This window comes from Streptomyces sp. NPDC049879 (assembly GCF_044461265.1).
Lineage (GTDB): Bacteria > Actinomycetota > Actinomycetes > Streptomycetales > Streptomycetaceae > Streptomyces.
The window spans coordinates 1,239,788-1,295,476 of record NZ_JBITKT010000001.1; the positions used below are offsets into that span (position 1 = coordinate 1,239,788).

Genomic DNA, 55,689 nt, shown 5'->3' on the forward strand with positions numbered 1-55,689 from the left:
ACCAGGAGACCTTCGCGCGGCTGCTCGCGGCCGAGGGGGCGGCGGTGACGCGGCGGGACGGCGGGCTGCTGGTGACGGGCGTCGATGCCCGGCGGGTGGGTGAGCTGGCGGCGCGGCGGCGTGTGGTGCTGACCGAACTGACGGCGCGCGCGTCGTCGTTGGAGGACGCGTTCATGGAACTGACGGCCGACAGTGTCGAGTACGGGGCGGGGGAGAAGCGATGACGACCGGCACCCGGTCCGCACGTCCCGCGCTCGCCGCGGACACCGCCGGCGAGCCCCGGGCGGCGTTCAGCGATCTCGTCGCTGCCGAGTGGATCAGGTTCCGCTCCCTGCGCTCCACGTGGTGGGTGCTCGGCGTCTGCGCGGCGCTCGTGGTCACCATCGCGGTCAGCGCCGCGTGGAACGACCAGTCGAACTGGCACAACTACCCGCCGGGCGTCCAGCGGATCTTCGTCCCCGTATGGGCGATCCGGGACGCGTACAACGACACCGCGGCGATGATCACGATGCTGATGACCGGCGCGCTGGGGGCCACCGCGATCGCGGCCGAGCACGCGACCGGGCTCGCGCGGACGACGTTCACCGCCGTACCGGCGCGCCGCCAGGTGCTGACGGCGCGGGCGCTGGTGGTGACGGCGGTCACCGGCCTGTCCGGCGTCCTCGTCGCGGGGGTGTGCTTCTGGGCGAGCCAGGCGATCCTGGCCCGGCAGGACATCGGCATGGGGATCGGCGACGACGGGGCGCTGCGCGCGGTGGCCGCGTCCGCGCTGCTGGCGCCGGTCTCCGCGCTGACGGGGATGGCCCTCGGCGCGCTGCTGCGGCACACGGCGGGCGCGGTCGCCGGGACGGCGGCGCTGCTGCTCCTGGCGCCCTCGCTCGTCAACGAGAGGTACGCGTGGACGGCGGCGATCGACCACGCGCTGCCGCTCAGCGCCTGGGAGTTCTTGACCGGTATCGGGCCCGTCATGTTCCCGCCGGAGCACGGGGCCACGGTCGGCGGGTCCTGGGCGGTGTACGCGCTGTGGCCGCTCGCGGCCGTGGCGGTCCTGCTGGCGGCCGAGCACCGCAGGGACGTGTGAGGCGGCGGGGCGGCCCCCTCGGGGACCGCCCCGCCGCCCCGGGTCACTCCGCCGCGCTGTTCTCGGCGATCATCTGCTCGAACGCCTCGGGCGTCTGCGGGGTGTCCACGACCTCGCCGTTGTACTTGAGCGTCGGGGTGCCGGTCACGCCGTCGGCGTCGTCGAACGCGTCGGACATCCGCAGGGCCCAGACGGCGAACGTGCTGTCGTGCACCGCCGCCTCGAAGTCCGCGTTGTCCTTCAGCTCGGGCACGGTCTGCGCGATGTCGATCAGGTTCTGGTCGTCGCCGAAGTCGTCCGAGCGCTCGTCCGGGTGGTGCTCCGCCGAGTAGAGCGCCTGGTGGTAGGCGACGAACGCCTCGGGGTTCACGTCGAGCGCGGCGCCCAGGGCCTCCAGCGCGTTCCTGGAGCCGCTGCCGCCGAAGCTGTCGTCGAGGAAGGTCCCGAAGACGTAGTCGATGTTGTACGTGCCGTCCTCGACGCCCTGCCCGATGGTGTCGCCGAGGTTCTGCTCCAGGGAGGCGCAGACGGGGCAGCGCGGGTCCTCGTAGAGCGTCAGGGTGTTGGGGGCGTCGGGGTCGCCGACGCGGAGGGTCGTGCCGTCGTCGCCCGCGGTGTTGGCGGGGGCGGCGTCGGCGAAGCCGCCGTCCTTGCCGTCGTCGAGCTGGGAGCGGACGGCGGACCAGTCGGTCGCGTCGTCCGAGCCGCCGTTCTGCCCGGCGACGGCGACGCCTATGCCGGCGGCTATGCCGAGGACCACGACGGCGCTGCCGGTGACGGTGAGGCGGCGGCGGAGCCGCTCCTTGCGCGCCTGGCGTTCGCGTTCGGCCTGGAGGCGGACGCGCGCGGCGCGCTTGGCCTCGGCGGAGTTGCGCTTGCTCATGTGGGGACTGCTCCTGTGTGTCTGTGCCGCGGCCCGCGAGGGGGCGCGTGCTGCTGCTGCGGTCGGTACGGGCGGTGCGCTCGCTCAGGCGGCGGGCGCGGCGCCCGCGGGCGGACCGCGGCGCAGGACGGAGTGGGACAGCAGGAGCGGGACCGGCGACCGCCTGTCGCGGCGGGCCGGGCGGGGCGCGGGCCGTACGGCGTCGGCGGCGCGCGCGCCGGTGGCGGCGACCGCGAGCAGCAGCGGGCGGAAGCCCGCGGCCACGGCCGCGCGCAGGGTGCGGGCGACGGCGGCCTCGCCGCCGCGCAGCCACAGGGCGGCGACGAGCCCCGCCGCGACGTGCGCGGCGAGGAGCGCCCAGGGGCCGCCCGGGAGGTCCACGGGCCCGGCGAGCTGCGTCAACGGGGCGCCGAGATCGCTCCCCCCGCAGAACAGATCGACCCCCAGCAGCCGCAGGGGGCCGGTGACCGGGCCGCCGCCGGGGCCGTAGCAGGTGTCCTGCCCGGCGGTGAAGACGGTGTCGGCGGCCAGCTGGAGGGGCAGCAGCAGCCCGGCGATGGGCCAGAAACCGCGCTCGCGGTCCCCGGCGAGTACCAGGGCGAGGACGAAGACCACCGCCGCGACGGCGGCGACCGCCGGGGCGGGCAGGGGCGCGTCGGACAGCAGCACATGGGCACCGGCGGACAGCGTGACGAGCAGCGCCGCGAACACCGCGGCGCGCGCCACACGCAGACCGGAGCCGTGGACGGAACCACGGAGTGCTGTCGTCCCCATCGCTGGCGAGTGTGCCACGTCCGGTCGTAGGGACGTCGTAAAGGCCGGTGCGGGACGCCGTGACGGGCACCTCTCTGACCTTGGGAATTACCGCGCGCACCCCCTGTGACCTGCGAAGACACGGTCCCGGGTGGGGAGAGAGGCGGGCGCGGGGGCGGGAGGTGATGGGGGTAGGGTCGGGGAGCCAAGACACCCCTGCTGCGGAAGGCTCGTGGAGTGACCAAGCCGTTCACACACCTGCATGTTCACACCCAGTACTCGCTGCTGGACGGTGCGGCGCGGCTCAAGGACATGTTCAAGGCGTGCCAGGACATGGGCATGTCCCACATCGCGATCACCGACCACGGGAACCTGCACGGCGCGTACGACTTCTTCCAGCAGGCCACGGGCGCGGGCATCACGCCGATCATCGGCATCGAGGCGTACGTCGCGCCCGAGTCGCGGCGGCACAAGCGCCGCGTGCAGTGGGGGCAGCCGCACCAGAAGAGGGACGACATCTCCGGTTCCGGCGGCTACACCCACAAGACCATCTGGGCCTACAACCGCACGGGCCTCCACAACCTCTTCCGCCTCTCCTCCGACGCGTACACCGAGGGCTACTTCGTGAAGTGGCCCCGGATGGACAAGGAGACCATCGCCCAGCACGCCGAGGGCCTGATCGCGTCCACCGGCTGCCCGTCGGGCGAGGTGCAGACGCGGCTGCGGCTCGGCCAGCCCGAGGAGGCGCTGAAGGCCGCCGCCGAGTACCAGGAGATCTTCGGCCGCGAGCGGTACTTCATGGAGCTGATGGACCACGGCCTGGAGATCGAGAAGCGGGTGCGGGACGGCCTGCTGGAGATCGGCCGCAAGCTGCGCATCCCGCCGATCGTCACCAACGACAGCCACTACACGTACGCCGAGGAGGCCGCCGCGCACGACGCGCTGCTGTGCGTCCAGACCGGCAAGAACCTCTCCGACCCGGACCGCTTCCGCTTCGACGGCACCGGCTACTACCTCAAGTCGCCCGAGGAGATGTACGCCGTCGACCTGTCCGATGCCTGGCAGGAGGGCTGCGCCAACACGCGTCTCGTCGCCGAGCAGGTGGACACCGAGGGCTGGTTCAAGCCGCGCGACCTGATGCCGCGCTTCGACGTGCCGGACGGCTACACGGAGGTCACCTGGTTCCGCGAGGAGGTGGCGCGCGGCATGGCCCGCCGCTACCCCGGCGGCGTGCCGGAGGACCGGCAGCGGCAGGTCGAGTACGAGATGGGCGTCATCATCCAGATGGGGTTCCCCGGCTACTTCCTCGTGGTCGCGGACTTCATCATGTGGGCCAAGTCGCAGGGCATCGCGGTGGGCCCGGGGCGCGGCTCGGCGGCCGGGTCGCTCGTCTCGTACGCGCTGGGCATCACCGACCTCGACCCGCTCGACCACGGGCTGATCTTCGAGCGGTTCCTGAACCCCGAGCGCATCTCGATGCCGGACGTCGACATCGACTTCGACGAGCGCCGGCGCGGCGAGGTCATCCGCTACGTGACGGAGAAGTACGGCGCGGACAAGGTGTCGATGATCGGCACCTACGGCACGATCAAGGCCAAGGCCGCCATCAAGGACGCCTCCCGCGTCCTCGGCTACCCGTACGCCATGGGCGACCGCATCACCAAGGCGATGCCGGCCGACGTCCTCGGCAAGGGCATCCCGCTGTCCGGCATCACCGACAAGGACCACCCGCGCTACAGCGAGGCGGCCGAGGTCCGGGGGATGTACGAGAACGAGGCGGACGTCCGCAAGGTCATCGACACCGCGCGCGGCCTCGAAGGGCTCGTGCGGCAGATGGGCATGCACGCGGCGGGCGTCATCATGTCCAGCGAGCGGCTGGTGGACCACGTCCCGCTGTTCGCGCCGAAGAACGACGGCGTGGTCGTCACGCAGTGGGACTACCCGACGTGCGAGTCGCTCGGCCTGCTGAAGATGGACTTCCTCGGGCTGCGCAACCTGACGATCATGGACGACGCGGTCAAGCTCATCAAGCAGAACAAGGGCATCGACATCGAGCTGCTGCAGCTGCCGCTCGACGACCCGAAGACCTTCGAACTGCTCGGCAGGGGCGACACGCTGGGCGTCTTCCAGTTCGACGGCGGCCCGATGCGCTCGCTGCTGCGCATGATGAAGCCGACCCACTTCGAGGACATCTCCGCCGTCGGCGCCCTGTACCGGCCGGGCCCGATGGGCATGAACAGCCACATCAACTACGCGCTGCGCAAGAACCGCCAGCAGGAGATCACGCCGATCCACCCCGAGCTGGAGGAGCCGCTGCGCGACGTCCTGGACGTCACATACGGCCTGATCGTCTACCAGGAGCAGGTGCAGAAGGCCGCGCAGGTGCTCGCCGGCTACTCGCTCGGACAGGCCGACCTGCTCCGCCGCGCGATGGGCAAGAAGAAGAAGGAGATCCTGGAGAAGGAGTTCGTCCCCTTCCAGGGCGGCATGCGCGAGCGCGGCTACTCGGACGAGGCCATCCAGGCGGTGTGGGACGTCCTGGTCCCGTTCTCCGGCTACGCGTTCAACAAGGCGCACTCCTCTGCATATGGTCTGATCACCTACTGGACCGCTTATCTCAAGGCGAATTACCCGGCCGAGTACATGGCGGGCGTGCTCACCTCGGTCCGGGACGACAAGGACAAGTCGGCGATCTACCTCAACGAGTGCCGCCGCATGGGCATCAAGGTGCTGCCGCCGGATGTCAACGAATCCGAGGCGTTCTTCACCCCGCGCGGTGACGACACCATCGTCTTCGGCCTCACCGCCGTCCGCAATGTCGGGCAGAACGTGGTGGATTCCATCGTCGCCACCCGGAAGGCCAAGGGGAAGTACACCTCCTTCCCCGATTTCCTCGACAAGGTCGAGGCCGTGGTCTGCAACAAGCGCACCGTCGAATCCCTCATCAAGGCCGGCGGATTCGACACCCTGGGCCACACCAGGAAAGGGCTCACCGCCCACTTCGAGTCGATGATCGACAATGTCGTCCAGGTCAAGCGCAAGGAGGCCGAGGGGCAGTTCGACCTCTTCGGCGGAATGGGCGACGACGGAAAGGACGACGGCCCGGGATTCGGCCTCGACGTCGTCTTCTCCGAGGAGGAGTGGGAGAAGACCTATCTCCTCGCCCAGGAACGGGAAATGCTCGGCCTCTATGTGTCGGACCACCCGCTGTTCGGCATCGAGCACGTGTTGAACGACAAGGCCGACGCCGCCATCTCCGCGCTGAACGGCGGCGAGTACCCGGACGGCGCGACCGTCACCATCGGCGGCATCATCTCCGGCCTCCAGCGGAAGATGACCAAGCAGGGCAACCCCTGGGCCATCGCCACGGTCGAGGACCTCGCCGGGTCCATCGACTGCATGTTCTTCCCCGCCACCTACCAGCTGGTCTCCACCCAGCTCGTCGAGGACACCGTGGTCTTCGTCAAGGGCAGGCTGGACAAGCGCGAGGACGTGCCGCGCCTGGTCGCCATGGAGCTGATGGTGCCCGACCTGAGCGACGCGTCCCCTGACGCGCCCGTCACCATCACCATCCCCAGCGTCAAGGTCACCCCGCCGCTCGTGGAGCGCCTCGGCGAAGTCCTCGGCCAGCACAGGGGACCCACCGAGGTGCGCGTCAGGCTCCAGGGCAGGCGCACGACGACGGTGCTGCGTCTCGACCGGCACCGCGTCCAGGCCGACCCCGCGCTTTTCGGTGACCTGAAAGCACTTCTGGGGCCTGCCTGCCTGGCGGGCTGAATTCCCTTGGTCCGATAATGGGCTGCTTGGCAGGATGATGGATCGGGCTTTACCTGACCGGGGCATCCACGGGTCTACCTTCGGTATCGAGCACATCACCGTTGAAGGGGTGGGTCGCCGTGGATGCCCGAATGATAGCCAAGTCCGTTTTCCTGTTGCGTGAGGTGCACACCTCACGCGACGAAACGGTCCACGCGCTGCTGGAGTACTTCCCGGGAAGCGCATTCGAGGACCGTCTCCGGTGCGTGCACGAGGCATATGACATCGTGCACCACGGCGCGCTTCCCGTGTATGCGCTGCCGTCGCAGGTTTCCGACGCGCGCTATTTCGCGGCGGCGCACGCGAGGCACGCGTTCACGGACTGACGCGCGCCGGGCGCCGCGGCGCCCGCACGAGGCGACGAGCCGGTACCGCCGCGATGTCACCGCGCGACCGGCCTCCCGCGCCGCCCCCGGATCACGGCCGGGCGGACGGCGCACAGAGGGCGCACTCCCCGAGGGAGTGCGCCCTTTGTGTATCACTTCGTTCAGGCGGTTGACGTGCGCCGCCCGCGGTCCGCGCGACGCGGTCTCAGTTGTGCCCGAAGCGCCGTTCGCGCTTGCGGCTCCTCGGCTGCTCGGCCGCGGCCTCCGGCTTGGTCTCGCCGGCGGGCGGCCCGGCCGGCTTGCGGCGGTCCTGGTTCCGGGAGTTCTGGGCGTTCTTGGCCATGATCCCTCCTGGCGCTGCGGCGGCCCGCCGGGGTCCTGCCCCGCGTGCCGCGGAACGGCGGCTCGCAACCAGCGTCGCACGGCCCGCCATAGTTCGCACTCCGGGCATTGCGGGCATCCGACTCGCCACGCCGAAGATCGAGTTGGCGCAGATAACGGCGCTGGTGTCGGGCAGACTCAAGGGCGGGCAGACTCAAGCTCGGACTCGAAAACTCTTCGGGGAAAGAAGGTGCTACGTGGACCGCTGCGTCGTCCTGGTGGACGCCGGGTATTTGCTGGGCGCCGCGGCCAGTCTTCTCGCCGGAGAACCCGCGAGGCCCCGGATTTCCGTCGATCACGCCGCGCTGATCCACGGCCTGCGCGAGCGCGCCGAGGCCGACACCGGCCGCGACCTCCTCCGTATCTACTGGTTCGACGGCGCGCCCGACCGCGTGCCCCAGCCCGAGCACCGCAGGCTGCGCGTCATGCCGCGCGTCACCGTGCGCCTCGGCGCCCTCACGCGCAGCGACGGGCGCTGGGCGCAGAAGGGCGTGGACGCCGCGATGCACGCCGAACTGACCGAACTGGCCCGCAACCGCGCCTGCGCCGACATCGTCCTCGTCACCGGCGACGGCGACCTGCTGCCCGGCCTGATGTCCGCCAAGGAGCACGGCGTCGCCGTCCACCTGTGGGCCGTCCAGGCCGCCGACGGCGACTACAACCAGTCGGAGGACCTCGTCGCCGAGGCCGACGAACGCCGCGTCCTCGACCGCGCGTGGATCACCCGCGCCGTACGCGTCAACGAGACGCTCACCGCCGGGCCGCAGCACTCCCCGCCCCGCCCCGAGATCGCCGCCATCCTCGCCGCGCCCCTCCCCGAGACCGCCGGAACGCCCGCGGAACCCGCCGCCGCCCGCCGCCCCGTGCACGCCAAGAACGGCACGGCCCCCGCCGCCGACGCCCCGCCCTGTCCGCCCGAGCAGCGCGACAACGGCACCCCGGCGGCCAAGGGCGTCCCCACCCCCAAGGACCTCGCGTCCCTCGGCCGCCCCGTCCCCGCCGTGCCGCAGACCGGCGCCGTCCCCGCCACCGCCACCCTCCGCTGGTCCTCCGACCGCGGCTGGGTCGACCGGGGCGCCCCCGAGGAGACCCCGGAGATCGCGGCCATCCCGATGCTGTCGCAGGTCACCACGGCCGAGCAGCGCTGGGCCGACCGCGAGGAGGACATCACCGCCGTCAGCGGCGACCCGTTCGAGGTCGGCCAGGTCTTCGCGCGCCGCTGGGCGGAACGGCTCGGCAGCCCGGCGCACCTCCAGCGGCTCTCCACCGAGTACCCCCGCATCCCGCACCGCATCGACGGCGAACTGCTGCGCTACGCCGCCAGGTTCGGCCTCCTGGCCCACAAGGACGACCAGATCGACGAGCAGGACAGGTACGCGATCCGCGCCGGATTCTGGCGCGAGGTGGACAGCAGGACAGGCGCGGAACGCACCGCCTGAGCGCCCGCCGGGGGCACGACCCGCGCACACCGGCGCATGTCCGGAACGCGCCCCGGCGTCCGCCCCGGCCGCCGCGCCGCGTAGGCTGCCTCCTCGTGGCCTCTTCGACCGCACGGCCCGGCCTCCCGACAGCGACAGCGCGCCGCGTCAGCACCGACGCGGCGCTCGCCGTGCGCGACCTGGTCAAGACGTACCCGGCGGGCCGCGCCAGGCGCGGCGCGGCCACCGCCCCGGTCCGGGCCAGCGACGGCGTCAGCCTCGACGTCGCGGGCGGCGAGATCTTCGGCCTCCTCGGCCCCAACGGCGCGGGCAAGACCACCCTGGTCAAGCAGATCACCGGCCTCCTGCGCCCCGACTCGGGCGCCATCACCCTCCTCGGCCACGACCTCGTGCGGCACCCGCGCCGCGCCGCCAGGCTCCTCGCCTACCTCGGCCAGGAGTCCACCGCCCTCGACGAGCTGACGGTCGCCCTCGCCGCCGAGACCACCGCCAGGCTGCGCGGCCTCGACGCCCCCGCCGCGCGCCGCGAGCGGGACGACGTCCTGGAGGAACTGGGCCTCACCGCCCTCGCCGGACGCCCCCTGAAGCGCCTGTCCGGCGGCCAGCGGCGCCTCGCCTGCGTCGCCGCCGCCCTCACCGCGCGCCGCCCCGTCCTCGTCCTGGACGAGCCGACGACCGGCATGGACCCCGTCGCCCGCCGCGCCGTCTGGGCCGCCGTGGACCGCCGCCGCGGCACGGACGGCACCACGGTCCTGCTGGTCACCCACAACGTGCTGGAGGCCGAGACGGTCCTCGACCGGGTGGCCGTCATGGACGCGGGCCGGGTCATCGCCTGCGACACCCCCGGCGGCCTGAAGACGCTCGTCGGCTCCGACGTGCGCCTCGACCTCGTGTGGCGCGGCGACCCGCCGCTGCACGTCCCGGCCATCGCCGAGGCACGCCGCGCCGCCACGGTCACCGGCCGCCGCTGGACCCTGCGGCTGGACCCCGACCACGCCCGCGCGCTGGTCACCACCGTGACCCAGGGCCCCGCGTTCGCCGCCCTGGACGACTTCACCCTGGCGACGCCGAGCCTGGAAGACGTCTACCTCGCCCTCGGCGGCAGGGGAGAAGGGCTGGTCCGCTCGTGACCGACACCTACCCGCACACGCTGCGCGCCGCGCGCTCCGCCGACGCCGCCCGCGCCCGTACGGCCGCCGTGCCCGCCGTCGCGGACGACGGCCCCCCGCGCGCCGGGGGCCCCGCGCCCCTGGCGCCCGCCGCCAGGCTGTGGCCCGCGCTCGGCGCGGTGTACCGGGCGCAGCTGTCGCGGGCCCGCGTCGCGCGCATCCCGCTGCTGTTTGTGGCCACCTTCCAGTCGATCGGGATCATGGTCCTGATGCGCGGGGTGGTGGACGGCGGCGGCGGGGAGGCCCGCGCCGTGGTGGCGGGGTCGGCGGTGCTGGTCGTCGCGTTCGTCGCGCTCAACCTCCTCGCCCAGTACTTCGGGCAGCTGCGGGCCTCCGGCGGGCTCGACCACTACGCCACGCTGCCGGTGCCCGCGGCGGCCGTCGCGCTGGGGACGGCGGGGGCGTACGCGTCGTTCACCGTGCCGGGCGTCCTCGTCACGGCCGTCAGCGGCTGCCTGCTGTACCAGCTGCCGATGGGCGGCCTGTGGGTCGCGCTCGCCGTCGTGCCGCTCGCCGGTGCCGCGCTCGCCGGTCTCGGCGCCGCGCTCGGGCTGCTCGCGCCCCGCGCCGAGCTGGCGACCCTGTGCGGGCAGCTCGGCATGTCGGCGGCGCTGCTGCTCGGCGTCCTCCCCACCGACCGGCTGCCGGAGCCCGTGCTGTGGCTGCGCGACCTGCTGCCGTCGAGCTACGGCGTGGACGCCCTGGCCGACGCGCTGGGCCCCGCACCGGACTGGGCGTCCGTCGCGGGCGACCTGACCGTCTGCGCGGTCGTCGGCGTCGTCGCGCTCGCCCTGGCCACCTGGGCGTACCGGCGCGCCGCCGTCCGGTAGGGCGTGCCGTCCGGCACGCCTGCCCGCCGGAGGGAGGCGCGCACATCCGCCTCCCGCTAGGGTCTGTCCGGCGGGTCTTGCCTGTCTGACGACGCCCGGCGTGGGGGTACCTCCCGGGCCTCCTTGGCCTGGGGGAACCTCGCTGCGTTGCCGCATCGCGCGAGTACGGTCGGGTGTGAGCTGCGGTCCGGCGCCTTGCGGTGCACCGGCATCTGGGGGCACCCCCGGCCGCCAGGCTGGGGGAGCCGTGAGCCGCGACAAGATCCGCCGGACAGACCCTCAACGCCCGCTGGGCGAGCGGCGCAGCCGCCGCACGGCGTTCCCGGCCTGTCCCGGGGGATGCCGCCCTGCTCGCGGGTCCCTGACCCGTCCGGCGGCCCGGTGAGCCGCACCTCCACGGGGCAGCTCCGGCGGGCGGTGGCGCCGCGCGCCGCGCCCCCGCGCCCCGTGCGCCCGAACGGCCGTCCCGGGGCCCGAACACACGGGCGTACCTGGCAGGATGATCGGGTGACCGATCCCCAGCCCGCACCGGACCAGGGCCCCGCCTCCCCGCCCGGCCACGACCCCTGGGCCGCCACGACCTCCGCCGGGTGCTCCGGCGGCGGGGAGGACGGCGCGCAGTGGCCGGGGGAGATACGCGACGGGCTGCTCGTCACCGTCCCGACCGCGATCCTGACGGGGCTGGTCCTCGGCCTCGTCTGGTTCTGGTGGTCGCCGCGGGTGCCGCTCGTCCACAACGGCGAGGCGGTGCTGCTCGCCGACTCCGAGGGGCAGCAGGCGATCGGCTCGGACGGGCTCTTCCTGCTCGCGGGCCTCGGGGTGGGCGCCGTCGCGGGCGTCGCCGTCCACCTGCTGCGGCGGCGCGCGGGCGCGGGGACCGTCGTCGGCCTCGCCGCCGGCTCCCTGCTGGGCGCGCTGCTCGCCTGGCGGTTCGGCATCTGGCTCGGGCCCACGCAGGACGTGCTCGCGCACGCCCGGGACGTCGGCGAGGGCGTGCGCTTCGACGCGCCGCTCGAACTGGGCGCCAAGGGCGTGCTCCTCGGCCTGCCGTTCGCCGCCGTGGGCGTCCACATGTTCTGCACCGCCGCCTGGATGCCCCGCGAGGCCGCGCCGCCCCCGACGGAGCTGCCGCACTGGCAGAGTCCGCAGTGGGAGGAGCGCGCGCGGGACCGGCGGCAGCGGCCGGAGGAACGGGACGGCCAGGACAGGCGGGACGGGCAGGACGGCGGCGAGAGCTGACGCGACCCCCGGGGACCGGCCCGGACCAGCCGGAACGCCCTCCCGTACCGTGGGACGGGTCCCGACCAGGCCGCCCCGCCGCCCGTCCACCCAGGAAGCCCATGACCTCCCCGCACAGCGCCCCGCGCCCGTCCGCCCCCGCCCCCGACATCCGGCTGATCGTGACCGACATGGACGGCACCCTGCTGGACGGCGAAGGCCGCGTCCCCGACGCGTTCTGGCCGCTGCTGGCCGAGCTGGAGCGGCGCGGCATCGTCCTCAGCCCCGCCAGCGGACGGCAGTACGCCACCCTCGCCGCGCTCTTCGCGGGCGCCGACGACGGCATGGTCTACATCGCGGAGAACGGCGCGTACGTCGTCCGCGACGGCGCCGAGGTCAGCTCCGAGCCGCTCGACCCCGCCGTCCCCGTCCGGGTCGTCAGGTCGGTCCGCCAGCTCGCGGCCGACGGCGTGGACGTGGGCACCGTGGTCTGCGGCAAGCGCGCGGCGTACGTCGAGCGGTCCGACGACGCGTTCCTCGCCGAGGTCGCGAAGTACTACGCCGAGCGCCGCGTCGTCCCCGACCTCACCGCCGTGGACGACGAGGTCCTGAAGGTCGCCCTCTTCGACTTCGGCAGCGCGGAGCGCACCACCGCCCCCGCCCTCAAGCCGCTCGCCGCCACCCACCAGGTCGTCGTCTCCAGCGAGAAGTGGATCGACGTCATGAACCAGGGCGTCAACAAGGGCGGCGCCGTCCGCAGCCTCCAGCGCGCGCTGGGCGTCACCCCGGCGCAGACCATGGCCTTCGGCGACTACCTCAACGACCTGGAGATGCTCGACGCGGCCGAGTGGTCGTACGCCATGGCCGACGCCCACCCCGAGGTCCTGCGCCGCGCCCGGCAGGTCGCCCCGTCCCACCGCGACAACGGCGTCCTGCGCACGATCGCCCGCGTCCTCGACCTGCCCCTCGACCTGCCCCCGGACTGACGCGCCCGCCCGCTCAGCGCGCGATGGGGGCGGTCCGCGCGCCGGTCAGCGCGACCAGGTCGGCCGGCGCCAGCTCGATCTCCAGGCCGCGCCGCCCCGCCGAGACGAAGACCGTCGGGTGCCCGGCCGCCGACGCGTCGACCACGGTCGGCAGCCGCCTGCGCTGCCCCAGCGGCGAGATGCCGCCGCGCACGTACCCGGTCGTCCGCTCGGCCGCCGCCGGGTCGGCCATCGCCGCCCGCTTCCCGCCGACGGCGGACGCCAGCGCCTTCAGCGACAGCTGCCCCGACACCGGCACCAGCGCGACCGTCAGCGTGCCGTCCACGTCCGCGACCAGCGTCTTGAACACACGCAGCGGGTCCGCCCCCAGCGCCTCGGCCGCCTCGCCGCCGTACGAGGCCGCCGCCGGGTCGTGCGCGTACGCGTGCAGCGTGAACGCGACGCCGGCCCGCGCCGCCGCCACCGTCGCCGGGGTGCCGCCGGACGCGGCCTGCCGCTTGCGCGCCATGGCGCCCCTCCCGTCAGTTCAGGCTGGTCGGGCGGACGGTGAACTCCGCGCCCGGCACGGACGGGAGCTTGCCGATCACCGCCGTCTCCTGCCGCAGGATGCGCAGCTCCTCCGCCAGCCGCGTCGCCGTGTCCTTGGCCTGGAGCAGCCGCTGCTTGTCCGGCGTGTACAGCATCGTCGCCGCCGCCACCAGGTACGACACCACCGACGGGTCGTCCGGCAGGTCCTGCCCCGGCGCGAGCGAGCGCTCGTTCGCCCCCGCGAGGACCTTCTGGTACGAGCGGAACGCCCGCAGCACCCCCGAGGCCAGCGCCCCCGCGCCCTCCCCGGCCACCTCCTCCAGCGGCTCCACCTCGGCCGTCAGGTACGGCCCGTCCGCCGTCACCGACACGAGGCGGAAACGCGTCGTCCCGGTCGCGAGCACCTCGTACCCCTCCTCGTCGGGGCGCTCCCGGATCGTCGAGGCGTCCGCGACGCAGCCCACCTCGTGGAACGAGCGGCGCGGGTCGTCCCGCGCGAACCCGGAACCGGCCGCCAGCTCCGGCGGCTTCCCCGTCTCCGGCAGCCCCACGGCGCTCGGCGCCACCTCGTGCCCGTCGCGGATCGCCACCACGCCGAACGGCCGGGGACCGTCCTCCGGCAGCTCCAGCAGATCGGCCATGAGCGCCCGGTACCGCGGCTCGAACACGTTCAGCGGAAGTACCAGACCCGGGAACAGCACGGTGTTCAGCGGGAAGAGCGGCAGGCGCGTGGTCGTCACGACCGGCCAGCCTATCGGCTGCGGGGTGGGCTGTCCGGGGGGACGTGGCGATGCGTGGCGGCGGGCCCGCGCGGCGCCGTCCCCGCGCCGCCGCCCGGATGCCGAAACGCGTTGCCGGCCGTTCCCGGCCGTCTGCGAAACTGGACGCGTGCTGACTCGAATCGATCTGCGGGACACCGACCCCTCCGGGGCCGGGATCGACCGCGACCTGCTGCCGCGCGCCGAACTCGACGTCGAGGCCGCCCTGGAGAAGGTGCGGCCCATCTGCGAGAACGTGCGCCATCGCGGCACGGCGGCACTGATCGAGTACGCGCAGCGGTTCGAGGGCGTCACCCTCGACCGCGTCCGGGTCCCCGCCGAGGCGCTCGGCCGCGCCCTGGCCGAACTCGACCCCGCCGTCCGCGCGGGCCTGGAGGAGTCCATCCGCCGCGCCCGCCTCGTCCACCACGAGCAGCGCCGCACCGACACCGCCGTCCGCGTCGTGCCCGGCGGGACCGTCACCGAGCGCTGGGTGCCCGTCGAACGCGTCGGCCTGTACGTGCCGGGCGGCCGGGCGGTCTACCCGTCGTCGGTCGTGATGAACGTCGTCCCGGCGCAGGAGGCGGGCGTCGGCTCCCTCGCCGTCGCGTCCCCGCCGCAGGCGGCCCCCGGCAACGACTGGGGCGCCGGGCTGCCCCACCCCACGATCCTCGCCGCCTGCGCGCTGCTCGGCGTGGACGAGGTGTACGCGGCGGGCGGCGCCCAGGCGATCGCGATGTTCGCCTACGGCACGGACGAGTGCGCGCCCGTACGCCTCGTGACCGGGCCCGGCAACGTGTACGTCGCCGCCGCCAAGCGCCTGCTGAAGGGCGTCATCGGCATCGACGCCGAGGCCGGGCCGACCGAGATCGCCGTCCTCGCCGACGACAGCGCCGCCCCCGCCCTCGTCGCCGCCGACCTGATCAGCCAGGCGGAGCACGACGTGCTGGCCGCCGCCGTCCTCGTCACCCCGTCCGCCGCGCTGGCCGACGCCGTGGACGCCGAACTGGCCGTCCGCGTGCCCGCCGCCAAGCACCACGGGCGGATCGCCGAGGCGCTCGCCGGACGCCAGTCGGGCACCGTCCTGGTCACGGACATCGACCAGGGGCTCGCCGTCGTGGACGCCTACGCCGCCGAGCACCTGGAGATCCTGACCGAGGACGCCCACGCGGTCGCCGCCCGCGTCCGCAACGCGGGCGCCGTCTTCATCGGCCCCTACTCGCCCGTGTCCCTCGGCGACTACGCCGCGGGCTCCAACCACGTGCTCCCCACCGGCGGCTGCGCCTGCCACTCGTCGGGTCTTTCCGTCCAGTCGTTCCTGCGCGGCATCCACGTCGTGGACTACGACCGGGACGCCCTCGCCGGGGTGGCCCACCACGTCGTCACGCTCGCCGAGGCCGAGGACCTGCCCGCCCATGGCGCGGCCGTCACGGCGCGGTTCGAACGCGACGGCGGCAGCGGCGACGGCAGTGGCGGAGACGAGCGACAGGACCCCAGCGCATGACCGGCATCGACGACCTGCCCATCAGGGACGAACTGCGCGGCAAGACCCCGTACGGGGCGCCGCAGCTCGACGTCCCCGTGCGGCTCAACACCAACGAGAACCCGTACCCCCTGCCCGAGGCCCTGGTCCGGCGCATCGCCGAGCGCGTCTCCGACGCCGCCCGCACCCTCAACCGCTACCCGGACCGCGACGCCGTCGTCCTGCGCACGCAGCTCGCCGCCTACCTCACGCGCACCGGCGGCCACCAGGTCGGCCCGCGCCAGGTCTGGGCCGCCAACGGGTCGAACGAGGTCATCCAGCAGCTCCTCCAGGCCTTCGGCGGCCCCGGGCGCACCGCGATCGGCTTCGACCCGTCGTACTCCATGTACGCGCTGATCGCCCGCGGCACCGGCACCGGCTGGATCTCCGGGCCGCGCCGCCCCGACTACGGGATCGACGAGCCGGCCGCCGTCGCCGCCGTGCGGGAGCACGCGCCCGACGTCGTGTTCATCTGCTCGCCCAACAACCCGACCGGCACCGCCGTCGCCCCCGGGACCGTCACGGCCCTGTACGACGCGGCGCAGGAGGTGGCGGGCCACCCGAACGGGGCGCTCGTCATCGTGGACGAGGCGTACGCGGAGTTCAGCCACCAGCCGTCGCTGCTGCGGCTGCTGCCCGGCCGGCCGAACCTGGTGATCACCCGCACGATGTCCAAGGCCTTCGGCGCCGCCGGGCTGCGCGTCGGCTACCTGGCGGCCGACCCGGCCGTGGTGGACGCCGTCCAGCTCGTGCGCCTGCCGTACCACCTGTCGGCCGTCACCCAGGCCACCGCGCACGCGGCGCTCGAATTCGCCGATACGCTGCTCGGGTACGTCGAGGAGCTGAAGGCCGAACGGGACCGGCTGGTCAGCGAGCTGCGCGCCCTCGGCTGCGAGGTCACCGAGTCGGACGCGAACTTCGTGCAGTTCGGCCGCTTCGAGGACACGCACGCCGTGTGGCAGCGCCTGCTCGACCACGGCGTGCTCGTCCGGGACAACGGCGTGCCGGGCCGGCTGCGGGTCACCACCGGCACGCGGCAGGAGAACGACGCCTTCCTGGACGCGGTCCGGGCGGTGCGGAAGGAGATCAGCGAATGACGCGCGTGGGCCGCGTGGAGCGCACCACCAAGGAGACCTCGGTCACCGTCTCGATCGACCTCGACGGCACCGGGACCGTCGACGTCGCGACGGGGGTCGGCTTCTTCGACCACATGCTCGACCAGCTCGGTCGGCACGGACTGTTCGACCTGACGGTGAAGACCGAGGGCGACCTGCACATCGACAGCCACCACACCATCGAGGACACCGCGCTCGCGCTGGGCGCCGCGTTCCGGCAGGCGCTGGGCGACAAGCGGGGCATCGTGCGCTTCGCGGACGCGTCGGTGCCGCTGGACGAGTCCCTCGCGCAGGTGACCGTGGACCTGTCGGGCCGCCCGTACCTCGTGCACCGCGAGCCGGAGAACATGGCGCCGATGATCGGCTCGTACGACACGACGATGACCCGGCACATCCTGGAGTCCTTCGTCGCGCAGGCGCAGATCGCGCTGCACGTCCACGTGCCGTACGGCCGCAACGCGCACCACATCGTCGAGTGCCAGTTCAAGGCCCTCGCCCGCGCGCTGCGCTACGCCAGCGAGATAGACCCCCGGCAGACCGGCATCCCCTCCACCAAGGGCGCGCTGTGAACGGGACATCGACGCTGCTGCTGGTCGTCGGGCTCTTCCTGCTCGGCGGCGTCATCTCGTTCGTGAAGCAGGGCCTGCCGCGTGGCGTCATCGCCCTGCTCGGCGCGGGCAGCGCGCTGTGCCTGCTGGCGGGCGCGCTGCGGCTGGGGGCGTGACGCGCATGCCGGACGGCACCCGCAAGAAGGTCGTCGTTTTCGACTACGGCTTCGGCAACATCCGCTCGGCCCAGCGCGCCGTCGCCAGGACCGGCGCCGACGTCGAGGTGACGCGCGACCCGGACGCGGCGATGAACGCGGACGGGCTCCTCGTCCCCGGCGTCGGCGCGTTCGCCGCCTGCATGAACGGGCTGCGCCAGGCGCGCGGCGACTGGATCGTCGGCCGCAGGCTGGCGGGCGGCCGCCCCGTGCTCGGCATCTGCGTCGGCATGCAGATCCTCTTCGCGCGCGGCATCGAGCACGGCGTGGAGAGCGAGGGCCTGGACGAGTGGCCCGGCACGGTCGGCCCGCTGCGCGCCGGCATCGTGCCCCACATGGGCTGGAACACGGTGCGGCCCCCGGCGGACTCGAAGCTGTTCGCCGGGATCGGTCCCGAGGAGCGGTTCTACTTCGTCCACTCCTACGCGGTCCACGACTGGGAGCTGCCGCGGGAGCACCAGGCCCAGGCCCCGGCGCGGGTCACCTGGGCCACGCACGGCGAGCCGTTCGTCGCGGCCGTCGAGAACGGCCCGCTGTGGGCCACCCAATTCCACCCGGAGAAGTCGGGCGACGCCGGTGCCCGCCTCATCACCAACTGGATCGAGACCCTGTGAAGCTGGAACTCCTCCCCGCCGTCGACGTCCGTGACGGGCAGGCGGTCCGCCTCGTGCACGGCGAGTCCGGCACCGAGACGTCCTACGGCGACCCGTACGCCGCCGCCGTCGCGTGGCAGCGGGCGGGCGCCGAGTGGCTGCACCTGGTGGACCTCGACGCGGCGTTCGGCACCGGCGACAACCGGGAGCAGATCGCCGACGTCGTGCGCGCCATGGACATCCGCGTCGAGCTGTCCGGCGGCATCCGCGACGACGACACCCTCGCCGCCGCCCTCGCCACCGGCTGCACGCGCGTCAACCTCGGGACGGCCGCGCTGGAGTCGCCCGCGTGGGTCGCCAAGGTGATCGCCGAGCACGGCGACCGCATCGCCGTCGGCCTCGACGTGCGCGGCACGACCCTGCGCGGCCGCGGCTGGACGCGGGACGGCGGCGACCTCTTCGAGACGCTCGCCCGCCTCGACGCCGAGGGCTGCGCCCGCTACGTCGTCACCGACATCAACAAGGACGGCACCCTCCAGGGCCCCAACCTCGACCTGCTGCGCTCCGTCTGCGCCGCCACGGACCGCCCGGTTGTGGCCTCGGGCGGCGTCTCGTCGCTGGACGACCTGCGCGCCATCGCCGCCCTCACACCGGTGGGCGTCGAGGGCGCGATCGTCGGGAAGGCGCTGTACGCGGGCGCCTTCACCCTCGAAGAGGCGCTGCGGACAGTGGAGGCGGTGGCCTGATGGCACTCGAACGGGTACGGACCGGCAGCGCGTGGGAGGAGACGCTCGGCGCGGCGCGCGCCGTCGCGGCGGGGGACGTCGTCCTCGTCGGCGGGACGATGCCGCCGACCGCGGGCGCGGCGGCGGTCGGCGACCCGTACGAGCAGGCGCGTGTCGCGCTGGCGGACGCGGTGGCGGCGCTGACGCCGTTCGGCCTCGGCATCGAGTCGGTCGTGCGCACGCGGCTGTACCTCAGCCACTCGCGGGACGTCGAGGAGGTGACGCGGGCGCACCAGGAGCTGTTCGACGCGGTGCGGCCGGTGACGACGCTGGTCGTCGTCTCGGGCTTCGCGGACTCGCGGATCCTCGTCCAGGTCGAGCTGGAGGCGTACCGGGGCGACCGGGGGGCGGCGTCGTGACGCTCGCGGTGCGCGTCATCCCGTGCCTGGACGTGGACGCGGGCCGGGTGGTCAAGGGCGTCAACTTCCAGAACCTGCGGGACGCGGGCGACCCCGTCGAGATGGCCAAGGTCTACGACGCGGAGGGCGCGGACGAGCTGACGTTCCTCGACATCACCGCCTCGTCGGGCAACCGGGAGACGACGTACGACGTGGTGCGCCGCACCGCCGAGCAGGTCTTCATCCCGCTGACGGTGGGCGGCGGCGTCCGGACCACCGAGGACGTGGACCGGCTGCTGCGCGCCGGGGCGGACAAGGTGGGCGTCAACACGGCGGCCATCGCGCGCCCCGAGCTGATCCGCGAGATCGCGGAACGTTTCGGCAGCCAGGTCCTCGTGCTGTCGGTGGACGCGCGGCGCTGCCCCGAGGGCACGGCGACGGACTCCGGCTTCGAGGTGACGACCCACGGCGGGCGGCGCGGCACGGGCCTCGACGCCGTCGAGTGGGCGCACCGCGCGGCGGAGCTGGGCGCGGGCGAGATCTTGCTCAACTCCATGGACGCGGACGGCACCAAGGACGGCTACGACACGTCGATGATCGCCGCCGTGCGCGAGCATGTCTCCGTGCCGGTGGTCGCCTCGGGCGGCGCGGGGCGGCTCGGCGACTTCGCCCCGGCCATCGGGGCGGGCGCTGACGCGGTGCTCGCGGCGTCCGTCTTCCACTTCGGCGACCTGCGGATCGGGCAGGTCAAGGGCGCGCTGCGCGAGGCGGGGCTGCCCGTCCGCTGAGCCCGCGGCGGCGCCGCGGGGAGAGGGGGGAAGCGGGTGGCACCCGTACCGGAGGACGACGCGGCGCGGCTCGTCGGCGACGGCGACCGCGAGGCGGCGGTGCGGCGCCTGCAGGAGGCGTACGCCGAGGGGGCCGTCCCGCACGAGGAGATGGACGACCGCCTGCAGAAGGCGCTCACGGCGAGGACGCGCGGCGACCTGGCCGGTGCCCTCGCGTCGCTGCCGGAGCCTGGCCCGGAGACCGCGGCCACGCTCGGCGGCGCCGCGGGGCGCATCAGGCGGCGGGGGGCGTGGCGCGTGCCCCGTACGCTCACCGTCGAGTCCGCGTTCGCGAGGGTCGATCTGGACCTGTCCCGGGCGGTCATCGGGCACCGGGAGATCGACATCGTGCTGAAGCTCGGGACGGGCACGGCGAAGATCACCGTGCCGCGCGGCGCGGTGGTGGACATGGAGGGCCTGAGCGCCGGGTGGAAGGCGCCGCGCGTGCGCGCCCCGCGCGGCGGGGCCGAGGGCGACGGGCCGGTGATCAGGATCTCCGGCGCGATGGGCTTCGGCCGGCTGACCGTACGGCACGCCCGCCGCTGACGCCCCGCGCGGGGAGGGGCGTCAGCGCGAGCCGCCGCCCTTGCGGGTGGCGCGCAGGTACTCGCGGTTCATCGTCGTGATGGACGCCATCGGGATGCCCTTCGGGCAGACGGTGGTGCACATCCCGGTGTTGGTGCAGCCACCGAAGCCCTCGGCGTCCATGGTGTCCACCATGTCGAGGACGCGCGTCTCCCGTTCGGGCGCGCCCTGCGGCAGCGAGCCGAGGTGCACGACCTTGGCCGACGTGAACAGCATCGCCGACCCGTTCGGGCAGGCCGCCACGCACGCGCCGCAGCCGATGCACTCGGCGTGCTCGAACGCGGTGTCCGCCGCCGGCTTGGGCACCGGCGTGGCGTGCGCCTCGGGGGCGCTGCCGGTCGGCGCCGTGACATAGCCGCCCGAGCCGATGATCCGGTCGAACGCCGACCGGTCCACCACCAGGTCCTTGACCACGGGGAACGCGGCGGCGCGCCACGGCTCGACGTCGATCGTGTCGCCGTCCGAGAAGTGCCGCATGTGCAGCTGGCAGGTCGTGGTGCGCTCGGGCCCGTGGGCGTCGCCGTTGATGACCATGCCGCAGGCGCCGCAGATGCCCTCGCGGCAGTCGTGGTCGAACGCGACGGGCTCGTCGCCGCGTTCGATCAGCTCCTCGTTGAGGGTGTCGAGCATCTCCAGGAACGACATGTCGGGCGAGATGTCCGCCACCTCGTAGGTGGTCATGGCGCCCTCGCTGTCGGGGCCCGGCTGGCGCCAGATGCGCAGGGTGAGGTTCACGTGTAGCTCCGCTGGGTGGGGTGGACGTACTCGAAGACCAGCTGCTCCCGGTGCAGCACGGGCGCCGTGCCGCTGCCGGTGAACTCCCAGGCGGCGGCGTACGCGAACTCTTCGTCGCGCCGCTCGGCCTCGCCGGTCTCCGACTGGCTCTCGGTGCGGAAGTGGCCGCCGCAGGACTCGGCGCGGTGCAGGGCGTCCAGGCACATCAGCTCGGCCAGCTCCAGGTGGTCGCTGATGCGGTTCGCCTTCTCCAGCGACTGGTTGAGGTCGCTGCCGCTGCCGGGGACGCGCACGCGCCGCCAGAACTCGGCGCGCAGCTCGGGGATGCGCTCCAGCGCGCGGCGCAGGCCCTCCTCGGTGCGGGCCATGCCGCACTCGTTCCACAGCAGCTCGCCCAGCTCGCGGTGGAACGAGTCGGGGGTGCGGTCGCCGTTGTTGGACAGCAGCCGGTAGAGCCGGTCGGTCACCTCGGTGACGGCGTCGGTGACGGCCGGGTGGTCGTGGGGGATCTCGTCGTGCGGGTGGCGGGCGAGGAAGTCGGCGAGGGTGGCGGGCAGGACGAAGTAGCCGTCCGCCAGGCCCTGCATCAGCGCGGAGGCGCCGAGGCGGTTCGCGCCGTGGTCGGAGAAGTTGGCCTCGCCGATGGCGAACAGGCCGGGGACCGTGGTCTGGAGGTCGTAGTCCACCCACAGGCCGCCCATCGTGTAGTGGATGGCCGGGTAGATGCGCATCGGCGTCTCGTACGGGTCCTCGGCGGTGATCCGCGCGTACATGTCGAAGAGGTTGCCGTACTTCGCCTCGACGGCGGCGCGGCCCAGCCGGGCGATGGCGTCGGCGAAGTCGAGGTAGACGCCCTGCCCGCCGGGGCCGACGCCGCGGCCCTCGTCGCACACGTTCTTCGCGGCGCGGGAGGCGATGTCGCGGGGCACGAGGTTGCCGAACGACGGGTAGATCCGCTCCAGGTAGTAGTCGCGCTCCGCCTCCGGGATGTCCGCCGGGGCGCGGGTGTCCCCGGCCTGCTTCGGCACCCAGATGCGGCCGTCGTTGCGCAGGGACTCGCTCATCAGCGTCAGCTTCGACTGGTGGTCGCCCGAGCGCGGGATGCAGGTGGGGTGGATCTGGGTGAAGCAGGGGTTGGCGAAGTACGCGCCGCGGCGGTGGGCGCGCCAGATAGCGGTGGCGTTGGAGTTCTTCGCGTTGGTGGAGAGGTAGAAGACGTTGCCGTAGCCGCCGGTGGCGAGGACGACGGCGTCGGCGAAGTACGTGTCGATGCGGCCGGTGACCAGGTCGCGCGCCACGATGCCGCGCGCCCGGCCGTCGGCGACGATCAGGTCGAGCATCTCGGTGCGCGCGTGCATCTCGACGTTCCCGGCGGCGATCTGCCGGGACAGCGCCTGGTACGCGCCGAGCAGCAGCTGCTGGCCCGTCTGGCCGCGCGCGTAGAAGGTGCGGGACACCTGCACGCCGCCGAACGAGCGTGTGTCGAGGAGGCCGCCGTACTCGCGGGCGAACGGGACGCCCTGCGCCACGCACTGGTCGATGATCTCCACCGACACCTCGGCGAGGCGGTGGACGTTGGACTCGCGGGCGCGGAAGTCGCCGCCCTTGACCGTGTCGTAGAAGAGGCGCTGGATCGAGTCGCCGTCGTTGCGGTAGTTCTTCGCGGCGTTGATGCCGCCCTGGGCGGCGATGGAGTGGGCGCGGCGCGGCGAGTCCTGGTAGCAGAACTGCACGACGTGGTAGCCCTGTTCGGCCAGGGTCGCGCCCGCCGCGCCACCGGCGAGGCCGGTGCCGACGACGATCACGGTGTGTTTGCGGCGGTTGGCCGGGTTGACCAGCTTCGCCTCGAAGCGGCGCCGGTTCCAGCGTTCGGCGACGGGTCCGTCCGGGGCCTTGGTGTCGGCGACCGGGTCGCCGGTGGTGTAGTCGAGGTAGGGCGAGGACATGCTGCCGACTCCGTTCACGCTGCTCTTGCCGCTCATGCCGTTCATGCCCCTCACTCGACGATCCCGGTCATCACGCCGAAGGGGACCGACAGGAAGCCCAGCGTCAGCACGAGGGCCAGGACGTTCGCCGTCGCCTTGAGCGCGCGGTCGCGGCTGCGGCTGCCCGCGCCGAGGGTCTGCGCCGCGCCCCAGAAGCCGTGCCGGACGTGCAGGCCGACGGCGATCATGGCGACGATGTAGATCGTGTTGCCGTACCAGGTGTGGAAGGCGGCGACGATGTTCTCGTACGGGTGGCCCGCCTCGCCGCGCGGGTTCACGGTGCCGGTCGTCAGGTCGAGGATGTGCCAGACGAGGAACAGCGCCAGGATCACGCCGCCCCAGCGCATCGTGCGCGTGGCGTAGCTGGCGCGCGGCTTGCGGTGCGCGTACTTCACCGGGCGGGCCGCCAGGTCGCGGCGGCTCAGCTGCGCGGCGGCGACGGCGTGCGCCACGAGGGCGAGCAGCAGCAGCGGGCGCATGATCCACAGGAACCACTCGTGGTGCAGCACCGGGTCGCCGATGGTGCGCAGCCAGTGCGCGTACCCGTTCATCTCCTCGGGGCCGAAGAAGACCTTCAGGTTCCCCACCATGTGGGCCACCAGGTACAGCAGCATGACGATGCCGCTGACCGCCATCACGGTCTTCTTGCCGATGGTGGACTGCCAGAAGCGCCCGGCGGCCGTCCTCGGCCTCCGGGGCGGTGCGGGGGGAGCCGTACGGGCGGGACCTGCCTGTCCCGGCGTGCGTGTCGCCAGAGCCATGACACAGACGGTAGGGCGGGGCGCGGGAATGCGTCCAAGACATGGACAAGCTCATTTCGATAGCCGATGTCTATCGTCGGCGTACCATGGCCGTATGCAGCTCCAGCAGCTCCGCTACTTCACCGCCGTCGCGGAGACCCGGCACTTCACCCGGGCCGCGCGGCGCGAGCACGTCGCCCAGCCGTCGCTGTCGCAGCAGATCAGGTCGCTGGAACGGGAGCTGGGCGCCGAACTCTTCCACCGGGCGCGCGGCCACATCTCCCTCACCGACGCGGGCGAGGCGCTGCTGCCGCTGGCGCGCCGCATCCTGGCCGACACGGAGACGGCGCGCCGGGAGGTCCTGGAGGTGGCCCAGCTGCGGCGGGGGCGCGTACGGCTCGGGGCGCCGCCGAGCCTGTGCGCCAGCCTGGTGCCCGACGTGCTGCGGACGTACAAGGACAGCTATCCGGGCGTGGACCTCGTGGTGCACGAGAGCGGGTCGCAGGACCTGGTGCGCGTCCTCGCGGCGGGGGAGCTGGACCTGGCGCTTGTCATCACACCGCTCCAGGGGCAGGCGCCCGCGCTGACCACCGTGGAGCTGCTGCGCGAGGAACTCGTCGTCATCTCGTCGCCCGACGGGCCGCCGCCGGTGCCGGGCGGGCGTATCAGGATCGGGGATCTGCAAGGCCGGCCGATGGTGATGTTCCGGCACGGCTACGACCTGCGGGAACTGACCCTCGCCGCGTGCCGTGAGGCGGGCTTCGAGCCGGTCTTCAGCGTGGAGGGCGGGGAGATGGACGCGGTGATCGGCTTCGTGCGGGCCGGACTCGGGGTGGCGGTGGTGCCCAGCATGGTCGCGGAGCGGTCGGGACTGCGGACCACGCCGTTCGCCGCGCCGGGGCTGCACCGCACGGTCTCGGTCGCGCACCGGGGGGACGTTTCGCCGCCGCGTGCGGCGCGGGAGCTGCAGCGCATCCTCCTCAACCGCGCGGGCCGGCCGGACGGCGCCGCCACACCGTGACGGCCCGCCCCGGCACGGAGGGCGCACACGCGGGCGGACGGACGCGGACCACCCCTCCCGGCCGCTTCGGCCGGTGCGCCGGGTGGCACGGGCCGATGCGCGGCCGCCCGGGGTCTCGCCGGACGCGCGTGCGTCGTTGCGATGCCGCCGCCCTCGGTTCCCGCGCGCCGTTCGGTGGGGCCAGGCGTCCCGGCGGCTCTGCCGGTTCGCCGGGGGATGTGTGTCAGGGGGCCGCTGCCCCGGCACGGCCATGCGATCCGGCTCGGGAGGGTCTTCCTCGAAGGCTGTCGGGGCACTGTGACCGCTGAACCTGGCGGCGCGCGGCTGCCCCTGGGCGTGGAGCAGTGCGACGGCCCGCCCTGGCGGCCTCGGGGGCCTGCTGTTCGCTTCAGCCCGGGACCACAGGGCTTCGGTGGCGTGCGCCCGGCCAGCCGAGTGAAGCCCCAGCACTGCCGTCCGCGCTGTCCCGGGTGCCGGCCGCATGGCAAGTCGTGTACGCCACGGCGGTCCGGGAGGAGGGTCGGCCGCCCGCCGTAGCCCTGTTCGCGGAAGCCGCACAGGACGGGCCGTGGCCCCGGCGTTCGTCGTGGAGCTGCTGGAAAAGACACGGCATCGTGCCGCTCACCAGCGCCCCGGGTGCCCGGCCCCCGCTGTCACGTCGGCTGGCCGGTTCAGGCCGCCGACGCGCTGTCCGACGAAGGAGGCCCCGCGCCGGGTGGTGGCTGGGTGCTCGGTCCCTGGGGTGCTCCGTCGTGACGCGCCGGACTTCCGCACGGCCCGTTGTGGTTGTGCGGGTCCATCCGCCACAGGTTCGTCCCGGCCGTTGAAGACGCCGGGCAGCCAGCCGGTGTGGTCTTCGCGGCCGCGTGGCGTGCGTCAGGCCACGGACGAGAACGGGCGTGCCTCGCGGGCCTCCCGCAGCGCTGTGCCCCACCACACCAGTTCGTCCAGCATCCGCTTGGCCGCCCCCGCCGGTTCCGTGGGCTCGCGCAGCTCGCCCTGCTCGTCGAAGAGCAGGTAGTAGCGCGGGAACGTCACGGCGCTGCGCACCGTGTGGGCGTGCAGCTCCCCGAAGACCTGGCGCAGCTGCTCGATGGCCAGCAGGCCGCCGCTCAGGCCGCTGTATCCCACGAAGCCGATCGGCTTGGCCTGCCACTGCGTGAAGTGCCAGTCGATCGCCGCCTTCAGCGAGGCGGGGAAGCTGCGGTTGTAGTCCGGTGTCAGGACGACGACCGCGTCCGCCTCGTCCAGCGCCCGCGTCAGTCCCGCCAACGCCGCCGGGCGTTCGGGGTCGGGGTCGATGGCCGGGGGGACGGACGGCAGCGCCAGCGGCAGCGGGTAGTCGGCGAGGTCGATCACCTCGGTCGTGAACTCGCCGTGCTCGGCCGCCCGTCCGGCGAACCAGCGGGCGACGACCGGCGCGAAGCGGCCCTCCCGGACGCTGCCGACGAGCACCGCCAGCTTCAGCGGGGCGGGGGAGGGGGCGGCGGACGCGGACGTGGACATGGGGATCTCCCGTTCTGCGGATCAGGGACGGCCCGGCGGGAAGCGCCCGGGGGCCGTGGGCACCACACTCCCCGTCCGGCGCGGCACGGGGGAGACCGGCCGGAGACTGGTAGTGGCAGGGCCACCCTCCGCGCGGGCGGCCCTGTTACGTTCGACAGGTGAGCGAGCCTGGCAACGACCTCGGCATCTTCCTGCGCGCGCGCCGCGAGGCGGTGCTGCCCGCCGACGTGGGGCTGCCCGCCGGGCCCCGCCGCCGCACCCCCGGCCTGCGCCGTGCCGAGCTGGCGACGCTCGCGGGCGTCAGCGTCGAGTACCTGACGCGGCTCGAACAGGGCCGCGACCGCCGCCCGTCCACCGGCGTCCTGTCCTCTCTGGCCGACGCACTGCGCCTCGACCTGGGGGAACGGGTCCACCTCTACCGCCTCACCAAGGCGGTCGACGGCTTCCGGTGCCGCAGCGGGCCCATCGAACCGGTCCGCACGGTACGGCCCACCGTCGCGGCGCTGCTCGCCCGGCTCGAGTCCACCCCCGCCGTGCTGCTCAACCAGCTGAGCGAGGTCCTCGGGCACACCGCCGCGTACGAGCGCCTGGCGGCCCCCCTCGGGCTGCTCGACGGCGAACCGCCCAACCTCGCCCGCTTCCTGTTCACCGACGCACGCGCGCGGTCCGTCTACCCGGACTGGGCGCACATGGCGGATGAGCAGGTCGCCGCGCTGAAGGAGGGCCCGTTCCGGCACGACGGGCACATGGCGGCGCTGACGGACGAGCTGACCGTCGCGGCCGGGGACGAGTTCGCGCGGCGCGCGGCGACGCTGCCCGGCCTGGCGCGGCGCAGCGGCGTCACACGCCTCGCGCACCCGGAGGCCGGTGAACTGCGGCTCGCCTACGAGACGCTGGAGCTGACCACGGAGGACCAGCGGATCATCACGTACCTGCCCGCCGACGCCGCGACCGCCGACGCGCTGGCGCGGATCGAGACCTCCGGGCCCAGGACGCTGCGCGCCGTCACCGGCTGACACCACGGATGTCGCACAGGGCGACGCCACCGTCGGCCCTCTGGCCGGGGCGTCGCCGACCCGCCATCGCGTGGACCCCGGCGGATCGCCGCTGGTGTGGCCGCCGTCGGACGGGAGCAACGGCTGTCCGGCGCAAGGGCCGGACAGAACGGCACCCGATGTCCGCCCACGTCCACGCCGCTGACCGCCGCCCTGTCGCGCGGGCTCGGACCAGGGCGGCACCGCCACCGCGGCGGCAGCCGGAAGGGCCGGCCAGGAGGCAAGTGCCCCGCCTCGAAGACCGGTTGTGCTGCCGTTCGTCGTTCCGTCCATGCACACGACGCTACGGACCCCGGAAACCGCCGACTAGCGCCGAAAGTCCACTGCACGGCGACTTCGGTCTCGGCCACAAGGCAGCCACCCCTGCGCCCCCGTCCAGCTCCTGCTCCGGCGGCCCCACCACAGCGGCCACGCGGCCGAGGCGGCGATCAGCAGCGCGGCGCCGGAGCCAAGGGCCGACGACAGCGCCTCGCCCGGGATGTGCAGCAGCCCCGGCAGCACCAGGGCGAAGGCCGCGCACAGCAGCCCGAACTGCGGCAGGTGCAGGCCGGGCCTGAAGACCGCGAGCCGTGGCGCGGGCGCGCACCAGCGGTCGTCGCCGGTGGCGCGCGGGTCGCTGTGCCCGCCGAGCGCGTGGCCGGTGGCCGGGTCCACGCGGCCCCACACCGTCCGGCCGCCGTCCGCGACGACCGCGACCGGCGTCCCGCCCGCGCCCGCCGAGGGCAGGACCGGCATGCACAGCCACGCGTCCATGCCCGGCATCGCCCGCCCCATGTAGAGGAGGCTGTCGTCGGCACGCCCCGGCCCCGCCGGGTCGCGCAGCAGCCGGGGGAGGACGCTGACCCGCTGCCCTCCCTGCACGCGCAGCACCAGCGTCGTCCCCGAGGAGCGGACCGGGTCCCCCGTGGCGCCCTCGATCGTCACCCGCACCGCGCGGACCCGCCCGTCGCGCGCGTCCCGCTGGAGCACGCGGCTCGCCGGGTCGAGGCGCCGCACCAGCAGGCGGTAGCCGACGAGGAGGGTGAAGGGTATGAGGCCGAGCAGCACGAGCTGCCTCACGGGCGTGGGCGGCAGGCCCCAGCCACGCGTGTAGAACCCGAGGTCGGACTCCATCTCGTCCACGTAGGCGCCGAGGCCGGGCGCCGAGGGCGCGTAGAGGATCTGGTGCGCCTCTCCCAGCCGGGGCAGGGCGACGGTCCTGGCGTCGTACGCCTTCACGTGGCGTGGCCCGTGCGGCGTGTCCAGTTCGAGCACCAGGTCGGCGCGGTACACGTGCCGCCGCTCGTGGGTGAAGTCCTGCACCTCCACGTGGGTGGGAGGCCGGACGACCGCGCCCGTGGCCACCTGCGCGCCCGCCCGCTGGATCGCGTTGACCGCCTCGCCGTGCTCGCCGCCCGGCTGGGTGCCGACCACGACGGCGGCCAGGACGGCGGCCGCCGTCAGGACCGCGCCCGCCGTACGTGCCCAGGCGGGACGCGGGGACGGCAGGCGCCGGGGTGGCGCGGGGGTGCCGCCCGGCGGGTGGTAGCGGGGGGACGGCGGGACCGGGGGAGCCGTGCGGACGGCGAAGATCCAGCCGGTGGCCGCCGCCAGGGCGGACACGCCGAGGGCCATGATGTTGACGTGCGGGCGGGGCGCCCCGTGCCGGAAGAGCACGAGCGCGAGCGCGTAGGCGACACACGCGTAGACGGAAGCGCCCAGCAGACGCGTCAGGGTTGTGGGGACTTTCATGACAGTTTCTCTGACTCATGAGCCGGTCCGGTGGTTGTGGCGCCTCCGTCCCGGTATGGCCCCGACCACCTCGGTCTCGCCGGGTTGTCGTTCATCTTCCTTCCGTTTCACGTTAGTTGGACGAAGGTTCAACCAGGGGGAGGGCGCGGTGTGAGCGAGGCCACACCCGCCGGTGACCCGCCGGGGCCGTGTCGGGCGCGGCGGACCGGCTGACGCGCCGTCGGCGCCCGCGGCCGATCTCGTTAGTCTGCGGGCATGTTGCACCTCCGGCTCATCTCGCCCGCGGCCCGCACCGACGAGGTCGTCGCCCTGCTGCGCCGGACGGTCGGCACGACGCACCTCGCCGTCCTCCCCGGCGCGGCGCTCGAACCGGCGGGCGACGTGGTGCTGTGCGACGTCGCCCGCGAGGCCGCCGACGACCTGCTGGCCGACCTGCGCGCCCTCGGCCTGGCGACCGACGGGGCGATCGCGGCCGAGCACGTCGACCTGTCGCTCTCCGAACGGGCCGACCGCGCCGAGCGGGAGGCGCCCGGTGCCGGGATCGACGCCGTCGTGTGGGAGTCCCTCGTCGACCAGACCCAGGAGGAGTCCCAGCTCTCCGTCACCTACCTCTCCTTCCTCACGCTGGCCACGATGCTGGCCGCCTGCGGCGTGCTGCTCGACAGCGAGATCCTCATCGTCGGCGCGATGGTCGTCGGCCCGGAGATCGGACCTCTCACCGGCGTGTCCGCCGGGCTGGTCACGCGGCGGCCCGGCGTCGCGCTGCGCTCCCTCGCCGCGCTGGTCGTGGGCTTCCCCCTCGCGATGCTGCTGACGACGGCCTTCGCCCTGCTGATGACCGCCCTGGGGCTCTTCTCCGAGGAGCGGTTCAGCGCGCCGCACCCGATGGTGGAGTTCGTCTGGAAGCCGGACGCGATGTCCCTGGTGGTCGCCCTGCTCGCGGGCGCCGCCGGGGTGATCTCGCTGACCTCGGCCAAGTCGGCGGCCCTGGTGGGGGTCGCCATCTCGGTGACCACCGTGCCCGCCGCCGGGCACGCCGCGCTCGCGCTCAGCTACGGCCGGGTGTCCGACGCCGCCGGGTCGATGACCCAACTCGGCGTCAACCTCGGGGGCATCCTCCTCGCCGGGACGACGACGCTGCTGGTGCAGCGCGCCTTCTGGGCCAGGGTCCGCGCCCGGGGCCGGGTCACCGCCGTCTGAACCGCCCGCCCCCTGGCCGGCCCCGGCCCCGGCGCGTCACGCAGGGGGCGCGGCGGCGGACCCGCCCGGTATGAGCGCGTCCCGGACCGCCATCAGGGCGAAGCCCAGCAGGTTGGGCCCCCGCCAGCGCGACGGGTGCATGGCGTCCTCGCTCCGCGCGCCAAGCCCGATCCCCCAGATCCGGTCCAGCGGGCTCGCCTCGACCAGTACGCGGCCCCGCGTGCCCACCAGGTAGTCGCGCAGCTCGGGGGAGCTGCCGAACTTCGCGAGGTTCCCGCGCGTCACGATGCCGGTGCGGTGCTCGCGCCAGACGTCCTCCGAGAACCCCCGCACCTGGCGGCCCAGCCGCTTCACCTCCCGCGGATGCCCCGCCGCCAGCACCTTGTCCGCGATCTCCGCGTCCCCGAACAGCCACGCCTTGTGGGCCATCATGTAGTGCTCCGCGGTCCGGAACGCATGCCCGTCCTCGGTGAACTCGCCCTCCCACCACTGGCCCAGACACTCGGGACCCACCACGCCGGGCGTCACCGGCTCCGGCTTCCAGAAGAAGAGGAACCGCATCCGCTCGCCCGCCAGTTCGGCCGCGACCGCCTCGGCCAGGTTCCCGGGCAGCACCGTCCCCGGCGGCTCCGCTCCCGCGCCCATCGCCGTCACCCCCACGTCCTCGCCCCTCACTCGTCACCGGCCACCCCCGGCGGTCCGCCGGGCGGCGCCGGTGATCGCAGTCTGGCACGGGGGTCTGACAACGCCGCCGGCCACGGGAACGCCCCCGAGGCACCGGAAACGGAGTGCGAACGCATGTGCCCAGGTCACGATCTTCACGCTTTCACCGTTCCGTGCCCCGCGAACCGTTGTGATCCGGGCAACTCCCTCGTTAGGGTTCCGGAGGCTCTGACAACCGGAAGGCAGCAGACGTGACCGGCACCGCATCCCCCCGCCCCATCGTGGACGAGGACCGTGAGCCGCCGAGCCTGGCCGAGAAGCTGCGCGAGGCCGTCCGCCAGGCCAACACCCTGAGCAGGATCAACCGGATCAGCAAGAGCCAGCACGCCGGCTGACCTTCCCGCCCGCCCTCCCGGCACGCGCCGCCCAGGAAGCACCGACGCCGCGCGGCCCCCGGGGCGTCCGCCGCCGGGGGCCGTGTGCCTTGCGCCGCGTGCCGCCGGAGCGTTCAGCCGAGGCCGAGCTTCGCGCCCCTCGCCCGCGCCACCGCGTCCGGGTCGCCCTCCGTCGTCACCCGCGCCGCGTCCTGGCGGCCCGACGCGAAGAGCAGCAGTTCCCCCGGCTCCCCGGTGACCGTCACCACCGGCGCGCCCTTGTGCGCCACGACGGTCTGCCCGTTCGGCCGCCGCAGCACCAGCCCCACCGGGCTCTTGCGCGCCATGATCCGGCCCGCCGTCTCCAGCCGCCGCCACAGCGCGTCCGAGAAGACCGGGTCGAGATCACGCGGCGGCCGCCCGCCGCCCGCGCGCCGCACGTCCTCGCCGTGCACATAGAACTCGACGGTGTTCGCCGCCTCGTCGATCTGCTTCAGCGAGAACGGCGACGCCTTCGGCGGCCCGCTCCTGAACAGCTGGACCAGCTCCGGGTACGGCCTGGCCGCGAACTCGTCGCGCACCCGCTCCCCCCGCGCCGCCAGCGGCTTGATCACCAGCCCGCCCGCCGCGTCCGGGCGCCGCTCACGCACCACCAGGTGCGCCGCCAGGTCCCGGGTCGTCCATCCCTCGCAGAGGGTCGGGGCGTCCGGGCCCGCCTCCTCCAAGAGCTCGGCGAGCACCAGCCGTTCACGCTTCGCATGGGTAGACATACGCCCACCATAGTCCGCACCCCCCGCCCGGCGGCCGAACGCGCCCTGGCACGCCGCACGGCCTGGCGCGTCGCTGCACCCGCCGCCCGGCACCCACCGCATACAGTCCGTGCGTACGCCGCCCGTTCCAGCCCATTCCCCCCGTTACCGGACTTCTCCGGTACGCGTCGCCCCGGAGGTCCGCCCGCCCATGGTCCCCCTGCTCATCGTCGCCCTGATCGTCCTCATCCTCTTCGGCTTCGGCTTCCTCGCCGACATCCTGTGGTGGGTCGCCGCCCTGGTCCTGATCATCTGGCTGATCGGCTTCTTCGTCCGCCCCGGCGGGACCGGCGGCACCCGCGGACGCTGGTACAGGTGGTGACACCGGGGCGCGGCAGAATGGACGCATGCCCTCCAGCACCCCCGCCCTCGACCCGGCCGTCGCCGCCCGCCTGAAGCGGACCCCCGACGGCCTCGTCGCCGCCATCGCCCAGCAGTACGACACCGGAGAGGTGCTCATGCTCGGCTGGATGGACGACGAGGCGCTGCGCCGCACCCTCACCACCGGCCGCTGCACCTACTGGAGCCGCAGCCGCCGCGAGTACTGGGTCAAGGGCGACACCTCGGGCCACGTCCAGCACGTCAAGTCCGTCGCCCTCGACTGCGACGGCGACACCGTGCTCGTCAAGGTCGACCAGGTCGGCGGCGCCTGCCACACCGGCGACCGCACCTGCTTCGACGCGGGCGCCCTGCCCCTCGCGGGCAGCGGGGACGTCCCCTCCGCCCGGCCAGTAGGCTGACCGGCCATGGACCTCGACCGCTTCCGGGTGCTCGCCAAGGAGCGCCGGGTCATCCCGGTGACCCGCCGCCTCCTCGCCGACGGCGACACCCCCATCGCGCTGTACCGCAAGCTCGCCGCCGAGCGTCCCGGCACGTTCCTCCTCGAATCGGCGGAGAACGGCGCCACCTGGTCCCGGTACTCCTTCGTGGGCGTCCGCAGCTCCGCCGCCCTCACCGTCCGCGACGGCCGTGCCCACTGGCTCGGCACACCCCCCGTGTCGGTCCCCACCGAGGGCGACCCGCTCGACGTCCTGCGCGAGACGCTGCACGCCCTGCACACCCCGCGCGACCCCGACCTCCCCCCGTTCACCGGCGGCATGGTCGGCTACCTCGGGTACGACGTCGTCCGCCGCCTGGAGTCCATCGGCGACCTGGCGGGCGACGACCTGCGGCTCCCCGAGCTGACGATGCTCCTCGCCTCCGACCTCGCCGTCCTCGACCACCGCGACGGCACGGTCCTGCTGATCGCCAACGCGATCAACCACAACGACCTCGACACCGGCGTGGACGAGGCCTGGGCCGACGCCGTCGCCCGCCTCGACACGATGACGGCCGACCTCGCCCGCCCCGCCACCGGCTCCGGCTACGCCGTCCTGCCCGCGTCGGAACTCCCGCCGTACACGGAGCGGTTCGGCAGCGCGGCCTACCAGGACGCCGTCGAGACGGTGAAGGAACACATCAGGGCGGGCGACGCGTTCCAGGTCGTCCCCTCCCAGCGCTTCGAGACGCCCTGCCCGGCCAGCGCCCTCGACGTCTACCGGGTGCTGCGCGCCACCAACCCGAGCCCGTACATGTACCTCTTCCGTTTCGCGGGCGAGGACGGCGCGAGCGGTTTCGACGTCGTCGGGTCGAGCCCCGAGGCGCTCGTCAAGGTCGAGGAAGGACGCGCCCTCCTCCACCCCATCGCGGGCACGAGGCCGCGCGGCACCACGCCGCGGGAGGACGCCCGCCTCGGCGAGGAACTGCTCGCCGACCCCAAGGAGCGCGCCGAGCACCTCATGCTCGTGGACCTGGGCCGCAACGACCTCGGCCGCGTCTGCGCCCCCGGCACCGTCGAGGTCGTCGACTTCATGTCGGTCGAGCGCTACAGCCATGTGATGCACATCGTCTCGACCGTCACCGGCCAGCTCGCCGACGGCAGGACCGCGTTCGACGCCCTCACCGCCTGCTTCCCCGCCGGGACGCTCTCCGGCGCCCCCAAGCCGCGCGCCCTGCGGATCATCGAGGAACTGGAGCCCACCAGGCGCGGCGTGTACGGCGGCTGCGTCGGCTACCTCGACTTCGCGGGCGACGCGGACACCGCCATCGCCATCCGCACGGCCCTCCTGCGCGACGGCACGGCGTACGTCCAGGCGGGCGCGGGCGTCGTCGCCGACTCCGACCCGGCGACCGAGGACCAGGAGTGCAGGAACAAGGCGGCGGCCGTCCTCAGGGCGGTGGCCGCCGCCGGAAAGCTGCGCGGTAGCGTGGAGGGGTGAAGCGTGACCCCACAGGCGGCGACAGTTCCCCCACCCCCCGCCGCGCCCTCGCAGCCGCGCTGCTGAGCGGCGCCGTGGGCGCCGCGGTCGTCCTCATCGCCGCCGGGCAGACCTGGGGCGAGGGGACCGCGTCGAGCGGCGGAGCCGAACTGCCGGTCACCGCCAGCGGCAGCGCCGTCTCCGGACTGCCCAGCGCGCTCGCCCTCGTCGGCCTCGCCGCGCTCGTCGCGGTCTTCGCCGTACGCAAGGCCGGGCGCGCCGTCGTCTCCGCGCTCCTCGCCCTCAGCGGCGCGGGCGCCATCGGCACCGCCCTCCTCGGCGCGGGCGACTCGGCCGCCCTCGAACGCTCGGCCGCCGATGTGATGGGCCTCACCCACGCCGCCGTCACCGGTGTCGAGCACACCGGCTGGCCCTGGGTCTCCGCGCTCGGCGGACTGCTGCTGCTCTTCGCGGGGCTGCTGGCGCTGAGTTACGGTCGGCAGTGGCCGGCGATGTCGGGCCGGTACGAACGGGCGGGCCGCCGCGAGCGCGGTCCCGCCGGTCCCGCGCGACGGGCCCGTCCCGTGGACCCGGACCGGCCGGAGAACATCTGGCGCGCCCTCGACCGCGGCGAGGACCCCACCTGACACCCCACCCCGTCCGGGGTGTCGGAGCCGACTGCAACAATGGTTGTCGGGTGGATGAGCGAACACCCACGCCGACCGAGCCAGGAGGAATCACACACATGGCGGACAAGTACCACCACGGCAACAGCCCTGCCGCCTGGACCGCTGTCCTGATCGCTTTCGTCGGATTCGGCATCGGCAGCGCCTACACGGTGATGGCCGAGCCCGTGGGCGTCCTCGCGGGCCTCGTCGTCCTCGCCCTCGCCTGTGTCGCGGGCGCGGTCATGCGGTCCATGGGCTACGGCCAGCAGCAGATCCCGGACGAGCGGCACCGCGTCGTGGCCGCCCGCGCCGAGGCCGAGGTCGCGCACACCGACACCGCCCTCGACGGCGCCGCCGGGAGCAAGTCCGAGCAGGCCACCGTCGGCAGCTGACCGCCGCCGCCCCCCACCCGGCCGCCGGACGGTCCACCGTCCGCGACCGGGTGACATCGGTCACCACGCCGCGCCCCGAGGGGAAGCCACCCCGACAGCGGGCAACCCGCCCGCTGCGCACCCGGATCGGGCCCTGTGCCGCACGATGCCTGTCGTCGTGACCGGCGCCTTCGGAGGCCTCGTCCCGCCGTCGGCCCTCCTCTCGGGCACGGGCCGGTACCGCGGTTGCCCGGCTTCGCGCCTGCCCGGACGGCGCCTGGTCCGCGCCGGGCGGGATCGGTCACCACGGCTCGCCGTCTCGCTGTCGGCCTTCTCCGCCTCGGCCCGAGGCGGTGACCTCGGTGCCACGCCCCGCCACCTCCGCAGGGTCCCGGTCCCGCAGGGAACGTGCTCCGACCCCCGTACGACGGCCTCCGCCGTGCGTCCCGTCCGGCGCGGCCCGAGGCTGGGGGAGTGGACCGTCCCCCTCACCCCACCGCCCCACCGGCCCGCCGCGCGGGCGCCGCGCTCGCGATCCTCGCCCTCACCGCCGCCGCCTGCGGCTGGGTCGCCCTGGCCGACCCGCACGAGCCGGGCCACTACCCGCCCTGCCCCGTCCTCGCGCTGACCGGCCTGCACTGCCCCGGCTGCGGCGGACTCCGCAGCGTCCACGCCCTGACGCACGGCGCGCCCCTCGCCGCGCTCCACGCCAACGCCCTCGTGGTCCTCGGCGGGACGGCGCTCCTCGCCGCGTTCCTCACCCACGCCGTACGGGGCACCGCGCCCCGGTGGGCCCGCCCCGGGCCGTCCGCCTGGGCGTTCGGCCTGATCGCCACGCTCTTCACCATCCTGCGCAACCTGCCCCCCGGCGCCGCCCTGACCCCCTGACCAGGCACGGCGCCGGGACCGCCCCGGGGAAGGGCCGGGAGCGGGCGGTGCGAGACCTCGCCCCGCGGCCGGATACCATCGATGTGTCTGATGCTTTTCCCCAGCCCGACCGGAAGGGGCCCGTCGCGTGAGTGTGCTCGACGAGATCATCGACGGAGTCCGCGCAGACCTCGCCGAGCGGCAGACGCGTGTCAGCCTCGACGAGCTGAAGGCCAAGGCCGCCGCCGCTCCGCCCGCGCGTGACGGCGTCGCCGCCCTGAAGGGCGACAGCGTCACCGTCATCTGCGAGGTCAAGCGCTCCAGCCCGTCCAAGGGGGCCCTGGCCGCCATCGCCGACCCCGCCGCGCTCGCCGCCGACTACGCGGCGGGCGGCGCCGCCGCCATCTCCGTCCTCACCGAGGGCCGCCGCTTCGGCGGTTCCCTGGAGGACCTGGCGGCCGTCCGCGCCCGGGTGGACACCCCGCTGCTGCGCAAGGACTTCATCGTCACCGCCTACCAGCTGTGGGAGGCCCGCGCCCACGGCGCCGACCTCGCCCTGCTGATCGTGTCCGCGCTGGACCAGGAGGCCCTGGTCTCCCTGATCGAGCGCGCCGAGTCCATCGGCCTGACGCCGCTGGTCGAGGTCCACGACGAGGACGAGGCCGACCGCGCGGTGGACGCGGGCGCCCGCGTCATCGGCGTGAACGCCAGGAACCTCAAGACCCTGGAGGTGGACCGCTCCACCTTCGCCCGCGTCGCGCCGGAGATCCCCGACCACATCGTCAAGGTCGCCGAGTCCGGCGTGCGCGGCCCGCACGACCTCATCGCCTACGCCAACGACGGCGCGGACGCCGTCCTCGTCGGCGAGTCCCTGGTCACCGGCCGCGACCCGCGCGCCGCCGTCGCCGACCTGGTGGCGGCCGGGGCCCACCCCGCGCTGCGGCAGGGGCGCTGAACCCCTCCCATGACCCCCAGGAGCCGCACGGACCAGGCAGCGACGGCCCGCCCCCGCCCCGGGGACGGCGCCTTCGCCTGCCTGGCGCGCGGCGCCAGGCCGCGCGGCTGCCGGGCCCCCGCCCGGCGGGTCCTCGGCCGCCGGGTGCGCTACCACATCGGCTGCGAGCCCGGCCAGGTCAACGGGCGGCGATGGCGCTGACCACGGCACGGCCGCACGCCGCGGCGGCGGGACCCCGGGTCCCGTGACCGCGCGGCGCGGCGGCCGTCCGGCGAGCCACGCCCCTGTCACCGATCGCCCGGGAGGCGACGACCACCCATGTCCGCACAGTTCTTCCATCCCGCCACCGACGGGACGGCCTTCACCACCGGCGGCTACTTCGGCGCCTTCGGCGGGACGTTCGTCCCCGAGGCCCTGCGCTCCGTCGTGGACGAAGTCACCGCCGCGTACGAGAAGGCGCTCCAGGACCCGTCCTTCGCCGCCGAGCTGGACGACCTCTTCGTCCACTACGTCGGCCGCCCCAGCCCGCTCACCGAGGTGCCGCGCTTCGCGGAGCACGCGGGCGGCGCGCGGATCTTCCTCAAGCGCGAGGACCTGAACCACACCGGCTCCCACAAGATCAACAACGTCCTCGGCCAGGCGCTCCTCACCCGCCGCATGGGCAAGCGCCGCGTCATCGCCGAGACCGGCGCCGGGCAGCACGGCGTCGCCACCGCCACCGCCTGCGCCCTCCTCGGCCTCGACTGCACCATCTACATGGGCGAGGTCGACACGCAGCGCCAGGCGCTGAACGTCGCGCGGATGCGGATGCTCGGCGCGGAGGTCGTCGCCGTCACGTCCGGCAGCCGCACGCTCAAGGACGCGGTGAACGAGGCGTTCCGCGCCTGGGTCGCCACCGTGGACGACACCCACTACCTGTTCGGCACCGTCGCCGGGCCCCACCCGTTCCCCGCCATGGTGCGCGACTTCCAGCGCGTCATCGGCGTCGAGGCGCGCCGCCAGGTCCTGGAGCGCGCCGGGCGGCTGCCCGACGCGGTCGTGGCGTGCGTCGGCGGCGGGTCGAACGCGATGGGCATCTTCCACCCCTTCCTGCCCGACGAGGGCGTCAGGCTGATCGGCTGCGAGGCGGGGGGACACGGCGTGGAGACCGACGAGCACGCCGCCACCCTCACCCTGGGCGGACCCGGCATCCTGCACGGCTCCCGCAGCTACGTCCTCCAGGACGACGAGGGCCAGATCACCGAGCCGTACTCGATCTCCGCCGGCCTCGACTACCCGGGCATCGGCCCCGAGCACGCCCACCTGAAGGACAGCGCACGCGCCGAGTACGTCGCCGTCACCGACGACGAGGCCATGCAGGCGCTGCGCCTGCTCTCCCGCACCGAGGGCATCATCCCCGCCATCGAGTCCGCGCACGCCCTCGCCGGGGCCCTGGCCCTGGGCCGCGAGCTGGGCCCCGAGGGCCTGCTCGTCGTCAGCCTCTCCGGGCGCGGCGACAAGGACATGGACACGGCCGCCCGCTACTTCGGGCTCTACGAGGAGGGCACGGACCGATGAGCGGCAACGGCAAGCACCTGAGCGACGTCCTGGCGGCGGTGCGCGCCGAGGACAGGGCCGCGCTGATCGGCTACTTCCCGGCCGGCTACCCCACCGTCGGCCGCGGCATCGAGACGGCCGTCGCCATGGCCGAGGGCGGCTGCGACGTCATCGAGATCGGCCTGCCCTACAGCGACCCGGTCCTCGACGGCCCGGTCATCCAGAACGCCGACGTCGTCGCGCTGCGGAACGGCGTGCGGATCGCCGACGTCATCCGCACCGTCGGCGACGTCCACGCCGCCACCGGCGTCCCGGTCCTGTGCATGACGTACTGGAACCCGGTGGACCGCTACGGCCCCGAGCGCTTCGCGGCCGGGCTCGCCGCCGCGGGCGGCGCGGGCTGCATCCTCCCCGACCTGCCCGTCGAGGAGTCCGCCGAGTGGCGGAAGGCGGCCGAGGCGCACGGCCTCGCCACCGTCTTCGTCGTCGCCCCCAGCAGCCGCGACGAACGCCTCGCCACCGTCACGGCGGCGGGCAGCGGCTTCGTCTACGCGGCGTCGATCATGGGCGTCACCGGCACGCGCGAGTCGGTGGGCGGGGGCGCGGCCGACCTCGTACGCCGCACCAAGGCCGTCACCGACCTGCCGGTCTGCGTCGGCCTCGGCGTCTCGACGGCGGAGCAGGCCGCGGAGGTCGCGGCGTACGCGGACGGCGTCATCGTCGGCACGGCGTTCGTCAAGCGGCTCGACGAGGGCGGCGCCGACACCGCGGCGGCCACGGCCGGGGTCCGCGCCCTGGCCGCCGAACTGGCCCGGGGCGTCCGCGCCGGGCGCTGACCGCACCCCGTGACCACACGGCGACACCGGGACGCGGCCACCGTGCCGCGTTCCGGTACAGTCGGGAGCCATGGGCACCGACGGGTCAGCGGAGGGCATACCGTGGCAGCCGCCTTCGGCGGTGGAGCAACGGCTGTACGACGCGGCCAACTCGGCGGACTGGGACACCTTCCTCGCCGTCCTGGCCGGGACCGACCTCTTCCTCCCCACGTCGCGTGAACTCTCCGACGCCACGGCCGGTTCCGGGCGTCCGTTCCCCTACACCCCTTTCCACGACGAGCGGTTCAAAGGACTGAGCCTCCCCGTCTGGACGCGCGGCGCGCTGCCGCGCCCCGTCGCCGACCGCGTCTTCGAACGCGTCGAGCTCCAGCACCTCGCGCGCGCCCTGCCCCGCTCCATCCGCTGGCTCGCCCTCAACCCCGGCACCCCGGCGGAGACGTACCTGCCCGCCGACACGCGCCGCTGGCGCAAGGCGGCCAGGCATCCGGTCGCCGAGGACCAGCTCAAGACCCTGTGGAACGGGCCCCGTTCCGGACCGCTCGCGCACGGCATGGCCTGCGGCGCGCTGCTGATGGTGAACAACGGCGCCCCCTGGAACCAGCTCGGCTGGCAGAGCGGCGGCTACTCGGAGGAACGCGCGCTCCTGCGGCGCTGGTGGGGCGTCGGCGGACGCGCCGAGTGGCAGCGCGTGCAGCAGCGCCTGCTGCGCTGCGAAGTCATCTCGCCCGCCTGGGAGTTCGTCCTGCGCGTGCGGCAGGCGATGATCCTGGAGTACGGCGCGGTGCCCGGCCCGGCGCAGTGGCGGGAGACCACCGAGCGCGTCGTCCTGTCGCGCACCGCCGACGTCGTGGACAGGACGGGCAAGCCGCCCGGCTTCGACCTGGACGCCGACATCGCGCTCGTCCAGGACGTCATCGGCCGCGTCCTGCGGTACGAGGCGCGGTTCCGCGCCGACGGGCTCCTCGACCAGGGGGCGTGCGTCCGGTCCGTCGTCTCCTGGGACCTCGGGCGCGCGTCCTGCATGGCCCGCTGGGGGCTCGGCGCGCGGTACAGCAGCGTCGCCGAGACCGAGGCGGCCGTCCTGCGCACCGGCGCGGTCGCGCGGCAGGCGTACCGCTCGTGGTCCGAGTTCGCGATGGGCTATGTCCTGGGCCGCTGCCTGCACTTCGACAGCGAGGGCTTCGGCGACTGGTACACGGAGATGCGCGAGGCGCACCGCATCCTCTCCACGCACCAGGAGAGCCCGTGGCTCAGCGTCCCCTGGGAGCAGGAGACGGCCGACCGCACCGAGCGCTGACGCGCGCCGGCCCGCCGGGCATTCGGCCGCGCTCCGGGCGTGTCCTGGGCGTGCCGGGTTCGTTGGCCCAGGCGTGAGCGAGAAGAACCGACAAGGCAAGCGCAGCGCCCGCGAACGGCTCAGGGAGCAGCGGGAGCGCGAGAAGCACTCCGAGCGGCGCGTCCGCACGGTCAAGGTGGGCGGGATCGCCGTCGTCGCCCTCGCGGCGGCGACGGGGCTCGGCGTCGTGGCGGCCGGGCGCGGCGGCGACTCGGCGAGCGGCGCGAGCGCCGAACCGGTCGTGGTGGGCCGGGCGGACGCCCCCGCGACGCTCACCGTCTACGAGGACTTCCGCTGCCCCGCCTGCGGCCAGTTCGAGGAGACGTTCCGCGACACCGTCCACGACCTGACGGAGGACGGCTCGCTGCGCGTCGAGTACCACCTGGTGTCCATCATCGACGGCAACGTCGGCGGCAACGGCTCCAAGTACGCCGCGAACGCCGCCGCCTGCGCCCGTGACGCGGACCGCTTCCCCGAGTACCACGACACCCTGTTCGCCAACCAGCCCGCCGAGACGGACGACGCGTTCGGCGACAAGACGCGCCTGCTCGACCTCGCGTCCGAGGTGGACGGCCTGGACACCGCGGCGTTCCGCACCTGCGTCCAGGACGGGGAGCACGACTCCTGGGTCAGCCGGTCCAACGCGGCGTTCACCAGCAGCGACTTCAACGCGACGCCCACCGTCCTGCTCAACGGCGAGGACATCTACGGCTCCTCCGAACCGCTGACCCCCGACTCCCTGCGCTCCCGCGTCGAGGACCTGGCCGCCGCCTCCTGACCCGGCGGCACCCGCGGCCCACCCGGCACCCGTGACCACCCCCCGGTCACGGGTGAGGCGTACGCCGACCGGCCGGACGCGCCGGATTTGCGGTTGCGTACCATGACTTGATGAGATTCGTGATGGTGCCGGGCGGCTGGCAGGGCGGGTGGGTGTTCGACGCGGTGGCTGCCGAGCTGCGACGGGACGGCCATCACGTCGAGGCGGTGACCCTCGCGGGTCTGGAACCGGACGGGCCGGCCGACCGGGACCGTCCGCCGAACCTCGACACCCATGTCGACCAGGTGGCCGGGATCGTCGACCGCGGCGACGGGACGCCCGTCGCGCTGTGCGGGCACAGCTATGCCGGGATGGTGATCGCCGGTGTCGCGGACCGGCTCGGCGACCGCCTCGGCCAGCTCGTCTTCATCGACGCCTACGTCCCGGACGACGGGGACTCGTGCTGGTCCCTGACCAGTGACGAGTTCCGGGAGCTGTTCATCGCCGGTTCCCGCGCCGACGGCCGGTGGGTCGCGGTCCCCGGGGGACTCGACCCTCGCGCGCGGCCGCACCCCCTGCCGAGCTTCGTCCAGTCGATCCGCCTGGGCGGCGACCCCGGCCGCGCGCTCGGCCGGACGTTCATCAGCGGGGGCGCGTGGCCGGGCAGCCCGTTCGTGACGCTGACCGAACGGCTGCGCGACGACGCGGACTGGCGGGTCCACGAGATCCCCGTCGGCCACAACATCGCCCGCCGCGACCCGCGGAGCCTCGCGGCCGTCCTCGGCGCGTTGCCGGCCGGACCCGGCTGATCCACCGGTGCGGCCGGGCCGTGTCACGCCCGTCGGCCGGATGTCGCGCTCCGTGACGTGCCGCGCGCCGATCGTGAGAGTCCGTCCCGTCCGGGCCCGTGGATTACCCTGCGGGCGCCGGGCACGGTAGCGTCGGGGGCACCATGGAGATCCTGGCCTCGATTCCCAGCCCCGGCGAGAGCGAGATCCACCTCGGACCGCTTCCGCTGCGCGGGTACGCGCTGTGCATCATCATCGGCGTCTTCCTCGCCATCTGGCTCGGCGGCAAGCGCTGGGTCGAGCGGGGGGGCAGGCCGGGCACGGTCGCCGACATCGCCGTCTGGGCGGTTCCCTCCGGTCTGATCGGCGCGCGCCTCTACCACGTGATCACGGACAACCAGCTGTACTTCGGCGAGGGCCGCGACTGGGTCGACTCGTTCAAGATCTGGGACGGCGGCATCGGGATCTGGGGCGCCATCGCCGGTGGCGCGCTGGGCACCTGGGTGGCCTGCCGCAGGCGCGGCATCGCGCTGCCGCCGATGGCCGACGCGCTGGCGCCCGGCATCGCGTTCGCCCAGGCCATCGGCCGCTGGGGCAACTGGTTCAACCAGGAGCTGTACGGCCGCCCCACCGACGTGCCGTGGGCCGTCGAGATCGACAACGGCCTGGACGCCGGAACGTTCCACCCCACGTTCCTGTACGAGTCGCTGTGGTGCCTCGGCGTGGGCCTGCTGGTGCTGTGGGCGGACCGCCGCTTCAAGCTCGGGCACGGGCGGGCGTTCGCGCTGTACGTCGCCGCGTACACCGTGGGCCGCTTCTGGATCGAGTACCTGCGGATCGACGAGGCGCACCACTTCCTCGGCCTGCGGCTGAACGGCTGGACGTCGATCCTCGTCTTCGCCGCCGCCGTCGCGTACTTCGTCCTCTCCGCCAAGCGGCGGCCGGGACGCGAGGAGGCCGTCGAGCCGGGCACGGACGACGGGCCCGCGGAGACCGCCACGGCGGAGGACGTCGACGCCGCTGACACCGCTGACACGGCCGACGCCTCCGGGACCACCGCCGGCTCCGCCGCCGACGAGGCCGAGCCCGTCACCGCCGAGGTCGGCGCCGGGTCCACGGCCAAGGGCACGGCGGACACCGACCGGGAGACGGGCGACGACGCGGACCCCTCCCCGGCGAAGCCCGCCTGACCCCTTCGCCCTCCCACCCGCACCATGAGCGAGAACGCCGAAGCCCACCACAGCCACCGTGACGTCAACGGTGGCTGGCTCCGGCCTTCCGTCTTCGGCGCCATGGACGGCCTGGTCTCCAACCTCGGCCTGATCACCGGCGTCGCCGGCAGCTCCGCCTCCTCCCACACCGTGGTCGTCGCCGGGATGGCGGGCCTGGCCGCCGGGGCGTTCTCGATGGCGGCGGGCGAGTACACCTCTGTCGCCTCCCAGCGCGAGCTGGTGCAGGCCGAGATCGAGGTCGAACGCGTCGAGCTGCGCCGCCACCCGGCCGACGAGCTGGACGAGCTGACCGACGTCTACATCCGGCGCGGCGTCGAGCCGGGGCTCGCGCGCAAGGTGGCGGAGCAGCTGTCCGCCGACCCCGAGCAGGCGCTGGAGATACACGCCCGCGAAGAGCTGGGCGTGGCGCCCGACGACCTGCCGTCGCCGACCGTCGCGGCCGTCTCGTCCTTCGGGTCGTTCGCGGTCGGCGCCGTGCTGCCGGTGCTGCCCTACCTGCTCGGTGCCTCGTCCCTGTGGCCCGCGGTCACCCTGGCGCTGCTCGGCCTGTTCCTGTGCGGCGCCGTCGTGGCCCGGCTGACGGCGCGGCCGTGGTGGTTCAGCGGGCTGCGCCAGCTCGCGCTCGGCGCCGCGGCGGCCGGGATCACCTACGGCCTCGGCGCCCTCTTCGGCACCGCGCTCGGCTAGGGCATTCGGGGCACAGCGCCCGTTCGGGTCCGGCCGGTCGGGCGGATCTTCCGTGCCGGACGCCGCTTTCCGGACTTTCCCGCCGAACTTTCCATGATCGGGAATACCGGACACCGCCATACGCGCTATGCCACCGGACATGCCGCCCGGGTGAGATTGTTTCTGGCGGGTTTCAGCTCCTTGACACCGGGCATAGGTCCGGTGGCCTGCGAGCGGCGGCCCCCCACCCTCGGCGCCCGTCCTGGGCGGCCATATCCGCCATTCCCGGCACGGTTTCCCGGTGCAAAGTCCGTATCGTGGACCTCTGTATCCGCTTCCCGAGAACCGGACCATCGTGTAACCTGCACGAAAATTTAACGAACGCCAGGGCCAACGTCGTCCCTCGGAAGCAAGCACCAGCCAAAGACGACGACGGGAGAGCCGATGCGTTCCGCGTCCCACCCGGTACGACAGGGCCTGTACGACCCGCGCGACGAGCATGACGCGTGCGGCGTCGGCTTCGTCGCCACGCTCACCGGCGAGGCCAGCCACGAGCTGGTCGACCAGGCGCTGACCGTGCTGCGGAACCTCGAACACCGCGGTGCCACCGGTTCCGACCCGGACACCGGCGACGGCGCCGGCATCCTCCTCCAGATCCCCGACGCCTTCCTCCGCGAAGCCGTGCCGTTCACGCTGCCCGAGGCGGGCGCGTACGCGGTCGGCACCGCGTTCCTCCCCGCCGACGAGGCCGCGGCCGACGAGGCCGCCGCGCGGGTGGACGCCATCGCCGCCGAGCAGAAGCTCACCGTCCTCGGCTGGCGCGAGGTCCCGGTCGCCCCGCAGCTGCTGGGCGCCGCCGCCCGGGAGACGATGCCCGCGTTCCGCCAGCTCTTCGTCGCCGACACCGAGGGCGAGCGCACGGGCCTGGAGCTGGACCGCCTCGTCTTCGTGCTGCGCAAGCGCGCCGAACGCGAGGCCGGGGTCTACTTCCCCTCCTTCTCCGCGCGCACCCTCGTCTACAAGGGCATGCTCACCACGGGGCAGCTGGAGCCGTTCTTCCCCGACCTGTCGGACCGGCGGCTGACCAGCGCCATCGCGCTCGTGCACTCCCGCTTCTCGACCAACACGTTCCCCAGCTGGCCGCTGGCACACCCCTACCGCTTCGTCGCCCACAACGGCGAGATCAACACCGTCCGCGGCAACCGCAACTGGATGCGCGCCCGCGAGTCCCAGCTGGCCAGCGACCTCTTCGGCGGCCAGGAGCAGCTGGAGAAGATCTTCCCCGTCTGCACCCCCGAGGCGTCCGACTCGGCCAGCTTCGACGAGGTGCTCGAACTGCTGCACCTCGGCGGCCGCTCGCTGCCGCACGCCGTGCTGATGATGGTCCCGGAGGCGTGGGAGAACCACGAGTCCATGGACCAGGACCGCCGCGCGTTCTACCGCTACCACTCCACGATCATGGAGCCCTGGGACGGCCCCGCCTGCGTCACGTTCACCGACGGCGTGCAGGTCGGCGCGGTCCTCGACCGCAACGGGCTGCGCCCGGGACGCTACTGGGTCACCGACGACGGCTTCGTCGTCCTGTCCTCCGAGGTCGGCGTCCTCGACATCGACCCGGCGCGCGTCGTGCGCAAGGGCCGCCTCCAGCCCGGCCGCATGTTCCTGGTGGACACGGCCGAGCACCGCATCATCGAGGACGACGAGATCAAGGAGCGGCTCGCCGCCGAGCACCCGTACGCCGAGTGGCTGGAGGCGGGCGTCATCGAGCTGGCCGACCTGCCGGAGCGCGAGCACGTCGTCCACACCCACGCGTCCGTCACCCGCCGCCAGCAGACCTTCGGCTACACCGAGGAGGAGCTGCGCATCCTCCTCACGCCGATGGCGATGACCGGCGCCGAGCCGATCGGCTCGATGGGCACCGACAGCCCCATCGCGGCGCTCTCGGAACGCCCCCGGCTGATCTTCGACTACTTCACGCAGCTGTTCGCGCAGGTCACGAACCCGCCGCTGGACGCCATCCGCGAGGAGCTGGTCACCTCCCTGCACTCGTCGCTCGGCCCGCAGGGCAACCTGCTGGAGGCCACCCCGGCGTCCTGTCGCACGGTCACCCTCACGTTCCCGGTGATCGACAACGACGAGCTGGCCAAGCTCATCCACATCAACGCGGACGGCGACCTGCCCGGCTTCGGCGCGGCCACCGTCTCCGGCCTCTACCGCGTCGGCGGGGGCGGCGCCGCGCTCGCCGAGCGGCTGACCGCCATCGAGGCCGAGGTGGACGCCGCCCTCGCCGAAGGCGCCCGCATCATCGTGCTCTCCGACCGGCACTCCGACGCCGAGCACGCGCCCATCCCGTCGCTGCTGCTCACCTCCGCCGTGCACCACCACCTCATCAGGACGAAGCAGCGCACCCAGGTGGGCCTGCTCGTGGAGGCGGGCGACGTGCGCGAGGTGCACCACGTCGCGCTGCTCGTCGGCTACGGCGCCGCGGCCGTCAACCCGTACCTCGCCATGGAGTCGGTCGAGGACCTGGTCGCCCGGGGCACGTACCTGCCGGGCATCGACGCGAACGACGCCATCCGCAACCTCATCAAGGCCCTCGGCAAGGGCGTCCTGAAGGTGATGTCCAAGATGGGCATCTCCACCGTCGCCTCCTACCGGGGCGCGCAGGTCTTCGAGGCGGTCGGCCTGGACGAGCGGTTCGTGGACACCTACTTCCACGGCACCACGACCAAGATCGGCGGTGCCGGGCTCGACGTCATCGCGCGCGAGGTCGCCGCCCGCCACGCCAAGGCGTACCCGGCCTCCGGCGTCGCCCCCGCGCACCGGCGCCTGGAGATCGGCGGCGAGTACCAGTGGCGGCGCGAGGGCGAGCCGCACCTGTTCGACCCCGAGACCGTCTTCCGCCTCCAGCACTCGACGCGCGAGCGCCGCTACGACATCTTCCGCCAGTACACCTCCCGGGTGAACGAGCAGTCCGAGCGGCTGATGACGCTGCGCGGCCTGTTCCGGCTGCGGGACGGCGAGCGGCAGCCCGTGCCGCTGGACGAGGTCGAGCCCGTCAGCGAGATCGTCAAGCGCTTCTCCACCGGCGCGATGAGCTACGGCTCCATCTCCCAGGAGGCGCACGAGACGCTGGCCGTCGCCATGAACCGGCTCGGCGCCAAGTCGAACACCGGCGAGGGCGGCGAGGACTCCGACCGCCTGGTGGACCCGGTGCGGCGCAGCGCGATCAAGCAGGTCGCCTCCGGCCGCTTCGGCGTCACCAGCGAGTACCTCGTCAACGCCGACGACATCCAGATCAAGATGGCCCAGGGCGCCAAGCCAGGCGAGGGCGGCCAGCTGCCGGGACACAAGGTGTACCCGTGGGTCGCGAAGACCCGGCACTCCACGCCGGGCGTCGGCCTCATCTCGCCGCCGCCGCACCACGACATCTACTCCATCGAGGACCTGGCGCAGCTGATCCACGACCTGAAGAACGCCAACCCGGCGGCCCGCGTCCACGTGAAGCTGGTCTCCGAGGTCGGCGTCGGCACCGTCGCCGCGGGCGTCTCCAAGGCGCACGCCGACGTGGTGCTGATCTCCGGGCACGACGGCGGCACCGGCGCCTCGCCGCTCACCTCGCTCAAGCACGCGGGCGGCCCCTGGGAGCTGGGCCTCGCCGAGACCCAGCAGACGCTGCTGCTCAACGGGCTGCGCGACCGCATCGTGGTCCAGACGGACGGCCAGCTGAAGACCGGCCGCGACGTGCTGATCGCCGCGCTGCTCGGCGCCGAGGAGTTCGGCTTCGCGACGGCGCCGCTGGTCGTCTCCGGCTGCATCCTGATGCGCGTGTGCCACCTGGACACCTGCCCGGTCGGCATCGCGACGCAGAACCCGGTGCTGCGCGAGCGGTTCACGGGCAAGCCGGAGTTCGTCGTCAACTTCTTCGAGTTCATCGCCGAGGAGGTTCGCGAGCTGCTCGCCGAGCTGGGCTTCCGCACGCTGGAGGAGGCCGTCGGCCGCGCCGAGCTGCTCGACGTCTCCCGCGCCGTGGACCACTGGAAGGCGCAGGACCTCGACCTGGCCCCGCTGCTGTACGTGCCGGAGCTGCCCGAGGGCACCGCGCGGTACCGCGTCGCCGACCAGGACCACGGCCTGGCGAAGGCGCTGGACAACGAGCTGATCCGCCTCGCGGCCGACGCCCTGTCCGCCGCGACGGCCGAGGAGGCGCACCCGGTGCGCGCCCAGGTCGCGGTCCGCAACATCAACCGCACCGTCGGCACGATGCTCGGGCACGAGGTGACGAAGAAGTTCGGCGGCGCCGGACTGCCGGACGACACGATCGACATCACCTTCACCGGCTCGGCCGGCCAGTCGTTCGGCGCCTTCCTGCCGCGCGGCGTGACGCTGCGCCTTGAGGGCGACACCAACGACTACGTCGGCAAGGGCCTCTCCGGCGGCCGGCTCGTCGTCCGCCCCGACCGCGCGGCCGACCACCTGCCGGAGTACTCCACCATCGCGGGCAACACCATCGCGTACGGCGCGACCGGCGGGGAGATCTTCCTGCGCGGCCGGGTCGGCGAGCGGTTCTGCGTCCGCAACTCCGGCGCCCTCGTCGTCGCCGAGGGCGTGGGGGACCACGGCTGCGAGTACATGACCGGGGGCCGGGCCGTCGTGCTCGGCGCGACCGGCCGGAACTTCGCGGCCGGCATGTCGGGCGGCGTCGCGTACGTGATCGACCTCGACCCGGCGCGCGTCAACACCGGCATGGTCGCCGTCGAGGAACTCGACGACACCGACCGCGGCTGGCTGCACGAGGTGGTGCGCCGCCACGCGGACGAGACCGGCTCCACCGTCGCCGCCGGACTCCTGGCCGACTGGGACGCCTCGGCGGCCCGGTTCACCCGGATCATGCCCACCACCTACAAGGCCGTGCTCGCCGCCAAGGACGCCGCCGAGCGGGCGGGACTCTCCGAGTCCGAGACCCACGAGAAGATGATGGAGGCGGCGTCCCATGGCTGACCCGAAGGGCTTCCTCACCACCGGCCGCGAGGTCGCGACGTCCCGCCCCGTCGAGGAGCGCGTCCGCGACTGGAACGAGGTCTACGTCCCCGGCTCGCTGCTGCCCGTCATCAGCAAGCAGGCCGGGCGGTGCATGGACTGCGGCATCCCGTTCTGCCACACCGGCTGTCCGCTCGGGAACCTCATCCCCGAGTGGAACGACTACGCCTACCGCGGCGACTGGGGCGCGGCCAGCGAGCGACTGCACGCGACGAACAACTTCCCGGAGTTCACCGGGCGGCTGTGCCCGGCGCCGTGCGAGTCCGCCTGCGTGCTGGGCATCAACCAGGCGCCGGTGACCATCAAGAACGTCGAGGTCACCATCATCGACAAGGCGTGGGAGGCCGGGGCCGTCACGCCGCAGCCGCCGCAGCGCCTGTCGGGCAAGACCGTCGCCGTCATCGGCTCGGGCCCGGCCGGGCTCGCCGCCGCGCAGCAGCTGACGCGGGCGGGCCACACCGTCGCCGTGTTCGAGCGCGCCGACCGCGTGGGCGGCCTGCTGCGCTACGGCATCCCGGCGTTCAAGATGGAGAAGCGGCACCTCAACCGGCGCGTCGAGCAGATGCGGGCGGAGGGCACCAAGTTCCGCACCGGCGTGGAGATCGGGCGCGACCTGGACGCGGCGTCGCTGCGCAAGCGTTTCGACGCGGTCGTCATCGCGGCCGGCGCCACCACGGCGCGCGACCTGCCGGTGCCGGGGCGCGAGCTGAACGGCGTGCACCAGGCGATGGAGTACCTGCCGCTGTCCAACAAGGTGCAGGAGGGCGACCTCGTCACCTCGCCGATCTCCGCCGAGGGCAAGCACGTCGTCGTCATCGGCGGCGGCGACACCGGCGCGGACTGCGTCGGCACCGCCCACCGGCAGGGCGCCGCGTCCGTCACCCAGCTGGAGATCATGCCGCGGCCGGGCGACGACCGTCCCGCGCACCAGCCGTGGCCGACGTTCCCCATGACGTACAAGGTCACCTCCGCGCACGAGGAGGGCGGCGAGCGCGTCTACTCCGTGTCCACCACGCACTTCGAGGGCGACGAGGAGGGGAACGTGCAGTTCCTCCACCTGGTCGAGGTCGAGTTCGTGGACGGGAAGCTCACGCCGCTGCCCGGCACCGAGCGGCGGATCCCGGCGCAGCTCGTCACCCTGGCGATGGGCTTCACCGGCACCGACCAGGAGAACGGCCTCGTCCAGCAGTTCGGCCTCGACCTGGACGCGCGGGGCAACGTCGCGCGCGACGCCTCGTACGCCACCAACGTGGACGGCGTCTTCGTCGCCGGTGACGCCGGGCGCGGCCAGTCGCTGATCGTCTGGGCCATCGCCGAGGGCCGCGCGGCGGCCCGCGGTGTGGACCGCTACCTGACCGGCGAGTCCACGCTGCCCTACCCGGTGCGGCCCACCGACCGCTCGCTGGCGGCCTGACCGGAGCCACGCCCTCCTGGAAAAAGATGAAGAACGTGCCGTACAGAGCCGTGCGGACACACCGGCGCCCGCCCCTCCCCGACCGAGGGGGCGGGCGCCGTCGCGTCCCCGGCCTCCGGCCGCTGACCCGCGCACGCCCGCCGGGCCACGGCGCTGCCCGGCACCGCCGGCTTCTCGACCGTTGCGTCAAGCGGTGACTTCCCGCCCGCGAACGGAACAACAGGCCGGCCGCTGTAGCATCGGCCGACGGGTGGGAGCGAATACTCGAAGAGGTCCACACATCATTACAGGGTGTGGAACGAGTAGTCGTAGTGGTCGAAAAGGAGCGTCATGACGTGGGATGCGCGCATTCTTCACGCGGTTGGCAAAGAACTCTCGTCTTCGCCGCCGTTCGAGGCCGCCGAGGTGCGAGGTATCACGTACTTGAAGGTGCGTCATGCGCGGACGTACGAGGGTGTCTCGGAATGTTCCGGCCTGCAGATCCTCCTTCTGGTGGGAAGTGGCTCGCCTGAGCTGCCACTCCTGGAACCCCTGGACCGGCTGACCCGCCTCGTGATATCCGACAGTGCACTCCGCACCGTGAAAGGGGTGGGTGACTGCCCGTCGATCCGAGACCTGGAGATCGCGCGGAATTTCCTGCAGGATCTTTCGCCTCTTCTTGCATGCCCCCACCTGCGGCGAGTCGATGTCACGGGCAATCCTCTGTCACGAGCGTCGTACGAAGAGGTCATCCCGGAACTGACCCGGAGGGGGGTGAAGGTCTCCGCGCCCACTCTTCAAGAACGAGACCTCATGCTGCGTATGCAGGCCATCGGTCTCCCCTTCGCGTACTACCAGCTGGGTGGCAGCTACCGCCTGTGCCGACCGGGACTCGAACTCACCGACATGCCGGAAGCCGATCACATCAAGATGAGCCCACAGGACGTGCAGGACCTCCTCGACCACGACCCGGATTCCCTCAGAAGTATCTTCCGTCGCACGGACCTGATCCCGACCCTGGACTCCCCATAGAGGCCGCCCCGTAGACATGGACAGGTCGACCGGTCGCCAACCTGCTGCACGACGAGCGGTGGACGGCGGCGGTGGGACTGCGCGCGTTCTTCGGGCAGTACGGGGACGGACCGGGGCGCTGATCACGATGCCGGTGCCCGTCTTCTCCGTCCTCGCGCGGGGCGTCTCGCGGGCGGTCTGACGGCGGGCGCGATCCGCTGACGGGCCCGTCATAGGGTGGCCCCTATGAACAGCAGCACCGACCTCGACGAGTCCGTCCGCACGGAGCTGACCTCGCTGCGCGACAGCATCGACAACATCGACGCGGCCGTCGTCCACATGCTCGCCGAGCGGTTCAAGTGCACCCAGCGGGTCGGCCGCCTGAAGGCGGAGCACGACCTCCCGGCCGCCGACCCCGCGCGCGAGGCCCGCCAGATCGCCCGGCTGCGGGGCCTGGCGGAGGACGCGAAGCTCGACCCGGCGTTCGCGGAGAAGCTGCTCAACTTCATCATCGCCGAGGTCATCCGCCACCACGAGACGATCGCCGGGCGGGCCGTGACCGGGGGCGGGGCGGCGGGGGAGTAACGGGCCGGGGGCCGCCGTCGGCGTCCGAGCGCACCGCCTCGCGGCGCCGAAGCGACACCCGGCCGGGGCGGACGCGGGCTGCGCCACAGCAGGGTGGCACGGATCGCTTGGCCGTTGGCACGGACGGTCACCCCACGCGGACGGGCCGACCGGCACGCTGGTTCTCATCACCGCCTTCCATGGAGGAACCGTGAAGAGACGCCTCATGGCGAGCATCGGAGTCACCGCCACACTGGCTGCGGCCGCCGTCCTCGCCCCGGCCACGTCCGCGTCGGCGCACGCCGGCTGCGGGACGTCCGTCGGGGACCGCGACAACAGCACGTGGGTCCGCTCGGCGAACGGCGCCAACATACGCTCGGGATCCGGGACGGGCTGCGGCATCGCCGGAGTCGCCTACTCGTCGCACCGTCTCGACTATCACTGCTACACCATCGGTGCTGATACCCACACGTGGACCTTCGTCCGCGATGACGCCACCGGGGTCACCGGGTGGATACGCGACGACCTGCTTTCCGACAACGGCAGCAACGTGCCCTGCGCGTTCTGACCGGTCGCACCGGGCCTCGGCGCCCCCTCCCGCGACGGTGGGAGGGGGGCGTTCGGCGTTCACGGGCGGGTCAGCCCTCCAGGTCGGCCAGGTCGGCGTCGCTGAGTTCGAGGTCGCCCGCCGCGACGTTCTCCTCCAGGTGGCGCAGGTCGCCGGTTCCCGGGATGGCGAGGGTCACGGGGGAGCGGGCCAGCAGCGCGGCGAGGGCGACCTGCTGCGGGGTCGCGCCCAGGCGCACGGCGACCCTGTCGAGCCGGGCGGTGTCCAACGGCGTGCCACCGCCGCCGAGCGGGAAGAACGGGACGTACGCGATCCCCGCCGCCTCGCACTCGGCGAGCAGGCCCGTGTCGTCCGCGAACTGGTTCTGCACCGCCGCGACCGGCGCGACCGCGCGCGCCTCGGCGAACTGGGCCGCGTCCACGTTGCTGACGCCCAGGTGCCGGATCAGGCCCTCCTCGCGCAGCTCCGCCAGGGCGGCGAACCGCTCGGCGACCGACTCGCCGCCGGGGCCCGACATCCCGCCCACCCGCAGGTACACCAGGTCGAGCCGGTCGAGGCCCAGCGCGCGCAGGTCCGCCTCGACCAGGCCGCGCAGCTGCCCGGCCGCCGCCTGCCCGCTGGGCATCCCGTCCGGTCCCGGCAACGGTCCGACCTTCGTGGCGATCACGAGGCCGTCGGGGTACGGGGCCAGCGCCGTGCGGATCAGCTCGTTGGCGCGGACGTCGCCCCGGTTGTAGAAGCCCGCCGTGTCGATGTGGTCCACGCCCAGCTCCAGGGCGCGCCTGAGCACGGCGACACCGTCCTCGGGTGCGCGCGGGGGCCCGGCGAGCGTCCTGAACGGCAGGCGCATCGCCCCGAAGCCGAGCCGGTTGACGGTGAGGTCGCCGCCGAGGGGGAAGGTCTTGGTCGTCATGCCCTCCATGCTCGCCGCCGCCCCGTGGGCCCGCGAGCCGGTGACAGGTTGCTGCCACGAGTTCAGCCGCGCGGCAGCAGCCCCGTCACGGCCAGCCGGAACAGCCGGTGCGCGCGGGCGGCGGGCTCCGGGTGGTGCTCGGTGGCCAGGGTGATGCCGACGATCAGGGTGATGAGTTCGGCGACGGTGACGCCGGGCGCCGCCGCGCCGTCCCCTGCGGCGCGGCGCAGCAGCGGTTCCGCCGCTTCCTCCAGCGCCGTCGAGCAGGTGTTTCCCGAGGCCGCGTCCGCGTCGGGGGCGTAGGACAGCGCGGCGGCCAGTCCGCGGATGGTGACGCAGTAGGAGACGACCTCGCCGAGCCAGGTGAGGAGCGCTTCGCGGCTGTCGTCCCCGTCGGCGAGTTCGCGGGCCCGGGCGCAGAGGGCGTCGATCCGCTCCCGCGCGACGGCTTCGAGGAGCGCGCGGCGGGTGGGGAAGTGGCGGCGGACGGTCGCCGAGCCGACGCCCGCCGTGCGGGCGATCTGCTCCAGGGACGCGTCGGCGCCCCGGGCGGCGACCTCCTGCTCGGCCACGGCGAGGATCAGCGCGTGGTTGCGCCGGGCGTCGGCGCGCTGCTGCTCGGGCACGGTGCGATTCCTCCGGGGGTTGGCTAAACGGCGGGCCCCGCCGTATCGTAGCGCGGAACGAAACGGCGGGCCCCGCCGTTTTGTGGCAGAGCGACCGAGCAGCCGAGGAGCACCCCCATGCCCGCACACCCCGCAGACCCCGCACCCGTCCTGGTCACCGGCGCCACCGGCAGGCAGGGCGGCGCCACCGCCCGCGCGCTCCGGGCGGCGGGCGTCCCCGTACGCGCCTTGGTGCGCGATCCCGCCACCCCCCGGGCCGGAGCGCTCGCGGCGCTCGGCGTCGAACTGGCCACCGGCGACCTGCGCGACCGCGACTCCGTGGCCCGTGCCGCCGAGGGCGCCCGCGCGGTCTTCTCCGTGCAGATGCCCGCCGCGACGGCGGACGGCTTCGACTTCGCGGGCGAGGCGGCCCAGGGCGTAGGGCTCGTGCAGGCCGCGAAGGACGCCGGGGTGCCGCAGTTCGTGCACACCTCCGCGTCCGGGATCGGTCAGCACACGGGCACGCCCGGCTGGGCCGAGGGCCGCTGGGCCGCGCTGGAGCCCTCGCTGAGCGCCAAGAGCGCGATCCAGGACAGCGTGCGCGAGGCGGGCTTCGCGCACTGGACGCTCCTGAAGCCCGCGTTCTTCATGGACAACTTCCTCCCCTCCATGGGCTACCTCTTCCCGCGCGGCATCGAGGGCGGCCTCGTGGGGACCCTGCGGCCGGGGACACGGCTCTCGCTGGTGGCGGTGGACGACATCGGCGTGGCGGCCGCGGCGGCCGTCGCCGACCCGGACCGGTTCCACGGCGTCGAACTGGAGTTGGCGAGT

Annotated in this window: 57 protein-coding genes (2 of these 57 only partly in view); 43 read left to right on the forward strand and 14 right to left on the reverse strand. The window is 73.7% G+C overall.

Translation table 11 applies throughout. The annotated features are described in order from the left end of the window. Together ACIBPC_RS05790 and ACIBPC_RS05795 are read left to right on the forward strand one after the other, a co-directional pair. Nucleotides 1-224, forward strand: partial view of an ABC transporter ATP-binding protein gene (locus ACIBPC_RS05790; RefSeq protein WP_398841524.1) — the 3' end only. 685 nt of this gene lie to the left of the window's left edge; the window shows 224 of its 909 coding nt (coding positions 686-909); its start codon lies off the left edge, out of view; it ends in the stop codon at nt 222-224. Further along, nucleotides 221-1,081, forward strand: coding sequence for an ABC transporter permease (locus ACIBPC_RS05795; RefSeq protein WP_362963211.1), 861 nt, complete (start codon nt 221-223; stop codon nt 1,079-1,081). Before ACIBPC_RS05790 ends, ACIBPC_RS05795 begins: the two co-directional genes overlap by 4 nt. 43 nt (nt 1,082-1,124) lie before the next feature. Here the strand turns inward: ACIBPC_RS05795 and ACIBPC_RS05800 are convergent, their stop codons facing one another. Continuing rightward, nucleotides 1,125-1,964: a thioredoxin domain-containing protein gene (locus tag ACIBPC_RS05800; protein WP_398841525.1), complete on the reverse strand. Its 840-nt coding sequence runs from the start codon at nt 1,962-1,964 to the stop codon at nt 1,125-1,127. Between the two features lie 84 nt (nt 1,965-2,048). Then, a complete protein-coding gene (locus ACIBPC_RS05805; protein WP_398841527.1) occupies nt 2,049-2,738 on the reverse strand; it encodes a hypothetical protein in 690 nt (229 codons plus the stop codon). Between the two features lie 216 nt (nt 2,739-2,954). Here ACIBPC_RS05805 and dnaE point away from each other — a divergent pair, with 216 nt between their 5' ends. Further along, nucleotides 2,955-6,494: a DNA polymerase III subunit alpha gene (gene dnaE / locus ACIBPC_RS05810; RefSeq protein ID WP_398841528.1), complete on the forward strand. Its 3,540-nt coding sequence runs from the start codon at nt 2,955-2,957 to the stop codon at nt 6,492-6,494. Nucleotides 6,495-6,625: 131 nt separating this feature from the next. Further along, complete coding sequence (locus tag ACIBPC_RS05815) at nt 6,626-6,859, forward strand: hypothetical protein (RefSeq protein WP_362963203.1); 234 nt, start codon at nt 6,626-6,628, stop codon at nt 6,857-6,859. Between the two features lie 205 nt (nt 6,860-7,064). On the opposite strand, the gene ACIBPC_RS05820 is transcribed toward ACIBPC_RS05815, so the two are convergent. Continuing rightward, on the reverse strand, nt 7,065-7,202 hold the full coding sequence (locus tag ACIBPC_RS05820) for a hypothetical protein (RefSeq protein WP_362963201.1): 138 nt from the start codon (nt 7,200-7,202) through the stop codon (nt 7,065-7,067). Nucleotides 7,203-7,437: 235 nt separating this feature from the next. Between ACIBPC_RS05820 and ACIBPC_RS05825 the strand changes: the two genes are divergently transcribed. From ACIBPC_RS05825 to ACIBPC_RS05845, 5 genes are all read left to right on the forward strand, one after another. Beyond that, nucleotides 7,438-8,679 (forward strand): NYN domain-containing protein, encoded by a 1,242-nt coding sequence (locus ACIBPC_RS05825; protein ID WP_362963199.1) that lies wholly within the window; start codon nt 7,438-7,440, stop codon nt 8,677-8,679. Nucleotides 8,680-8,849: 170 nt separating this feature from the next. Further along, complete coding sequence (locus ACIBPC_RS05830; RefSeq protein WP_362963373.1) at nt 8,850-9,809, forward strand: ABC transporter ATP-binding protein; 960 nt, start codon at nt 8,850-8,852, stop codon at nt 9,807-9,809. 68 nt (nt 9,810-9,877) lie between these two features. Then, nucleotides 9,878-10,678 carry an ABC transporter permease gene (locus tag ACIBPC_RS05835; RefSeq protein ID WP_398841782.1) on the forward strand — a complete coding sequence of 267 codons (801 nt, stop codon included), beginning with the start codon at nt 9,878-9,880 and terminating at the stop codon, nt 10,676-10,678. A 507-nt stretch (nt 10,679-11,185) separates the two neighbouring features. After that, nucleotides 11,186-11,917 (forward strand): ABC transporter permease, encoded by a 732-nt coding sequence (locus ACIBPC_RS05840; RefSeq protein WP_398841530.1) that lies wholly within the window; start codon nt 11,186-11,188, stop codon nt 11,915-11,917. A 101-nt stretch (nt 11,918-12,018) separates the two neighbouring features. Beyond that, a complete protein-coding gene (locus ACIBPC_RS05845; RefSeq protein ID WP_398841532.1) occupies nt 12,019-12,882 on the forward strand; it encodes a Cof-type HAD-IIB family hydrolase in 864 nt (287 codons plus the stop codon). Between the two features lie 13 nt (nt 12,883-12,895). On the opposite strand, the gene ybaK is transcribed toward ACIBPC_RS05845, so the two are convergent. Continuing rightward, a complete protein-coding gene (gene ybaK / locus ACIBPC_RS05850) occupies nt 12,896-13,390 on the reverse strand; it encodes a Cys-tRNA(Pro) deacylase (protein WP_398841534.1) in 495 nt (164 codons plus the stop codon). 13 nt (nt 13,391-13,403) lie between these two features. Further along, nucleotides 13,404-14,150: an LON peptidase substrate-binding domain-containing protein gene (locus ACIBPC_RS05855; RefSeq protein ID WP_398841536.1), complete on the reverse strand. Its 747-nt coding sequence runs from the start codon at nt 14,148-14,150 to the stop codon at nt 13,404-13,406. A 148-nt stretch (nt 14,151-14,298) separates the two neighbouring features. Here ACIBPC_RS05855 and hisD point away from each other — a divergent pair, with 148 nt between their 5' ends. Genes hisD through ACIBPC_RS05900 form a run of 9 tightly spaced genes read left to right on the forward strand, consistent with a single transcriptional unit; the run spans nt 14,299 to nt 20,657 of the window. Further along, nucleotides 14,299-15,672, forward strand: coding sequence for a histidinol dehydrogenase (hisD, locus tag ACIBPC_RS05860; protein ID WP_398841538.1), 1,374 nt, complete (start codon nt 14,299-14,301; stop codon nt 15,670-15,672). Further along, on the forward strand, nt 15,669-16,787 hold the full coding sequence (locus ACIBPC_RS05865) for a histidinol-phosphate transaminase (protein WP_398841540.1): 1,119 nt from the start codon (nt 15,669-15,671) through the stop codon (nt 16,785-16,787). Before hisD ends, ACIBPC_RS05865 begins: the two co-directional genes overlap by 4 nt. Continuing rightward, complete coding sequence (hisB, locus tag ACIBPC_RS05870) at nt 16,784-17,374, forward strand: imidazoleglycerol-phosphate dehydratase HisB (RefSeq protein ID WP_362963185.1); 591 nt, start codon at nt 16,784-16,786, stop codon at nt 17,372-17,374. Before ACIBPC_RS05865 ends, hisB begins: the two co-directional genes overlap by 4 nt. Continuing rightward, complete coding sequence (locus ACIBPC_RS05875; RefSeq protein WP_052851795.1) at nt 17,371-17,529, forward strand: hypothetical protein; 159 nt, start codon at nt 17,371-17,373, stop codon at nt 17,527-17,529. Before hisB ends, ACIBPC_RS05875 begins: the two co-directional genes overlap by 4 nt. A gap of 5 nt (nt 17,530-17,534) precedes the next feature. Next, complete coding sequence (gene hisH / locus ACIBPC_RS05880) at nt 17,535-18,182, forward strand: imidazole glycerol phosphate synthase subunit HisH (RefSeq protein WP_398841541.1); 648 nt, start codon at nt 17,535-17,537, stop codon at nt 18,180-18,182. After that, nucleotides 18,179-18,907, forward strand: a complete 729-nt coding sequence (priA, locus tag ACIBPC_RS05885; protein ID WP_398841543.1) for a bifunctional 1-(5-phosphoribosyl)-5-((5-phosphoribosylamino)methylideneamino)imidazole-4-carboxamide isomerase/phosphoribosylanthranilate isomerase PriA — start codon at nt 18,179-18,181, stop codon at nt 18,905-18,907. Before hisH ends, priA begins: the two co-directional genes overlap by 4 nt. After that, on the forward strand, nt 18,907-19,305 hold the full coding sequence (locus ACIBPC_RS05890) for a Rid family hydrolase (protein ID WP_362963178.1): 399 nt from the start codon (nt 18,907-18,909) through the stop codon (nt 19,303-19,305). Before priA ends, ACIBPC_RS05890 begins: the two co-directional genes overlap by 1 nt. Next, nucleotides 19,302-20,072 (forward strand): imidazole glycerol phosphate synthase subunit HisF, encoded by a 771-nt coding sequence (hisF, locus tag ACIBPC_RS05895; protein ID WP_398841545.1) that lies wholly within the window; start codon nt 19,302-19,304, stop codon nt 20,070-20,072. The genes ACIBPC_RS05890 and hisF overlap by 4 nt, the downstream gene beginning before the upstream one ends. 36 nt (nt 20,073-20,108) lie before the next feature. Beyond that, nucleotides 20,109-20,657, forward strand: a complete 549-nt coding sequence (locus ACIBPC_RS05900) for a DUF1707 domain-containing protein (RefSeq protein WP_398841547.1) — start codon at nt 20,109-20,111, stop codon at nt 20,655-20,657. Nucleotides 20,658-20,678: 21 nt separating this feature from the next. On the opposite strand, the gene ACIBPC_RS05905 is transcribed toward ACIBPC_RS05900, so the two are convergent. The 3 genes from ACIBPC_RS05905 to ACIBPC_RS05915 are packed head-to-tail and all read right to left on the reverse strand — an operon-like array spanning nt 20,679 to nt 24,177. Then, on the reverse strand, nt 20,679-21,431 hold the full coding sequence (locus ACIBPC_RS05905; RefSeq protein WP_362963172.1) for a succinate dehydrogenase/fumarate reductase iron-sulfur subunit: 753 nt from the start codon (nt 21,429-21,431) through the stop codon (nt 20,679-20,681). Continuing rightward, nucleotides 21,428-23,377, reverse strand: coding sequence for a fumarate reductase/succinate dehydrogenase flavoprotein subunit (locus ACIBPC_RS05910; RefSeq protein ID WP_398841784.1), 1,950 nt, complete (start codon nt 23,375-23,377; stop codon nt 21,428-21,430). Before ACIBPC_RS05910 ends, ACIBPC_RS05905 begins: the two co-directional genes overlap by 4 nt. Nucleotides 23,378-23,427: 50 nt before the next feature. After that, nucleotides 23,428-24,177, reverse strand: coding sequence for a succinate dehydrogenase (locus ACIBPC_RS05915; RefSeq protein WP_398841549.1), 750 nt, complete (start codon nt 24,175-24,177; stop codon nt 23,428-23,430). A 94-nt stretch (nt 24,178-24,271) separates the two neighbouring features. On the opposite strand from ACIBPC_RS05915, the gene ACIBPC_RS05920 reads away from it, so the two are divergent. Continuing rightward, complete coding sequence (locus ACIBPC_RS05920; RefSeq protein WP_398841550.1) at nt 24,272-25,177, forward strand: LysR family transcriptional regulator; 906 nt, start codon at nt 24,272-24,274, stop codon at nt 25,175-25,177. 876 nt (nt 25,178-26,053) lie between these two features. Here the strand turns inward: ACIBPC_RS05920 and ACIBPC_RS05925 are convergent. Beyond that, nucleotides 26,054-26,683, reverse strand: coding sequence for an NAD(P)H-dependent oxidoreductase (locus tag ACIBPC_RS05925; RefSeq protein WP_362963165.1), 630 nt, complete (start codon nt 26,681-26,683; stop codon nt 26,054-26,056). A 158-nt stretch (nt 26,684-26,841) separates the two neighbouring features. On the opposite strand from ACIBPC_RS05925, the gene ACIBPC_RS05930 reads away from it, so the two are divergent. After that, entirely contained in the window at nt 26,842-27,699 is an 858-nt protein-coding gene (locus ACIBPC_RS05930; RefSeq protein WP_398841552.1) for a helix-turn-helix domain-containing protein, read from the forward strand. A 345-nt stretch (nt 27,700-28,044) separates the two neighbouring features. On the opposite strand, the gene ACIBPC_RS05935 is transcribed toward ACIBPC_RS05930, so the two are convergent. After that, entirely contained in the window at nt 28,045-29,469 is a 1,425-nt protein-coding gene (locus ACIBPC_RS05935; RefSeq protein WP_398841554.1) for a hypothetical protein, read from the reverse strand. A gap of 255 nt (nt 29,470-29,724) precedes the next feature. Here ACIBPC_RS05935 and ACIBPC_RS05940 point away from each other — a divergent pair, with 255 nt between their 5' ends. Next, nucleotides 29,725-30,669: a DUF389 domain-containing protein gene (locus tag ACIBPC_RS05940; protein ID WP_398841555.1), complete on the forward strand. Its 945-nt coding sequence runs from the start codon at nt 29,725-29,727 to the stop codon at nt 30,667-30,669. 36 nt (nt 30,670-30,705) lie between these two features. Here the strand turns inward: ACIBPC_RS05940 and ACIBPC_RS05945 are convergent, their stop codons facing one another. After that, entirely contained in the window at nt 30,706-31,344 is a 639-nt protein-coding gene (locus ACIBPC_RS05945) for an NADAR family protein (protein ID WP_398841557.1), read from the reverse strand. A 239-nt stretch (nt 31,345-31,583) separates the two neighbouring features. On the opposite strand from ACIBPC_RS05945, the gene ACIBPC_RS05950 reads away from it, so the two are divergent. Next, nucleotides 31,584-31,727, forward strand: a complete 144-nt coding sequence (locus tag ACIBPC_RS05950; RefSeq protein ID WP_362963155.1) for a hypothetical protein — start codon at nt 31,584-31,586, stop codon at nt 31,725-31,727. 113 nt (nt 31,728-31,840) lie between these two features. On the opposite strand, the gene ACIBPC_RS05955 is transcribed toward ACIBPC_RS05950, so the two are convergent. Beyond that, nucleotides 31,841-32,476 (reverse strand): TIGR03085 family metal-binding protein, encoded by a 636-nt coding sequence (locus tag ACIBPC_RS05955; protein ID WP_362963153.1) that lies wholly within the window; start codon nt 32,474-32,476, stop codon nt 31,841-31,843. Nucleotides 32,477-32,666: 190 nt separating this feature from the next. Here ACIBPC_RS05955 and ACIBPC_RS05960 point away from each other — a divergent pair, with 190 nt between their 5' ends. The 20 genes from ACIBPC_RS05960 (at nt 32,667) to ACIBPC_RS06055 (ending at nt 53,340) form a co-directional block, all read left to right on the forward strand. Then, nucleotides 32,667-32,837: a hydrophobic protein gene (locus ACIBPC_RS05960; RefSeq protein ID WP_362963151.1), complete on the forward strand. Its 171-nt coding sequence runs from the start codon at nt 32,667-32,669 to the stop codon at nt 32,835-32,837. Nucleotides 32,838-32,862: 25 nt separating this feature from the next. After that, nucleotides 32,863-33,255, forward strand: coding sequence for a phosphoribosyl-AMP cyclohydrolase (gene hisI / locus ACIBPC_RS05965; protein ID WP_362963149.1), 393 nt, complete (start codon nt 32,863-32,865; stop codon nt 33,253-33,255). 6 nt (nt 33,256-33,261) lie between these two features. Next, nucleotides 33,262-34,773, forward strand: coding sequence for an anthranilate synthase component I (locus tag ACIBPC_RS05970; RefSeq protein WP_398841559.1), 1,512 nt, complete (start codon nt 33,262-33,264; stop codon nt 34,771-34,773). Next, complete coding sequence (locus ACIBPC_RS05975) at nt 34,770-35,399, forward strand: TIGR02234 family membrane protein (RefSeq protein WP_398841561.1); 630 nt, start codon at nt 34,770-34,772, stop codon at nt 35,397-35,399. The genes ACIBPC_RS05970 and ACIBPC_RS05975 overlap by 4 nt, the downstream gene beginning before the upstream one ends. 98 nt (nt 35,400-35,497) lie before the next feature. Further along, entirely contained in the window at nt 35,498-35,812 is a 315-nt protein-coding gene (locus ACIBPC_RS05980) for an HGxxPAAW family protein (protein ID WP_362963144.1), read from the forward strand. 453 nt (nt 35,813-36,265) lie between these two features. Then, nucleotides 36,266-36,679, forward strand: a complete 414-nt coding sequence (locus ACIBPC_RS05985; RefSeq protein ID WP_398841562.1) for a DUF2752 domain-containing protein — start codon at nt 36,266-36,268, stop codon at nt 36,677-36,679. 127 nt (nt 36,680-36,806) lie between these two features. Next, complete coding sequence (gene trpC / locus ACIBPC_RS05990; RefSeq protein ID WP_362963140.1) at nt 36,807-37,613, forward strand: indole-3-glycerol phosphate synthase TrpC; 807 nt, start codon at nt 36,807-36,809, stop codon at nt 37,611-37,613. A 9-nt stretch (nt 37,614-37,622) separates the two neighbouring features. Beyond that, nucleotides 37,623-37,814 (forward strand): tryptophan biosynthesis modulator TrpM, encoded by a 192-nt coding sequence (gene trpM / locus ACIBPC_RS05995; protein ID WP_362963138.1) that lies wholly within the window; start codon nt 37,623-37,625, stop codon nt 37,812-37,814. Between the two features lie 117 nt (nt 37,815-37,931). Beyond that, nucleotides 37,932-39,170 carry a tryptophan synthase subunit beta gene (gene trpB, locus ACIBPC_RS06000; RefSeq protein WP_362963136.1) on the forward strand — a complete coding sequence of 413 codons (1,239 nt, stop codon included), beginning with the start codon at nt 37,932-37,934 and terminating at the stop codon, nt 39,168-39,170. Next, the gene (trpA, locus tag ACIBPC_RS06005) at nt 39,167-39,985 is read left to right on the forward strand and encodes a tryptophan synthase subunit alpha (protein WP_398841563.1); all 819 of its coding nucleotides are present in this window, start codon (nt 39,167-39,169) and stop codon (nt 39,983-39,985) included. The genes trpB and trpA overlap by 4 nt, the downstream gene beginning before the upstream one ends. Nucleotides 39,986-40,055: 70 nt before the next feature. Then, complete coding sequence (locus tag ACIBPC_RS06010) at nt 40,056-41,282, forward strand: DUF1266 domain-containing protein (protein ID WP_362963133.1); 1,227 nt, start codon at nt 40,056-40,058, stop codon at nt 41,280-41,282. A 73-nt stretch (nt 41,283-41,355) separates the two neighbouring features. Further along, nucleotides 41,356-42,099 carry a DsbA family protein gene (locus ACIBPC_RS06015; RefSeq protein ID WP_398841566.1) on the forward strand — a complete coding sequence of 248 codons (744 nt, stop codon included), beginning with the start codon at nt 41,356-41,358 and terminating at the stop codon, nt 42,097-42,099. 110 nt (nt 42,100-42,209) lie between these two features. Next, on the forward strand, nt 42,210-42,887 hold the full coding sequence (locus tag ACIBPC_RS06020; RefSeq protein WP_398841567.1) for an alpha/beta fold hydrolase: 678 nt from the start codon (nt 42,210-42,212) through the stop codon (nt 42,885-42,887). 143 nt (nt 42,888-43,030) lie between these two features. Then, a complete protein-coding gene (gene lgt, locus ACIBPC_RS06025) occupies nt 43,031-44,056 on the forward strand; it encodes a prolipoprotein diacylglyceryl transferase (protein WP_398841569.1) in 1,026 nt (341 codons plus the stop codon). Nucleotides 44,057-44,080: 24 nt separating this feature from the next. Then, nucleotides 44,081-44,785: a VIT1/CCC1 transporter family protein gene (locus ACIBPC_RS06030; RefSeq protein ID WP_362963125.1), complete on the forward strand. Its 705-nt coding sequence runs from the start codon at nt 44,081-44,083 to the stop codon at nt 44,783-44,785. A gap of 423 nt (nt 44,786-45,208) precedes the next feature. Further along, a complete protein-coding gene (gene gltB, locus ACIBPC_RS06035; protein WP_398841571.1) occupies nt 45,209-49,765 on the forward strand; it encodes a glutamate synthase large subunit in 4,557 nt (1,518 codons plus the stop codon). After that, nucleotides 49,758-51,218 carry a glutamate synthase subunit beta gene (locus ACIBPC_RS06040; RefSeq protein ID WP_362963121.1) on the forward strand — a complete coding sequence of 487 codons (1,461 nt, stop codon included), beginning with the start codon at nt 49,758-49,760 and terminating at the stop codon, nt 51,216-51,218. Before gltB ends, ACIBPC_RS06040 begins: the two co-directional genes overlap by 8 nt. 330 nt (nt 51,219-51,548) lie before the next feature. Next, a complete protein-coding gene (locus ACIBPC_RS06045; protein ID WP_398841572.1) occupies nt 51,549-52,229 on the forward strand; it encodes a hypothetical protein in 681 nt (226 codons plus the stop codon). Between the two features lie 225 nt (nt 52,230-52,454). Further along, entirely contained in the window at nt 52,455-52,793 is a 339-nt protein-coding gene (locus ACIBPC_RS06050) for a chorismate mutase (protein ID WP_362963117.1), read from the forward strand. A gap of 205 nt (nt 52,794-52,998) precedes the next feature. Then, nucleotides 52,999-53,340 carry an SH3 domain-containing protein gene (locus ACIBPC_RS06055; RefSeq protein ID WP_398841574.1) on the forward strand — a complete coding sequence of 114 codons (342 nt, stop codon included), beginning with the start codon at nt 52,999-53,001 and terminating at the stop codon, nt 53,338-53,340. 70 nt (nt 53,341-53,410) lie between these two features. Here the strand turns inward: ACIBPC_RS06055 and ACIBPC_RS06060 are convergent, their stop codons facing one another. Then, nucleotides 53,411-54,253, reverse strand: a complete 843-nt coding sequence (locus ACIBPC_RS06060) for an oxidoreductase (RefSeq protein WP_398841576.1) — start codon at nt 54,251-54,253, stop codon at nt 53,411-53,413. 62 nt (nt 54,254-54,315) lie between these two features. After that, nucleotides 54,316-54,879, reverse strand: a complete 564-nt coding sequence (locus ACIBPC_RS06065; RefSeq protein WP_398841577.1) for a TetR/AcrR family transcriptional regulator — start codon at nt 54,877-54,879, stop codon at nt 54,316-54,318. Nucleotides 54,880-54,996: 117 nt separating this feature from the next. Between ACIBPC_RS06065 and ACIBPC_RS06070 the strand changes: the two genes are divergently transcribed. After that, nucleotides 54,997-55,689: the 5' portion of an NmrA family NAD(P)-binding protein gene (locus tag ACIBPC_RS06070; RefSeq protein WP_398841579.1), read on the forward strand. 240 nt of this gene lie beyond the right edge of the window; the window shows 693 of its 933 coding nt (coding positions 1-693); it begins with the start codon at nt 54,997-54,999; its stop codon lies off the right edge, out of view.

Bases quoted from the DNA above. Each gene is read 5' to 3' on its own strand.
- ACIBPC_RS05795 (WP_362963211.1), top strand. From the start codon at position 221: ATGACGACCGGCACCCGGTCCGCACGTCCCGCGCTCGCCGCGGACACC.
- ACIBPC_RS05800 (WP_398841525.1), bottom strand. From the start codon at position 1,964: ATGAGCAAGCGCAACTCCGCCGAGGCCAAGCGCGCCGCGCGCGTCCGC.
- ACIBPC_RS05805 (WP_398841527.1), bottom strand. From the start codon at position 2,738: ATGGGGACGACAGCACTCCGTGGTTCCGTCCACGGCTCCGGTCTGCGT.
- ACIBPC_RS05815 (WP_362963203.1), top strand. From the start codon at position 6,626: ATGATAGCCAAGTCCGTTTTCCTGTTGCGTGAGGTGCACACCTCACGC.
- ACIBPC_RS05820 (WP_362963201.1), bottom strand. From the start codon at position 7,202: ATGGCCAAGAACGCCCAGAACTCCCGGAACCAGGACCGCCGCAAGCCG.
- ACIBPC_RS05845 (WP_398841532.1), top strand. From the start codon at position 12,019: ATGACCTCCCCGCACAGCGCCCCGCGCCCGTCCGCCCCCGCCCCCGAC.
- ybaK (WP_398841534.1), bottom strand. From the start codon at position 13,390: ATGGCGCGCAAGCGGCAGGCCGCGTCCGGCGGCACCCCGGCGACGGTG.
- ACIBPC_RS05865 (WP_398841540.1), top strand. From the start codon at position 15,669: ATGACCGGCATCGACGACCTGCCCATCAGGGACGAACTGCGCGGCAAG.
- hisB (WP_362963185.1), top strand. From the start codon at position 16,784: ATGACGCGCGTGGGCCGCGTGGAGCGCACCACCAAGGAGACCTCGGTC.
- hisH (WP_398841541.1), top strand. From the start codon at position 17,535: ATGCCGGACGGCACCCGCAAGAAGGTCGTCGTTTTCGACTACGGCTTC.
- ACIBPC_RS05890 (WP_362963178.1), top strand. From the start codon at position 18,907: ATGGCACTCGAACGGGTACGGACCGGCAGCGCGTGGGAGGAGACGCTC.
- ACIBPC_RS05910 (WP_398841784.1), bottom strand. From the start codon at position 23,377: ATGTCCTCGCCCTACCTCGACTACACCACCGGCGACCCGGTCGCCGAC.
- ACIBPC_RS05915 (WP_398841549.1), bottom strand. From the start codon at position 24,177: ATGGCTCTGGCGACACGCACGCCGGGACAGGCAGGTCCCGCCCGTACG.
- ACIBPC_RS05920 (WP_398841550.1), top strand. From the start codon at position 24,272: ATGCAGCTCCAGCAGCTCCGCTACTTCACCGCCGTCGCGGAGACCCGG.
- ACIBPC_RS05925 (WP_362963165.1), bottom strand. From the start codon at position 26,683: ATGTCCACGTCCGCGTCCGCCGCCCCCTCCCCCGCCCCGCTGAAGCTG.
- ACIBPC_RS05935 (WP_398841554.1), bottom strand. From the start codon at position 29,469: ATGAAAGTCCCCACAACCCTGACGCGTCTGCTGGGCGCTTCCGTCTAC.
- ACIBPC_RS05940 (WP_398841555.1), top strand. From the start codon at position 29,725: ATGTTGCACCTCCGGCTCATCTCGCCCGCGGCCCGCACCGACGAGGTC.
- ACIBPC_RS05955 (WP_362963153.1), bottom strand. From the start codon at position 32,476: ATGTCTACCCATGCGAAGCGTGAACGGCTGGTGCTCGCCGAGCTCTTG.
- ACIBPC_RS05960 (WP_362963151.1), top strand. From the start codon at position 32,667: ATGGTCCCCCTGCTCATCGTCGCCCTGATCGTCCTCATCCTCTTCGGC.
- hisI (WP_362963149.1), top strand. From the start codon at position 32,863: ATGCCCTCCAGCACCCCCGCCCTCGACCCGGCCGTCGCCGCCCGCCTG.
- ACIBPC_RS05970 (WP_398841559.1), top strand. From the start codon at position 33,262: ATGGACCTCGACCGCTTCCGGGTGCTCGCCAAGGAGCGCCGGGTCATC.
- ACIBPC_RS05980 (WP_362963144.1), top strand. From the start codon at position 35,498: ATGGCGGACAAGTACCACCACGGCAACAGCCCTGCCGCCTGGACCGCT.
- trpM (WP_362963138.1), top strand. From the start codon at position 37,623: ATGACCCCCAGGAGCCGCACGGACCAGGCAGCGACGGCCCGCCCCCGC.
- trpB (WP_362963136.1), top strand. From the start codon at position 37,932: ATGTCCGCACAGTTCTTCCATCCCGCCACCGACGGGACGGCCTTCACC.
- trpA (WP_398841563.1), top strand. From the start codon at position 39,167: ATGAGCGGCAACGGCAAGCACCTGAGCGACGTCCTGGCGGCGGTGCGC.
- ACIBPC_RS06010 (WP_362963133.1), top strand. From the start codon at position 40,056: ATGGGCACCGACGGGTCAGCGGAGGGCATACCGTGGCAGCCGCCTTCG.
- ACIBPC_RS06020 (WP_398841567.1), top strand. From the start codon at position 42,210: ATGAGATTCGTGATGGTGCCGGGCGGCTGGCAGGGCGGGTGGGTGTTC.
- lgt (WP_398841569.1), top strand. From the start codon at position 43,031: ATGGAGATCCTGGCCTCGATTCCCAGCCCCGGCGAGAGCGAGATCCAC.
- ACIBPC_RS06030 (WP_362963125.1), top strand. From the start codon at position 44,081: ATGAGCGAGAACGCCGAAGCCCACCACAGCCACCGTGACGTCAACGGT.
- gltB (WP_398841571.1), top strand. From the start codon at position 45,209: ATGCGTTCCGCGTCCCACCCGGTACGACAGGGCCTGTACGACCCGCGC.
- ACIBPC_RS06040 (WP_362963121.1), top strand. From the start codon at position 49,758: ATGGCTGACCCGAAGGGCTTCCTCACCACCGGCCGCGAGGTCGCGACG.
- ACIBPC_RS06045 (WP_398841572.1), top strand. From the start codon at position 51,549: ATGACGTGGGATGCGCGCATTCTTCACGCGGTTGGCAAAGAACTCTCG.
- ACIBPC_RS06050 (WP_362963117.1), top strand. From the start codon at position 52,455: ATGAACAGCAGCACCGACCTCGACGAGTCCGTCCGCACGGAGCTGACC.
- ACIBPC_RS06055 (WP_398841574.1), top strand. From the start codon at position 52,999: ATGGCGAGCATCGGAGTCACCGCCACACTGGCTGCGGCCGCCGTCCTC.
- ACIBPC_RS06060 (WP_398841576.1), bottom strand. From the start codon at position 54,253: ATGACGACCAAGACCTTCCCCCTCGGCGGCGACCTCACCGTCAACCGG.